Raw genomic sequence first — 56,041 nt, forward strand, 5'->3', positions numbered from 1 at the left:
CACCTGACCGCGCCACAGCGCGAGGCCGAAGCGCTCAAGGCGATACAGCATGCGCGCTATGTCGATGGGCTGGACAACACGGCCATCCCGGTGTTGCTGGAGTTGCTGCGCGGCCTGGGCCTGAACGACGCTGCTGCCCGGTTGGCGCAGCCCGATGCCGCTTTGCTGGAGGCCAACAATGCCCGCATGGCCCAGGCGCGGCAGCTGATGCGCGAGCTGGGCGCCCAAGGCGTGCCCAGCTTTGTGCTGGAGCGCGATGGCCAGCGCCAGCTGCTCAACGCAAGCACCGCTTTTTCCAAGCCCGAAGCCTTTGTGGCGCAGTGGCTGGCCGCCTGAATCTGTACGGAGACTCTGTATGACCACCAGCAACCTGGACGCCATTGCCGCCACCTATGAAGGCAGCCCCGAGGACAACGCCCGCCATTTGATGGCCGCGCTGGCGCCCGAGGTGCTGTGGATCGAGGCAGCAGGCTCGCCCTATGCGGGCCAGTATGTGGGCGCCGCGCAGATCGTGGAGGGTGTCTTTGCAAGGATTGGCAGCGACTGGGCGGTGTTCGGCGTTCAGGTGCATACCTACCTGGCCGATGGTGACCGGGTGGCCGCCTTTGGCCGCTACAGCGGCACCCACCGCGCCAGTGGCAAAGCGATGGAGGCGAGCTTTTCGCACCTCTACCAGCTGCGCGATGGCCAGATCATCCGCATGGAGCAGGTGGTGGACAGCGCCGCCATGCTGCAAGCGATGCAGCCATGACGGCCATGCACAGCGCCTACGAACTGCGCCAGCTGCAAGTGCTGGCGGCCCAGCTGCAAGCGGGCCACTGGCATGCCGCCCACGATGGCGTGCAGCGCATCCCCGGCCTCATGGCCGCTTGGTTGCACGCCATCGTGCACTTGCAGGAAGGCGATCTGGAAGACGCCGAGAACTGGTACGAGCGGGCCGGCAAACGCTTTCGCCAGCGCGAGAGTCTGGCCCTGGAGCTGGAAAAGCTGCAGGCGGCGATTGCGCAAGCTATTGCAGAGCGCATCGCTGCCGATGTCTGAATCCCTGGGGTGCAACCTCGCCTGTGCCCCCTTTCCTTGAACCTCTTTTGAAAGCAAACATGACCATGAAACAACGCTACTACACGCTGTCGGCCTGCGCACTGGCTGCTGCCCTGTTGGCCGGCTGTGAGCGCAGCAGCACGGCATCGGCGCCTGCTGCGCCAGCTGCCAGTGCGCCGGCAGCCCCCGCGCCGGCCGACACCCAGCAAGCTGCCCTGCGCACCGAGGTCTTCAACCCGGGCGAGCAGGCGATCTTTGCCGTGTCCTCGGTGCTGGTGCAGGGCAAGAGCGAGGTGCTGCTGATCGATGCGCAGTTCTCAGCCGAGCAGGCGCGCAAGCTGGCCGACAAGATCAAGGCCACCGGCAAGCGCCTGACGACTATCTATATCAGCCATGGTGACCCGGACTTCTACTTTGGTCTGGACACCCTGCAGGCCGCGTTCCCCGAAGCCAAGATGGTGGCCACACCGCAGACCATTGCCCATATCGAGGCCACCAAGGACGCCAAGCTCAAGGTCTGGGGGCCGCAGCTGGGCGAGAACGCACCCAAGCAGCTGGTGGTGCCCCAGCCGCTGCAAGGCGACAGCCTGCAGGTCGATGGCCAGGCCTTGCAGCTGATCGGCCTTGATGGCCCGACACCCGACCGTACCGTGGTCTGGATTCCGTCGATCAAGACGGTGGCCGGTGGCATACCGGTGCTGGCTGGTGAGCATGTCTGGATGGCCGATACCCAGACACCGCAGTCGCACAGCGACTGGCTGGCGATGCTGGCGCGCATCAAGGCATTGAACCCGGAGGTCGTGATCCCCGGCCACTTTGCAGGCGCGATGCCCGCTGGCACGGCGGCTGTGGACTTTACCGCCGACTACATCCGCGCCTTTGACGAGGAAACAGCCAAGGCCAAGGACGGCGCGGCGCTGGAAGCGGCGATGAAGCAGCGCTTCCCCAACCTGGGCGGCCTCGAAGGCCTGGCGCTGAGCGCCAAGGTCGCCAAGGGCGAGATGCAGTGGCACTGATGAAGGCTTGACAGGCCTTATCGAGCGGCACCCCGGCGGGATCGAGCCATCCCCGCCGGGGTGCATTGCTTTTTGCCTACAATGCGTGTTTTGGCTGGAATCTCCAGCCCCTTTGGCGTGCGCGCCAGATTCCAGGCCTTTTTCCGTTGTTTGTTAATGCAGCACATTCGTAATTTTTCCATCATTGCCCATATTGACCATGGCAAGTCGACCTTGGCGGACCGCCTGATCCAGTATTGCGGAGGCCTGGCCGAGCGCGACATGGAGGCACAGGTGCTGGACTCGATGGACATCGAGAAAGAGCGTGGCATCACGATCAAGGCGCAGACGGCGGCCTTGCAGTACAAGGCCAAGGACGGCAAGGTCTACAACCTCAACCTGATCGACACCCCCGGCCACGTGGACTTCTCCTATGAAGTCTCGCGCTCGCTGTCGGCCTGCGAAGGCGCGCTGCTGGTGGTCGATGCCTCCCAAGGCGTCGAAGCCCAGACGGTGGCCAACTGCTACACCGCGCTGGACCTGGGCGTGGAAGTGTTCGCCGTGCTCAACAAGATGGATCTGCCCAATGCCGACCCGGACAATGCCAAGGCCGAGATCGAGGATGTGATCGGCATTGATGCGAGCGATGCGATTCCCTGCTCGGCCAAGACCGGCATGGGCATTGAAGAAATTCTGGAAGCCGTGGTGGCCAAGGTGCCGCCACCCAAGGGCGAGCCCGAGGCGCCCCTGCGCGCGATGATCGTGGACAGCTGGTTTGACCCCTATGTGGGCGTCGTGATGCTGGTGCGCGTGGTTGATGGCCAGCTCAAGAAGAACGAGCGCTTCAAGATGATGGCTACCGGCGCGGCCTACGAAGCCAACAGCCTGGGCGTGTTCACGCCCGCCAACGAGTCGCGCGATGTGCTCAGGGCCGGCGAGGTGGGCTACATCATTGCCGGCATCAAGGAGTTGAAGGCCGCCAAGGTGGGCGACACCATCACCCTGGAAAAGAAGCTGCCCAACAACCTCGGCCCGGCCAGCGCGCCGCTGCCGGGCTTCAAGGAGGTCAAATCCCAGGTGTTTGCCGGCCTGTACCCGACCGAAGCCTCCGAATACGACCAGCTGCGCGATGCGCTGGAAAAACTCCAGCTCAATGACGCGGCGCTGCACTACGAGCCCGAAGTCTCGCAGGCGCTGGGCTTTGGCTTTCGCTGCGGCTTCCTGGGCCTGCTGCACATGGAAATCGTGCAGGAGCGCCTGGAGCGCGAGTTCGACCAGGACCTGATCACCACCGCGCCCAGCGTGGTCTACCAGGTGCTCAAGGCCGATGGCGAACTCGTCGATGTGGAAAATCCCTCGAAGATGCCCGATGCCGGCCGTCTCGAAGAGGTGCGCGAACCGATCGTGACCGTGCACCTCTATATGCCCCAGGACTATGTCGGCCCGGTGATGACCCTGGCCAACCAGAAGCGCGGTGTGCAGATGGACATGGCCTACCACGGCCGCCAGGTGATGCTGACCTATGAGATGCCGCTGGGCGAGATCGTGCTGGACTTCTTTGACAAGCTCAAATCGGTCTCGCGTGGCTACGCCTCGATGGACTACGAGTTCAAGGAATACCGGGCCTCCGACGTGGTCAAGGTCGACATTCTGCTCAACGGCGAGAAGGTGGACGCGCTGTCCATCATCGTGCACCGCTCGCAGTCGGTCTACCGTGGCCGTGCGGTGGTGGCCAAGATGCGCGAAATCATCAGCCGCCAGATGTTCGATGTGGCGATCCAGGCGGCGATTGGTGCCAACATCATCGCCCGCGAAACGGTCAAGGCCATGCGCAAGAACGTGCTGGCCAAGTGCTATGGTGGCGACATCACGCGTAAGCGCAAGCTGCTCGAAAAGCAGAAGGCCGGCAAGAAGCGCATGAAGCAGATCGGCTCGGTGGAAGTGCCCCAAGAGGCGTTCCTGGCGATTTTGCAAGTGGACGATTAAGAAGAGAAGAAGCCAAGAACAACGCTATGCAACTCCTGACAACACTGATTCTGGCCGCTTTTGTGGCCTATATGGGCGCCTGGTACAGCGGCGCCATCGAAGGCAATTTTGCACTGCTGCTGTTTTTGGCCACGGTGATCACCGGCGCCTACTGGCTGGCAGAGCGCTTTTACTTCTTCCCCCGGCGCCAGGCGGCCGCTGCCCAGCTCGAGGCCTCGGCGGCAGAGCGCCGCCGGCAGCTCGATGCCCAGGGCATCACCAAGGTCGACGGCGACGATGTGCAAGAGGGCAAGACGCGTCTCCTGATGCAGCCCTGGTGGCTGGACTGGACCGCGGGCCTCTTCCCGGTGATCGCCGTGGTCTTCATCCTGCGCTCCTTCCTGTTCGAGCCCTTCAAGATTCCTTCGGGCTCGATGATTCCCACCTTGCAGGTGGGCGACCTGATCCTGGTCAACAAGTTCACCTATGGGGTGCGCCTGCCGGTGATCAACAAGAAGATCACCGAAGGCACGGCGCCCAAGCGCGGCGATGTGATGGTGTTCCGCTACCCGCCGCAGCCGAGCATGGACTACATCAAGCGTGTGGTGGGTGTGCCCGGAGATGAGGTGGCCTACATCAACAAGCGCCTGACCATCAATGGCAAGGCGGTGCCGACGACCAACCAGCCCGATTACTTCGAGCAGGATGCGATGCGCTACTTCAAGCAGATTGAAGAGCAGCTGGGCGACAAGCCACACCGCTCCATCATCAACCCGGACGTGCCCAACTTCGTGCAGGGCGTGACGGACTTCAAGTACAAGGACAACTGCCGCTACAGCGTCGAGGGCGTGACCTGCAAGGTGCCCGAAGGCCATTACTTCATGATGGGCGACAACCGCGACAACTCGTTGGATTCCCGTTACTGGGGCTTTGTGCCGGATGCCAATATTGTCGGCCGGGCCTTCTTTGTCTGGATGAATTTCGGTAACATCAAGCGTATCGGACCGTTTAACTAAAAAAGTTTTCTAAGAGGGATTGACTATGCAGGCTATGAAACAAGCACCCCGGCAGCGCCAGCGCGGCATGTCGTTCATCGGTGTGGTGCTCTGGGGTTTCATCATCGTGGCCCTGGCCATTGTGGGCAGCAAGGCAGTCCCGATCGTGATCGAGAACATGAACATCAAGAAGGCCGCCGTCAAGGCGGCCCGCCAGGGCACGACGGTGCAGGAAGTGCGCGCCATCTATGAGCGCTCGCAGGCGATTGATGACATGACATCGGTCAATGCCAAGGATTTGGAAGTGACCAAAGACACGGACGGCAAGATTGTGGTGTCCTACAGCTACGAGCGGGACATCCCCTTGTACGGGCCAGCCTTTCTGGTCTTCCGTTTTAACGATAGTGTGAAGTAGGTGGAATCAGAACTCAGTCGATTGCAGGAACGCCTGCAGTATTCTTTTGCGAACGGTGCGTTGCTGCAGCGAGCGGTAACGCACCGTAGTTTTTGTGCGGATCACAATGAGCGCCTGGAGTTTCTGGGCGACTCGGTGCTGGGCCTGGCGGTATCGACGATGCTGTTCCAGAAGCTCAAGGGCACCCCGGAGGGCGAGCTCTCGCGCATGCGCGCCAACCTGGTCAAGCAAGACACCTTGCACCAGATTGCGCTGCGCCTGCAGCTGGCCAAGGTGCTGCGCCTGGGCGAAGGCGAGTCCAAATCGGGCGGGCGTGAGCGCCCCTCGATCCTCGCCGATGCGGTCGAGGCGATTATTGGAGCGGTTTACTTGGATGCCGGCTACACGCAGGCCGAGGCGATCGTGCATCATCTCTATGAGCGTGTCGAAATCTCGCAGCACATGCCCGCCGCATCCAAGGATGCCAAGACGGCGCTGCAGGAGTGGCTGCAGGCACGCAAGAAATCGGTGCCGGAGTACGTGGTGACCGGCACAACCGGGGCTGCGCATGCGCAGACCTTCCATGTCGACTGTGTGGTGCCGGCCTTCCAGGCCCGCAGCGAAGGCGCTGGCGCATCGCGCCGTGCGGCCGAGCAGGCGGCAGCCGCCATCATGTTGCAACAACTGCAGACCCAGCATCGCTAAGCTTTTTATGACCTCGAAAAAAACCCCATCTCCAAGCGCTGCTGGCCAAGACCCTGCAGAGCTGTTGCCTTCGGGCCAGACCCTCTCTGACCTGGACGCGATGCTCGCGGCCGCCAAGCCAGGAGCCACCGTGGCCCGCGTCAGCGCCCCCGATGCCGGCCAGACCGAGGCGCCCGCCGCACCCGCAGCACCTACCGGCCCGCAGCGCTGCGGCCTGATTGCCATCGTCGGCAAGCCCAATGTGGGCAAGTCCACGTTGATGAATGCGCTGGTCGGCCAGAAGATCTCGATCACCTCGCGCAAGGCGCAGACCACGCGCCACCGCATCACCGGTATCCGCACGAAGGACAACACCCAGTTTGTGTTTGTCGATACGCCGGGCTTTCAGACCCGCCACTCGCGCGCCTTGAACAAGTCGCTCAACAAGACGGTGATGGGCGCCATCGGCGATGTCGACCTGATCCTGTTTGTGGTGGAAGCGGGCAGTTTCACCTTGGCCGACGCCAAGGTGCTGTCGCTGTTCAAGCCCGGCATTCCCACCTTGCTGATTGCCAACAAGCTCGACACCGTGCACCGCCGCCATGAGATTGCGCCCTGGCTGCGCGACATGCAGGAGCGCCATCCCTTTGCCGAGTTCGTGCCGATGTCGGCCAAGAACAAGGGCGATATCGAGCGCCTGTTCGGCATCTGCGAAAAGTACCTGCCCGAGCAGGCCTGGTTCTACGGACCGGAAGAGCTGACCGACCGCAGCGAGAAGTTTCTCGCGTCCGAGACCGTGCGCGAAAAGCTTTTCCGTTTTACCGGCGATGAGCTGCCCTATACCTCGACGGTGGTTATTGACAAGTTCGACGAGGAGCCCAGCAAGACGCATGGCCGCTTCATGCGCATTGCAGCGACCATTGTTGTCGAGCGCGATGGCCACAAGGCCATGGTGATTGGCGAAAAGGGCGAAAAGCTCAAGCGCATCAGCACCGAGGCACGCCAGGAGCTGGAAAAGCTGCTTAACGCCAAGGTGTTCCTGGAGGTCTGGGTCAAGGTCAAGTCCGGCTGGGCCGATGACGAGGCCCGGGTCAAGTCCTTCGGCTACGAATAAGCGCCAAGGGGCGCAACACCGGCGCACCGCCTGCTGTGCCCGGTTGGCGCCCAGCGCCTGGTACCTGACCTCTTCTGTGGCCCCAACGGGGTCACGTACTGCACCCCCTGAGCCATGGCTGTCAAGCGCGTCAACGAGGAACCGGCCTATATCCTGCACCGGTACGACTGGAGCGAATCCAGCCTGGTGCTGGAATGCTTTACCCGGCACCGGGGACGCGTGGCCCTGGTCGCCAAGGGCGTTAAAAAACCCACCTCCAACTTTAGGCCGGTGCTGCTGGCCTTGCAGCCGCTGCGCCTGTCCTGGGGCATCGCGGGCGAGGGGGCCTCGGACATCCACACGCTCAAAAGCGCCGAGTGGTTCGGCGGCCACACGATGCCGGTGGGCGCGGGCCTGCTCTCGGGCCTGTACCTCAATGAGCTGCTGATGCGGCTGCTGGCGCGCGAAGACCCGTTTGCCAACCTGTTCGACATCTATGCCGGTGTGGTGCGGGTGCTGGCCACCGACCATGGGGAGGTGCTCGAGCCCGTGCTGCGCGCCTTTGAGCTGCTGCTGCTGCGCGAGCTGGGGCTGCTGCCATCGCTGGCGGCGCAAACGCTGTCGCTGCAGCCGCTCCAGCCCGCCACGCGCTATGTGCTGGTGCCCGATGCCGGCCTGCGCGAGGCCCATGGGCAGGACAGGGCGGGGCTCAGCGGTGCACAATGGGAGGACTTGGAGCAAGCGCTGTCCGCTGCAAACCCCTATCCTGCGGTGCTCAGGGCTTGCGTGTTGTGCGCCGCAGAGTTAAAAGTTCAGTTGCGTACGCTGCTGCAACACCATTGTGGTCAGCCGGTATTGCGTACGCGCCAGTTGATGATGGATATCCAATCACTATGACTACCCCCGTGAAAACTGCCCTGTCTATCAACCTCAACAAGGTGGCACTGGTGCGTAACACCCGCCACCTGGATATCCCCAGCGTGACGCGCGCGGCACGTCTGTGCCTGGAAGCGGGCGCGCAGGGGATCACCGTGCACCCGCGGCCGGACGAGCGCCATATCCGCCCGGGCGATGTGGAGCGGCTGGCCGATGTGATCGCCACCTGGCCGGTCAAGCGTGAGTACAACATCGAAGGCAATCCTTTCCAGAATCTGATGACCTACGTGCGCCAGTACCGTCCGCACCAGGCCACCTTTGTGCCCGATGGCGAAGACCAGTTCACCAGCGACCATGGCTGGAGCTTTCCGCAAGACGCCGAGCGCCTCAAGCCGCTGGTGGACGAGTGCAAGGCACTGGGCGTGCGCGTGAGCCTGTTCATGGACCCGATCCCCGAGCAGATGGCCGCTGCCAAGGCGGTGGGCGCCGACCGCGTCGAGCTCTACACCGAGCCCTATGCGGCCGCCTTTGGCACGCCCGAGCAAAGTGTGCAGCTGGCGCGCTATGTGGCCGCAGCCAAGGCGGCGCAGGCCGTGGGCCTGGGCGTCAATGCCGGCCATGACCTGAGCCTGCGCAACCTCACCCCCTTTGTGACCCATGTGCCCCAGGTGCTGGAAGTGTCGATCGGCCACGCCTTTGTCACCGATGCGCTGGAGATGGGCTACGCCGAAGCCGTGCGTGCCTACCGCCGCTCGCTCGACGCCCGCGCCGATGGCGTGCTGCTGTAATGGCACGCTCAGGTCTGTGACAGCATGATCTACGGTATTGGCACCGACATCTGCGATATCCGCCGCATCCGCGCTACGTTGGAGCGCCAGGGCGAGCGCTTTGCCCACAAGGTGCTGGCCGAGGGCGAGCTGGCCGTCTGGCGCCGCCGCAGCGAGCGCTGGCCTGACCGGGGCGTGCGCTACATGGCCACGCGCTTTTCGGCCAAGGAGGCCTTCAGCAAGGCCGTGGGCCTGGGCATGCGCATGCCGATGACCTGGCGCAATTGCGAGGTCATCAATCTGCCCAGCGGCAAGCCGGGCATCCGGCTGCATGGCGAGCTGGCCACCTGGTTTGAGGCGCAAGGGCTGACGGCCCATATCACCGTGACCGACGAGGTCGACTATGCCGCGAGCTTTTGCGTCGTCGAAAAGCTCTGATTCCCGCTCCCCCGGGCCCTGCCAGGGCCCGTTTTTGAATTGTCCGCATCCCTCCCATGCACGCTCCTCTGATCATTGATATCGCCGGCAAGGCCCTGACCGATGCCGACCGCGCCCGCCTGGCCCACCCGCTTGTGGGCGGCATCATCCTGTTTGCCCGCAACTGGGAGAGCCGCTCGGCGCTGGTGCAGCTGTGCGCGCAGATCAAGGCCATCAAGCCGGATTTGCTCATTTGTGTGGACCACGAGGGCGGGCGCGTGCAGCGCTTCCGTACCGATGGCTTCACGCACCTGCCATCGATGCGGCATTTTGGCCAGATGTGGATGGACGACGGCCAGGGCCGCCAACACCGCCCGGGCAGCGGCGCGATGCGGGCGATGAATGCCGCTACCGCAGCGGGCTATGTGCTGGGTGCCGAGCTGCGCGCCTGCGCGGTGGATTTCAGCTTTACCCCGGTGCTCGATCTGGACTATGGCGAAAGCTCGGTCATCGGTGACCGCAGCTTTCACCGCGACCCGCGCGTGGTGGCGATGCTGGCCAAGAGCCTCATGCATGGCCTGCTGCAGGCGGGCATGGGCAACTGCGGCAAGCATTTTCCTGGTCACGGTTTTGTCAAAGCCGACTCGCATGTGGATATTCCCGTCGATGGGCGCAGCCTGAGCGCCATCCTGGCCGAGGATGCCGCGCCTTACCCCTGGCTCAGCAGCGTGCTGACGGCCGTGATGCCCGCCCATGTCATCTACCCCAAGGTGGACAAGCGCCCGGCTGGCTTTAGCGAGAAATGGCTCAAGGATGTGCTGCGTACGCGCCTGCGCTATGACGGTGCGATCTTCAGCGACGACCTGAGCATGGAGGGCGCGCGCCGCATCAATGGCAGCTTGATCAGCTACACCGAGGCGGCGCTGGCGGCCTTGTCTGCCGGCTGCGACATGGTGCTGCTCTGCAACCAGAGCCTGGGCCTGGGCGCCCATGTGGATGAGCTGCTGGACGGCATGGACGACGCGCTGCGCAGCGGCCGCTGGCAGCCCGACGAGGATTCGGAATCGCGCCGCCTGGCGCTGCTGCCCGAGACCGTGCCCCAGCCCTGGGATGAGCTGATGCGCCAGCCCGCCTACCAGGACGCGCTGGACCTGCTCGGCTGAGCTCCCGCGTGGCTGGCTGCGGCGGCGGTTTAAGCCTCGCCTCAGCCCCGTCCTCTAGATTGCTCTTATCCCCTAGATGGCTGAGAGCATATGCCCCTTCACAACCCCTTGCGCCGCGTGGCGCTGGCTGGCCGCGAGGCCCTGGCGCTGACGCGGCCCTATTTTGTCTCCGAGGACAAGCTCCGCGCTTGGGGCCTGCTGGCCGCCATCGTGGCGCTCAACCTGGCAGCGGTGTTCATGCTGGTGCAGATCAACAGCTGGAACCGGGTGTTCTACGATGCGCTGCAAAACAAGCAGGCCGATGTGTTCTGGCACCAGCTCTGGCGCTTTTTGTGGCTGGCGCTGGTCTACATCGTCATTGCGGTCTACAAGTTCTACCTCACCCAGCTGCTGCAGTGGCACTGGCGCCACTGGCTCACCGAGCACCTGCAAGGCCGCTGGCTGGCCCACAAGGCCTTCTACCGCATGGAGCTGGGCCGCTACAGCGGCAGCGAGCAGATGCCGGACAACCCCGACCAGCGCATCCAGGAAGACATCAACCTGTTCAGCAGCTACACCGTGGCGCTCAGCATGGGGCTCTTGAACGCCCTGGTCACCTTTGTCAGCTTTGTCGGCATCCTCTGGGGGCTGAGCGCGGCGATGGATCTCAGCCTGCCTGCCATGCTGGGCGGCGGAAGCCTGCATATCCCCGGCTTTATGGTCTGGATGGCCGTCGTGTACTGCCTGGTGGGCAGCGCCATTTCGCTGTGGCTGGGCAAGCCCCAGGTAGGCCTCAATATCGCGCAGCAGCGCCTGGAGGCCGACTACCGCCACCACATGGTCCGGGTGCGCGAGCATGCCGAGGCCATTGCGATGGACGGCGGTGAGCGGGTGGAAGGCGCGCAGCTGCGCCTGCGCTTTGGCGATGTGCTGGGCAACTACCTGCAGCTGATCCGCCAGCAGAAAAAGCTCGCCTGGTTCACCAATTTCTTTGGCCAGGCCGCTGTGGTGTTTCCCTTCATCATTGCCGCGCCGCGCTTTTTCAGCGGCGCCATCCAGCTGGGCCAGCTGATGCAGATTGCCTCGGCCTTCAACCAGGTGCAGGATTCGCTCAGCTGGATCGTCAACAACTACAGCGATATAGCGGCCTGGCGCGCCACCACGCGGCGTCTGGCGAGCTTTGAGGCCGGTCTGCAGGCCCAGGCCCAAGCCCAGGGCCCGTCGCTGGAGGCGGCCGACCATCTGCAAACCCAGGGCCTGCAGGTGGCGCTGCCGGGGGGCCGGGTGGTGATCGAGGATGCGGCCCTGCAGCTGGCCGCTGGCCAGGATGTGCTGATCAGCGGCCGCTCGGGCAGCGGCAAGTCGACCCTGCTGCGCAGCCTGGCCGGCATCTGGCCGTTTGCGCGCGGCCGGGTGCAGCGGCCGCTAGACAGCATGTTCATCGCGCAGCGCCCTTATTTTCCCGATGGCAGCCTGCGCCAGGCTTTGGCCTACCCGCAGCCTGCGAGTGACTATGGCGATGCCCAGCTGCAGGCGGCCTTGCGTGCAGCGCAGCTGGCGCCGTTGGTGGAGCGGCTCGATGAGGTGGCCGCCTGGAACGCCGTGCTCTCGGGCGGGGAGCAGCAGCGCCTGGCGATTGCGCGGGTCCTGCTCAAACGCCCCGCCTGGGTGTTTGCCGACGAGGCCACCAGTGCGCTGGACCAGGCGACCGAAGCCGAGGTCTATGCGCAGCTGCTGCAAATGGTGCGTGAGCGCGGTGGGTCTCTGGTGTCGGTTGCCCACCGCGACAGCGTACAGGCCTTCCATGGCGGGCGCTGGCAGCTCGATGCGGCGCAGCGGGCGGTGCTGCCGGCCTCTGCAGCGCGCTAGGCTGCACCGCCTTGGCGGTAGAGCCGGCTGCGATGGGCCAAAAAAATGCCTGCACAAGGCAGGCATGCAGGCATTTTTCAGCGCTGGCTGTGAAGGCAGAGGTCAGGCGACGGCGCCGACACCCAGCAGGGCGATGACCAGGAAGATCACCGTGATGGCGATAAAGATAAAGAACAGGATCTTTGCAATACCCGCTGCGCCCGAGGCAACACCGGTAAAGCCGAACACGCCGGCCAGCAACGAGATCACCGCAAAAATAATGGCCCACTTCAGCATCGAAAACCTCCTGTTGTCATGTGATGCTTTGATGTTAAGCACGGGGCCAGGGCACAGTCGTGGGCCGAAGATGTAAGTAGAGGTAGGCTGGCGCTGACAGTGGCTGATTTGCGGCTGCAAGCGCTCTTTAAGGCACCGATGGGGTCTGCGCTGGCTCTGCCGGGCTGGCCTCAGGCGGCTGCTGCGGTGGTGGATCGTCGGTCCAGCGGCGCACCACCTTTTGGAAGATATGGGTGTTGGGGATCTGCAGCACCACGCTCTGGCTGCGGTCGGCTGCAAAGTCCTCGATGGTGGTGTAGAGCATGTTGATATCGACCACCCGGCCCTTGGCACCGGGCTTGTCCAGGCCGTCGAGCACCTCGATATAGTCGCCCAGCCGGTAGGGCCGCACGGTGAAGATCAGCACCGCGCAGAAGAAGTTGGACAGCACGCTCCAAGCAGCGAAGAAGGCCACGGCGCCGACGGCCGCAAAGCCCGAGAACGCCGTCCACAGCACGGTGGCGCTGACCCCCAGGCGCTCCAGAATCAACAGGCAGGTGCCGCCAATGATGAGCCAGCGCACGAGGCCCTTGATCGGCACGGCCAGCTCCAGCGGCCAGTGGTAGTGCTGGGCCATGCGGGTGATGAGCTTGCGGGTGACATAGTTGAGCGTGATGGACAGCAGCAGGATCAGGCTGATCTGCATGGCCGGCACGATGATGTCCACCCATTCGGTGGCCCAGTCAGGGATCAGGAGTTTGAGTCGGTTCATGGCAGGCGGGGGGAGCGCAGCGGGCGCCAAGGCAGCCCGTGGTGGTGGATGCGCCGATTATCGGCGACGAGGGCCGCGTTGGGGCCGCGTTCAGGCCAGCGGCAGCTGGCTTTCCTCGGCACGGCAGGCCTCGTCATGCCAATCGACCAGCGCCTGGATATCCATCGCGATGCGGGCCTGGCCCAGCTGCGCGACGAAGCGGCAGGCGCTGTACTGCGCCGCTTGCTTGTCGTAGACATGCGTCCAGTCTGCGCGCGCTGCCAGCTGGTTGGCCGCGACGGGCCAGCGCCGCACCTGGGGGCTGGGGCCGGACAGGCCCATGCGCCAGGGCTTGCCGGTGACGCGGGCGCGAAAGCACTGCTGCTGCAGGCACAGGCGCTGGTAGATCGGATCAACCTGCAACGCAGAGAACAGCGCCTGCACCGCGCCGTCCGTGGGCGCCATGGCCTGGTGGGTGACGATGATGCGCAGCCCCTTGGGCGTGCTGTAAACGCGCAGGCCCCAGTCGGGGTGCTGCTGGCTAAAGGCGGTGACCCGCTCCAGCGCCAGCTGCCGGGGATCGGCGCTGCCAGCCTGCTTTTGGCGCAGGTTCAGCAAACGCCGGAGCCACAGCGCGAGCACGACCACGGCGCCGGCCAGCACCGCCACGGCGGGCAGCACGCCGCCCTGCGCAAAGATGACAAAGCAGGCCGCCAGCGCAAAGACTGCCGCGATCAGCAGCGGTGCCGCGCTGGGGGGCGCTGGTTGCGGCGGGAAGTCCATGTCGGCAATGGCGACATCGGGGGTGTTGAGGCAGTGCGCGCCGTAGCTGTTGCGCGTCATCACCGCCCGGCCGCGCTGGCCCAGAATCTCTTCGCGGATGGGGGTCTGGCCGTTCAGCCCATATTCCCCCAGCCGCTCCATGCGCTGAAAGCGGGCATCGAGGTTGCGCGCCTGCGGGGCGCTGAGCACCTGGTCGAGCGCGGCCTGGGCGCGCTGCTGGGCATGGGCTTGCGCGGCATCGGGGCTCTGGTCGGACCAGCCCCAGCGTTGGACGGTGGCGCCATGGCGCGGGCTGGTCTCATGGCGCAGGCGCGCTTGCGCCCAGTAACGGGGTATCTGCATGCAGGCCAGTATATCGGCGGCGGCTGGCCATGAAAAAGCGGCACAGGCTCTGGGCAGAACCTGTGCCGCTGGGCGCTGCTGGCAGGCCGGGGGCCTGCGGGGCGCCTTATTGCTCCCGGCGCAGCGCGGGGAACAGGATGATGTCGCGGATGCTGGCGCTGTCGGTCAGCAGCATCATGAAGCGGTCGATACCGATGCCGCAGCCGCCGGTGGGGGGCATGCCGTACTCGAGCGCGCGCACAAAGTCGTGGTCGTAGTACATGGCTTCGTCATCGCCGCCATCCTTGGCTGCAACCTGGGCGTTGAAGCGCGCGGCCTGGTCTTCGGCATCGTTCAGCTCCGAGAAGCCGTTGCCGAATTCGCGGCCGGTGATGTAGAGCTCAAAGCGCTCGGTCACTTCGGGGCGGTCATCGTTGGCGCGGGCCAGCGGGCTGATCTCGGTCGGGTGCTCCATGATGAAGGTGGGGTTCCAGAGCTTGTCCTCGACCACTTCCTCGAAGTACAGCACCTGCAGGCTGGCCAGGGTGCGGCCCGCCAGCTTGTCCTTCTCTTCCTTCATGCCCAGCTTCTTCAGGGCATTGGTGAGCCATTCGCGGTTGCCCACGTTCTCGCCGGCATCGGTGTACTTGACGATGGCTTCGGTGATCGTCAGGCGCTCGAAAGGCTTGGCCAGGTCCACCGGCTTGCCGCCATAGGTCAGCTCCAGGGTGCCCACGGCCTTCATCGCTGCGTCGCGGATCAGCGCTTCGGTGTAGTCCATCAGATCGCGGTAGTTCCAGTAGGCCGCGTAGAACTCCATCATCGTGAACTCGGGGTTGTGGCGCACCGAGACCCCTTCATTGCGGAAGTTGCGGTTGATCTCGAACACGCGCTCGAAGCCGCCCACGATCAGGCGCTTGAGGTAGAGCTCAGGGGCGATGCGCAGGTACATCTCCTGGTCCAGCGCATTGTGGTGGGTGATGAAGGGCTTGGCATTGGCACCACCGGGGATGGGGTGCAGCATGGGGGTTTCGACTTCGAGGAAGCCGTGCTCGACCATGAACTCGCGGATGCCGGAGACCGCCTTGGAGCGGGCCACAAAGCGCTTGCGGGCGTCTTCGTCGGTCATCAGATCGACATAGCGCTGGCGCACCTTCTGCTCCAGATCGGCCATGCCGTGGAACTTGTCGGGCATGGGGCGCAGGCTCTTGGTGAGCATGCGGATCTTGGTCACCTTGATCGACAGCTCGCCGGTCTTGGTCTTCATCAACTGGCCTTCGGCACCGATGATGTCGCCCAGATCCCACTTCTTGAAATCGGCGTACAGCTCTTCGCCCACCGCATCGCGGGTGACGTAGAGCTGGATGCGGCCGGTGGCATCTTGCACAGTGGCAAAGCTGGCCTTGCCCATCACGCGCTTGAGCATCATGCGGCCGCCGACGCTGACGGTCAGCGCGGCAGCGTCCAGATCGGCGGCGTCCTTCTCGGCGTGGGCCGCAATCAGGTCGGCTGCGCGGTCGGCGGGCTTGAAGTCATTGGGGAAAGCCACACCTTTGCCTTGGCGCTGTGCTTCGCGCAGGGCTTTGAGTTTTTCGCGGCGCTCGGCAATCAGTTGGTTTTCGTCGTGCGCAACCGGCGCGGTCTCGGGAGTGGTGTGGTTTTCAGACATGAAGAGGCCAGCATTGCGCTGGTAAACGGCCAAAACCTGTCATTTTAAGATTTTTAGCGTGCCCCGTGCCGGCAAAAGCCGTAGTGTCCGACTGCTGCGCCGCTTTTCGTCCCTGGCGCGCAGGGGGATTTGCTGGCGCCAGCCTGGGCTGCGGCCCTAGAATAATAGCCTCAAGCCCTTTGTTATTGGCCTGCCAGCTTCATTTTTAATAGCAAATTCGCATTCTCGGGATGGCTCCCGACTGGAAACACCGATGCTTTTTCAAATCCTGTCCCTGCTGCTCAATATCGCAGGTGGTCTGCTGACCGGCGCCTGCCTGCTGCGCTGGTACATGCAGTACCAGCGCGTCTCCTTCAACAACCCGCTGGGGCAGCTGGTGCTGGCGCTGACCAGCTGGATGGTGCTGCCCTTGCGCAGGATCACCAAGGGCCTGCCCGGCGGTGACTGGGCCAGCATTCTGGGTGCCTGGCTGGTGCAGGTGGTCCAGTTTGTGCTGCTGTGGCTGGTCGCGGGCGGCCTGACATCGCTGTTGTCGGTGCTGGTGGTGGCCACCATTGGCGTGGCCAATATCGCCATCTCCACGATGGTGGTGGTGACCCTGGTGCATGCCGTGCTCTCCTGGCTGTCTTCGGGCAATGCGGTGATGAATGCCGTGTTCTACCAGCTCACCGCGCCGCTGCTGCGCCCCTTGCGCAAGGTCATTCCACTGATTGGCGGGGTCGATCTGTCGCCCATCGTGCTGCTGGTGGGCTTGCAGATCATCTCCATCATGCTGGCCCATCTGCAATCCCGGCTGCTGATGGCCGTGTGATGTGACCCTTGGGGCGCCAAGCCCGGACGCAAAAAACCGCCTAGGGCGGTTTTTTTTATGAGGATTCGCGGCCCCCAGCGAACCGCTGGGGTAGCGAGGCCGATCAGGCCACTGCGTCAGCCGGCAGGCGCTGCAGCATGGCCAGGCTGCTGGCAATGCGGTCGCGCAGCTCGCGGCGGTCGACAATCATGTCCACGCCACCCTTTTGCTGCAGGAACTCGGCGCGCTGGAAGCCTTCGGGCAACTTGACGCGCACGGTGTTCTCGATCACGCGCGGGCCGGCAAAGCCGATCAGCGCCTTGGGTTCGGCCATGACGATATCGCCCATGAAAGCGAAACCGGCAGACACGCCGCCCATGGTCGGATCAGTCAGCACGCTGATGTAGGGCAGGCCCTTCTTGGCAAAGCGGGTCAGCGCGGCATTGGTCTTGGCCATCTGCATCAGGCTGAGCAGGCCTTCCTGCATGCGCGCGCCACCGGTGGCGGTAAAGCACACAAACGGCACCTTTTGCTCGATGGCGGTTTCGACGCCGCGCACAAAGCGCTCGCCGACGACCGAGCCCATCGAGCCGCCCATGAATTCAAACTCGAAGCAGGCGACCACCAGGTTGATGCTCTTGACCGAGCCACCCATGACGACCAGTGCATCGGTCTCGCCGGTGTTTTCCAGCGCTTCCTTGAGGCGTTCTGGGTACTTGCGGCTGTCCTTGAACTTCAGCGCATCGACGGGCAGCACTTCCTGGCCAATCTCGTAGCGGCCTTCGGCGTCGAGGAACTGGTTCAAGCGCGAGCGCGCCGACATGCGGTGGTGGTGGCTGCACTTGGGGCAGACATTGAAGTTGTGCTCCAGGTCGGCCTTGTACAGCACGGCTTCGCATGCAGGGCACTTGATCCACAGACCTTCGGGCATCTGGCGACGCTCGGCCGGGTCGGTGTGCTGGATCTTGGCGGGTAACAGTTTCTCTAGCCAGGACATGGTTGTTTTCCTTTGCTCTCGCACTCAAGGGGCTGCGCACGGCGCAGCCCAGGAGGCGCATTATGCGTCAAGCGCCTTGCGGATGCCACGCAAAAAATCGGAGACCAGCGCCACGACTTTTTCGTGCGGCTGGTTTTCGATCAGCTGGATGATGCGGGTGCCGATCACCACGGCATCGGCCACCTTGCCGATGGCCTGGGCCGTTTGCGCATCGCGAATGCCAAAGCCTACGCCGACAGGGATGTGCACATGCTGGCGGATTTGCGGCAGCATCGCTTCGACGGCACCGGTATCGAGCGTGCCCGCACCGGTGACGCCCTTGAGCGAGACGTAGTACACATAGCCACTGGCCACGCGTGCGACTTGCTGCATGCGCTCTTGCGTGGAGGTGGGCGCCAGCAGGAAGATCAGGTCCATGCCATGCGCGCGCAGATCGGCCGCAAAGGCTTCGCATTCTTCGGGCGGGTAGTCTACCACCAGCAGGCCATCGACTCCGGCGGCAGCGGCATCGCGCACAAAGGCGCCCTTGCCGTGCACCTGGTCATAGCGCTCGACCGGGTTGGCGTAACCCATCAGCACCACGGGGGTGCTGTTGTCCTTGACGCGGAACTCGGCCACCATGGCCAGCACCTGCTTCATGCCAATGCCCAGCGACAGGGCTTTTTCTCCGGCCTTCTGGATGACGATGCCGTCGGCCATCGGGTCCGAGAAGGGCACGCCCAGCTCGATCACATTGGCGCCCGCATCGACCATGCCATGCATCAGCGCAGGCGTGATGTCGGCAAACGGAAAGCCGGCGGTGACATAGGGGATCAAGGCCTTGCGGCCGGCCAGCTTCAGCTGGTCAAAAGTTGCGGCGATACGGCTCATTTGGTGTAGCTTCCCTTGACGGCCACGCCGCGGCTGGAGGGTTGGGCATAAAAGTCGACGCCCGAGAGATCGGCCACGGTGCCAATGTCCTTGTCGCCCCGGCCCGACAGGCTCACGAGGATGGACTGGTCGGCGCGCATGGTCTTGGCCAGCTTCATCGCATAGGCCACGGCGTGGCTCGATTCCAGCGCCGGGATGATGCCCTCGGTATGGCAGAGGTAGTGGAAAGCGTCGAGCGCCTCCTGGTCGGTGATGCCGACATACTGGGCGCGGCCGATTTCCTGCAGCCAGGCGTGCTCGGGGCCCACGCCGGGGTAGTCGAGACCTGCGCTGATCGAATGGGTTTCGGTGATCTGGCCGTTGTCGTCCTGCAGGATGAACGTACGGTTGCCATGCAGCACGCCTGAGGAGCCGCGCTGCAGCGACGCCGAGTGCTTGCCGCTGTCCAGGCCTTCGCCGGCCGCTTCCACGCCGATCAGGCGCGTGTTCTCATAGGGGATATAGGGGTAGAAGATGCCCATGGCATTGCTGCCGCCACCCACACAGGCGATCACCGCATCGGGCTGCTCGGCAGCCATGTTCTGTTCCTTGAACAGCGCCGGCATTTGGGTCAGGCACTCATTGCCGATCACGCTCTGGAAATCGCGCACCATCATCGGGTAGGGGTGGGGGCCGGCGACGGTGCCGATGATGTAGAAGGTGTTGTCCACATTGGCAACCCAGTCGCGCATCGCTTCGTTGAGCGCGTCCTTCAAGGTCTTGCTGCCTGACTCGACCGGCACCACGGTGGCGCCCAAGAGCTTCATGCGGTAGACGTTCGGGCTTTGACGGCGCACATCTTCGCTGCCCATATAGACCACGCATTCGAGGCCATAGCGGGCGCAGATCGTGGCCGTCGCCACGCCATGCTGGCCGGCGCCGGTCTCGGCAATGATGCGCGGCTTGCCCATGCGCTTGGCGAGCATGGCCTGGCCGATCACATTGTTGATCTTGTGGGCGCCGGTGTGGTTGAGGTCCTCGCGCTTGAGGTAGATCTGCGCGCCACCCATCTCGCGCGACATGCGCGCAGCGTGGTAGACGGGCGAGGGGCGGCCGACATAGTGGGCCAGCTCGTACTGGAATTCGCGCAGGAACTCCGGATCGTTCTGGTACTTGTCATAGGCCTCGCGCAGCTCGACCAGGGCGTGGGTCAGGGTTTCGCTGGCAAAGCTGCCGCCATAGGGGCCGAAATGGCCCGCGGTATCGGGTTGCTGGTATTCAAACATGGAAGGGATTCTTGGCAAGTAGTGTGTCAGCGGCACGCACGGCTGCGACAAACTGTTGGATTTTTTCGGCGTCCTTGGTGCCCTTGATGGTCTTGCCATCGGCACCGGTCATCTCAACGCCCGAGCTCACATCCACCGCGAGCGAGATGCAGCGCGGTCTGACTTGCACAATGCCATCGGTCACGTTTGCAGGCGTGAGTCCACCAGACAAAACGAGATGAGAGGCTACGTTTGTTGGAAGCAGTGACCAATTGAATGCTTTGCCGCCGCCGCCGAACCCCTCGACATGGGCGTCGAGCAGGATGGCCTTGGCGTGTGAATATCGATGGGCGTATTCTACGAGGTCGAACTGCACCGCAGCGTCGCCAAGGGGTATGCGTGCGGCGCGCAAAAAGCTGCGCTCGCCGCCGCCGGTTGACGCCAGGCATTGCTCCGGGCTCTCGTCACCATGGAACTGGGCGATGGCGCCGGGCACGCGGGCGCAGGCGGCCATCACCTGGGCTGGGGTCTCGTTGACAAACAGCAGCACCGGCGTCACAAAGGCGGGCAGGCGGCGGGCCAGCTCGGCGGCGCGCTCAGCGGTCACGGCCCGGGGGCTGGCGGGGTAGAGCACAAAGCCGATGGCATCGGCGCCGGCGGCCACGGCCGCGTCCACATCCTGTTCGCGGGTCAGGCCACAGATCTTGATGCGGGTGCGGCCCGCGCTTGCTTGCATGGCGGTCAATGGAGCTCCTTGTTCAGGCAAACCAGTCAAACGAGATGGCCTCGCTGGGCAGGCCCCAGTGCGCATCGTACTGGGGGCCCAGAAAGTACAGGCCATCGGGGGAGAAGGTGGGGGCGGCGGTCTCGCGGCTGCGCGCGTCGAGCACCTCTTGCATCCATTCTGGCGGCTTGGTGCCCTGGCCAATCACGACCAGGCAGCCCATGATATTGCGGATCATGTGGTGCAAGAAGGCGCTGCCCTGGAAATCAAAGCGCCAGTAGCAGGACGGCACGCCATCGCGCGAGGCACTGGGGCGCTGCGCGCTGCGGCCAATATTGATCGCATACAAGGTCTTGACGGGCGACTTGGCCTGGCAGCCGGCGGCGCGAAACGAGGAGAAATCATGCTCGCCCAGCAGGTACTGCACCGCGCGCTCCATGGCCTGCAGATCCAGCGGCTGGAACACCCAGCCGACCCGGCCATGCTCCACGCTGGGGCGCACCGGCGACTGCAGCAAGGCATAGCCATAGCGGCGCGAGGTGGCGCAGGCGCGGCTGTGGAAGGCATCGGGCACGCTGCGCGCCCATTGCACGGCAATGTCCTTGGGCAAGAAGGTGTTGGTGCCACGCACCCAGGAGGCTTCGGTGCGCTCGACAGGGGCGTCGAAATGCACCACCTGCATGAGGCCGTGCACACCGGCATCGGTGCGGCCAGCGCAAATGGTGGAGAGGGGGGAGGCGGCAAAGCGGCTCAGCGCCGCTTCAAGATGGTCTTGGACAGTATTGCCGCTGGGCTGGCTTTGCCAGCCCTGGTAGGCCTGTCCGTTATAGGTGATGCCCAGGGCGATTCGCATGGCGCCATCATAAGGCTGCCGGCCCACCCGGCCATGAAAAAGCCCCGCAGAGCGGGGCTGGTGCCGGGAGCGGCTGCGGTTCAGCGGCTTTGGTCCAGCAGGCGCTGGGCCTGGGCCTTGACGGTGGCGCTGGACGACTCGGCCATGACTTCTTCGGCCAGCGAGCGCGCGCCTTCCTTGTCGCCGATGGCCAGGAATTCCTGGGCCAGGGTCAGCTTGGTGGCCAGCGGATCGCTGTCATCGATCTCCAGACCGGCCATGTCATCGGCCAGGGTGACCGGATGGGTGTGGTCTGGCTCGCCGCTGCTGGGCAGGTCCAGCGACAGCGAGGTCATGTCAAAGTCCATCGTCGGCATGCTCTTGTCGCCAATGGGCATCTGCGCCGTGCTTTGGCTGTCGAAGTCGCTCAGCTGGAAGTCGAGCGAACCCGGCTGGGTCTCCAGGCTCTGCGCGGCGCTGTGGCTGGCACTGGGCGAGAGCTCGGACGGAATGCTCAGCGCTTCGGCCAGCTGGCGGTCAAAGTCTTCCATCGAAAGCGCAGGCTTGCCAGCAGCAGGCGCCAGTGCTTCGAAAGCCAGGCCCGCATCAGCGGCCGGCGCAGCTGGCGCGGCCACCGGGGCAGCAGGCGCTGCCGGTGCCTGGAACTGCGAGGCGGCATCCGGGGTTTCGGTCAGCTGGCTGCTCATCGCGAAATCCAGACCGGTGGAGGGGCTGAATGCGCTGGCAGGGCTGGAGGCCGCCATCGTCGTGGGTGGCAGCGTGTTCTCGAAAGGAATCGGCTCAGCGCGCGCAGCAGCGGCGGCGGCGGCCAGTGCGGCAGGCGTGGCAATCTCGGCCGCAGAAGGCACCGCAGCGGTGTTGTTCTGGTAGATCGGGTTGGCCGCGTCCAGCTCCTGGCCCAGCGCGGCGATGCGCAGCCAGTCGGGGCCGGTGCCACCGGTCAGCTGGCGGGCATCCTTGGCGATGCTCTCCAGCGCCAGGCGGTCCTTGCGCTTGGCGTAGATCTCGGCCAGCTTGGCATGCAGTGCGCTGCGCGTCGGGCTGGTGCGCAGCGCCTCCTTGAGGATTTCCTCGGCCTGCAGGTCACGGCCATAAGCCAGATAGACATCGGCTTCGGCCACCGGGTCGACATCGCCGGCATCGAGCTGGCTGGGGGTGTAGGCCAGCGAGGAGTTGCCGGTGGTCATCGCGCTCACCGAGGTGTCGATGTGCTGGCCACCGCTGGCGCCAAAGAACGAGTCCTGGGCCAGGCTGCTCTCGAGCACCGAGTCGGTCGCGGCGTTGACGCCTTCGTTGCGCTTTTTGTTGCGGTACCACAGGCCGCCGAGCAGCGCGAGGATGGCCAGGCCGCCCGCTGCGGGCAGCAGGGGGTTGTCCAGCAGCTCATCGACAAAGCTGGGTTCTTCGACCGGCGCAGGTGCCGGAGCGGGCTTGGGCTTGGGTGCGGCCGCAGGTGCCGGGGCTGGTGCTGCTGCAGGTGCTGCGGCGTCGCTGGCGCCAGCAGCAGGCGCTGGAGCCGGTGCAGTGGCGGGCGCTGCGGCCGGTGCCGGGGCCGTTACCGCAGGCGTAGCGGGTGCTGCAGGTGCAGGCGTGGCTGCTGCAGGTGCCGCAGCAGCCGGTGCGGCGGCAGGCGCACTGCCCGCGGCCGCTACGGTGGCGGTCGCTGCGGGTTTTCCGTCTGCGGGGGCTGCGGCCGATGCTGCGGTGGCTGCCGTGCCGGCAGCGGCTTGCTTGAGCTTGTTGAGCTCTTCGATGTTCTTGTTCAGCTCGGAGCTGCGCTCCTGGGCCGCATTGGCCTGCTGGGCGCTGGCGACGCTGGCTTCGGCCGACTTCGTGCCCTTGGCTGCTTCCTTGCTCAGCTTGAGCTGGTCCGGTGCCACGCTCTGGGGCTTCTTGTCGTCCACCGAGGCCTCGACCTTGCCGCTGGCAGCGCGCGTGTCGGTGGCGACCTGGGCCGGCGCTGCCTTGGCTGCGAGCTGGCTGCGGTAGCTGTTGAAGTCGCGGCTTTGTGCGGCCACCATCTGGCGCGCCTGGCGGGGCGATACCGCGCGGGCCTGCTCGGCCGTCGGCATGTTCAGCGTGACACCTGCCTTCATGCGGTTGACGTTGCCACCAACAAAGGCGTGCGGGTTGCTCTGGACCACGGCGATGAGCATCTGGTCGAGCGAGATATCAGCGGGCTTGTTTTGCGCGGCGATGCGGCCCAGCGTGTCGCCGCGTTGGGTGCGCACGCTGTCGCCACCGCTGTTGTTGCTGGCGGTGGCGGGAATATTGGCGCGTGCTGCGGGTGCAGGGCGCGGTGCAGCAGCGCTGCGGGCGGCGGGGGCCGGCGCTGGCGTGGCCGATGCCAGGGGCTCCTCGATCACGCGCACAGGCGGTGCCGGTGGGCGCGCGGCAGGGGCGGCGGCGCTCAGCTGCGGCGCCACCGTGACGGCGGGTTCGGGCTTGCGCAGGTTGGGCGGGTCGAACAGCATGGTGTAGCTGCGCACGACCTGGCCGGAATTCCAGTTGGCGTCGATCACATAGTCGACAAAGGGATCATTGACCGGACGCTGCGTGGTCAGCACGATCACGGCCGTGCCATTGGCGCGGCGCTGCAGCTGGGCGCGCACGCCACTGACCGTGCCCGAGTAGTCCATGCCCTGGGTGCGGAAGACCGCCGACGAGGCCGTCTTGACCTGCAAGGTGTCGGCCTCGGCATCGGTGATCTGCGGAACTTCGATTTCCGCGCGCAGGGGCTCGCCCAGCGCGGATTTCACATTGATCTTGCCCAGCGCGAGCGCTGATGCTTCCCCTGTGTACAGGCCAAAGGCTGCCATGGCGGCGGCAAGCGCAGTGATTTTCCAGCGATGCATAGTGCTATTTGATTGAATAGTAGAAGCGTGCGGGGTTGTTTTTGTACCCATGAGAAAGCCCTCCCCCTAAGACGCGAAATCGGTAATTATCAGTAAAAAGAACCTTAACAGTAATGTGTTGGAGTGACAAGTTAAGGAATGGGCATCTCATTTGATAGGGTGCTTGGGCTCACTCCGGTCGGTCTGATTGTTGTTCCAGAGCAACTTTTCAGAGGGAGGCTGCCGGGCAGACCCGGGCCTGGATCGTTAGCAAAAGCAGCAAGAAAAACACCTTCCGGCTGCTGGGGGCAGGCCCGGAAGGTGGGGTGGTTGGGCCGCTTATGCAACGGCCGGCATCAGGCCGCCAGCAGGATGCGCAGCATGCGGCGCAGCGGCTCGGCAGCGCCCCAGAGCAGCTGGTCGCCGATCACGAAGGCCGAGACGTACTCGGGGCCCATGTTCAGCTTGCGCACACGGCCCACGGCCACTTCCAGACCACCGGTCACCGCAGCGGGGGTCAGTTCCTTGACGGTCACGGCGCGCTCGTTGGGCACCCACTTGACCCAGTCATTGCCACCCTTGATCAGCGCTTCGATCTCGGCCAGCGGCAGGTCCTTGTTCAGCTTCAAGGTCAGCGCCAGGCTGTGGCAGCGCATCGCGCCAATGCGCACGCACAGGCCGTCGACGGGGATGGTGGCATCGGTGCCCAGGATCTTGTTGACCTCGGCCTGGCCCTTCCACTCTTCCTTGGACTGGCCATTGTCCAGCTGGGCATCGATCCAGGGGATCAGGCCGCCTGCCAAAGGAGCGCCGAAGAACTCGGTGGGCACATCGCTGCGGATGGTCTGGGCGACCTTGCGGTCGATCTCCAAAATGGCGGAGGCGGGCGTGGCCAGCTCATCGGCCACGGCAGCGTGCACCACGCCCATGCCCTTGAGCAGTTCGCGCATATGGTTGGCGCCACCGCCGGACGCGGCCTGGTAGGTCATCGACGAGACCCATTCGACCAGACCGGCGTTGAACAGGCCCGACAGGCCCATCAGCAAGATGGAGTTGGTGCAGTTGCCGCCAATCCAGTTCTTGCCGCCAGCGGCCAGCTTGCGCTGGATCAGTGCGTCATTGACGGGGTCGAGCACGATGACGGCATCGTCTTGCATGCGCAGCGAAGAGGCGGCATCGATCCAGTGGCCATTCCAGCCGGCAGCGCGGATCTGGGGGAAGACTTCCTTGGTGTAGTCGCCGCCTTGGCAGGTGATGATGATGTCGCACTTGGACAGCTCGGCAATGTCATTGGCATCCTTGAGCTGGGTGTGCACGGTCGCCATCGCAGGGGCCTTGCCGCCTGCGTTGGAGGTCGAGAAAAACACCGGCTCGATCAGCGCGAAGTCACCTTCGGCCTGCATGCGGTCCATCAACACCGAGCCGACCATGCCGCGCCAGCCCACCAAACCTACCAATTGCTTGCTCATAAAACGCCCTTGTGTACCTAAAGGAAATACCACGTGGGGCTGAGGGCCTGGCTCGTCGGCCAGGGGGAGGCGCACGACGAACCAGGCTGGATCAGCCGGTAATCTTCGTGGTGGTTGTGAATGTGTATGCGCGCGCAGCCATACCCGCCTCAATGGGGGTGATGGGGTTCAGCCATGAAATAGGGCAGTGCGCAGACATAGGAAGCTATTCTAGCGCCAAATTTTTAAACCTGTGCAGAAATTTTTATAAATTTCGAGTGCTGGCGCATCGAAGCGCATGCATATATGACGTTAAAAACTATTTTTCGACCATTTATGGTTTTTTAATTCATCGAAATGACTAAAGTGGAAAGCGCGCCGCGCTTCTGTCGTCGTTTTGTTGTTGAAGCGGGGTGTTTGCTTGCGCAGTACCAGCGATTCCATCCATCTGCAGGCGCAAAAAAGCGACCCGCAGGTCGCTCTTGGAGGCTTGTGTGGTCGGCTGCTTACAGCGCCGCCACCACGGCGTCGCCCATTTGCTGGGTGCCGACCTTGGTCGTGCCTTCGCTGTAGATATCGGGCGTGCGCAGGCCCTGGGCCAGCACCTTTTGCACGGCCGCTTCGATCTTCTGGGCAGCGGCTTCCTGGCCCAGGCTGAAGCGCAGCATCATCGCCGCCGACAGGATGGTGGCCAGCGGGTTGGCAACGCCCTTGCCGGCGATGTCCGGTGCCGAGCCGTGGCTGGGTTCGTACAGGCCTTGCTTCTTGTCGTTGAGACTGGCCGAGGGCAGCATGCCGATCGAGCCGGTCAGCATCGAGGCTTCGTCGCTCAGGATGTCGCCAAACATATTGCCGGTGACGACCACGTCAAAACGCTTGGGTTCCTTGACCAGCTGCATCGCGGCGTTGTCCACATACATGTGGTCCAGCTGCACATCGGGGTACTGCTTGCCCACTTCGGTCATCACATCCTTCCACAGCTGGAAGGTCTCCAGCACATTGGCCTTGTCCACGCTGGTCACGCGCTTGCTGCGCTTTTGCGCGGCCTGGAAGGCCACATGGCCGATGCGTTCGATCTCGGGGCGGGTGTAGCGCATGGTGTCGAAAGCTTCTTCGGCGCCGGGGAAGTGGCCGTCCGGTGCGCTGCGGCGGCCGCGTGGCTGGCCAAAATAGATGTCGCCAGTCAGCTCGCGGATGATCAGGATGTCGAGGCCGGACACCAGCTCTGGCTTCAAGCTGGAGGCGTGGGTCAGTTCCTTGTAGCAGATCGCGGGGCGGAAGTTGGCAAACAGGCCCAGTGCCTTGCGCAGGCCCAGGATCGCCTGCTCGGGGCGCAGTGCGCGCTCCAAAGTGTCGTACTTCCAGTCGCCCACGGCGCCAAACAGGATGGCGTCCGATGCCTTGGCCAGCTCCAGGGTGGCGGGGGGCAGCGGGTGGCCGGAGGCCTCATAGGCGGCGCCACCGACCGGTGCGCTTTGCAGGTGCAGGTCGAGCTTCAGGGCGTCGAGCACCTTCACGGCTTCTGCAACGATTTCTGGACCAATGCCGTCTCCGGGCAATACAGCGATTTTCATGGTTTTTTCTCAGTCAGGATGGCAGGGCTGCGCCCGGTGGGGCGCAGCGGGGATGGCGTGAAAGGGATGCGCGCGGCGCTCAGGCCTTGGCTTGCACCAGGCTGTGTGCCAGCCAGGGCTTGGTGGCCAGGCGGTTGGCTTCATAGGCCTGGATCTTGTCCTTGTGGCGCAGCGTGAGGCCAATGTCATCAAAGCCGTTGAGCAGGCAGTACTTGCGAAAGGCGATCACATCGAAGGGGATGCTTTCGCCGCCGGGGCGCAGGATGACCTGCTGGTCCAGGTCGATGGTCAGGCTGTAGCCGGGATGCACCGCGACTTCGTTGAACAGCATGTCGATCGTGGCCTCGGGCAGCACGATGGGCAGCAGGCCGTTCTTGAAGCAGTTGTTGAAGAAGATGTCGGCAAAGCTGGGGGCGAGGATGGCGCGGAAGCCGAACTGGTCCAGTGCCCAGGGCGCGTGCTCGCGGCTGGAGCCGCAGCCAAAGTTCTTGCGGGCAATCAGGATGCTGGCGCCCTGGAAGCGCTGCTGGTTGAGCACAAAGTCCGGGTTGGGCTTGCGGGCGGACTCGGGCACGCCAGGCTGGCCGGGCTGGTCCAGGTAGCGCCATTCGTCAAAGGCGTTGACGCCAAAGCCGGTCTTCTTGATCGACTTGAGGAACTGCTTGGGGATGATGGCGTCGGTGTCGACGTTCTCGCGGTCCATGGGTGCCACGAGGCCGGTGTGGATGGTGAATTTTTGCATGTTCAAGCCTTTGGGCTGCACGCGGTCATTGGATGCGCGCGGGCAGCGGTGTATGGAATGGGGTTAGCGTGCTGCGCGCGAGATGGCGTTGCCCGCCCCCTGCACGTCCTGGCCAATGCCGTGGACGGTGTTGCAGCCCGACAGCAGCGCGGCGAGCACGATGGTGAAGAAGGCAAAACGGGTTTTCATCGCATAGCTCCTGGGGTCATGCAAAACGGCGGATGTCCACAAAGTGGCCGTGCACGGCGGCGGCGGCGGCCATCGCGGGGCTCACCAGGTGGGTGCGGCCACCGGCGCCCTGGCGGCCTTCAAAGTTGCGGTTGCTGGTCGATGCGCAGCGCTCGCCGGGCTCCAGGCGGTCGGCGTTCATCGCCAGACACATCGAGCAACCGGGCTCGCGCCACTCAAAACCGGCGGCGGTGAAGATCTGGTCCAGGCCTTCGGCCTCGGCCTGGGCCTTGACCAGGCCGGAGCCGGGCACCACCATCGCCAGCTTCACATTCTTGGCCACTTTCTGGCCCAGCTTCTTGACGACGGCGGCGGCTTCACGCATGTCTTCGATGCGGCTGTTGGTGCAGCTGCCGATGAACACCTTGTCGACGAAGATGTCGTTGATCGGCTTGCCTGGCTCCAGGTTCATATAGGTCAGCGCGCGTTCGATGGCGCCGCGCTTGTTCGGGTCCTTTTCCTTGTCCGGATCGGGCACGGTCGCATCGACACCCAGCACCATCTCGGGGCTGGTACCCCAGGTGACCTGGGGCACGATGTCTTCGGCGCGCAAGGTGACCACGGTGTCGAACTTGGCATCGACATCGGAATGCAGGGTCTTCCAGTAGCTGACAGCCTGGTCCCATTCCACGCCGGTAGGCGCCAGCGGGCGGCCCTTGACGTAGTCGATGGTCTTGCTGTCCACAGCGACGAGGCCTGCGCGGGCGCCAGCTTCAATCGCCATATTGCAGACCGTCATGCGGCCTTCGATGGACAGGTCGCGGATGGCCGAGCCGGCAAACTCGATGGTGTAGCCGGTGCCGCCTGCGGTGCCGATGCGGCCGATGATGGCCAGCACGATGTCCTTGGCGGTCACGCCGGGGGCAACCTTGCCATCCACCTTGATCAGCATGTTCTTGGCCTTCTTGGCCAGCAGGGTCTGCGTGGCCATCACGTGCTCGACCTCGGAGGTGCCGATGCCGTGGGCCAGCGCGCCAAAGGCGCCATGGGTGCTGGTGTGGCTGTCGCCGCAGACCACGGTCATGCCGGGCAGGGTGGCGCCTTGCTCGGGGCCCATCACGTGGACGATGCCCTGGCCCTTGTCCATGAAGGGGAAGAAGGCAGCAGCGCCGAACTCGCCAATATTGTCGTTCAAGGTGACGATCTGTTCCTTGCTGATCGGGTCCTCAATGCCGTCATAGCCGCGCTCCCAGCCGGTGGTGGGGGTGTTGTGGTCGGCGGTGGCCACCACGGAGCTGACGCGCCAGAGCTTGCGGCCCGCCATGCGCAGACCTTCGAACGCCTGGGGGCTGGTGACTTCGTGCACCAGATGGCGGTCGATATACAGCACGGCGGTGCCATCCTCTTCGGTGTGGATGGTGTGCTCGTCAAAAATCTTGTCGTAGAGGGTGCGTCCGGTCATCGTGGTTCTCTTTGGGTCAAGGGTCTCATCAAGGGGCTAAATACGAAATATCAAAGATGGGCAAAGGTCTGCAGGTGCGCGGCCAGGTCGGCGTCTTGCTGGTCTGCGGCCTGGGCCTCGTCGGCGGGCCGGGGGCTCAGGTGCTCGACCAGCAGGCGGGCGGTGACCGGCAGCGCCTCAAAGTCGCGCGCCATCAGGCGCAACTCGCGCTGCGCCCAGGCGTCGGCCAGGCGGATGCCGCGCAGGTTGCCCACGCCGTGCATCAGCGCAAAGGCGCGGTCGGGCAGCAGGCCAATGCCCAGGCCGTTGTCGATCATGCGGCACATGGCGTCCAGGCTGGTGACCTGGATGCGCTGGCGCAGCGGCCGGCGCAGCTGAGCCGATGCGGTGCGCATGGCCTGGCTGATGCTGCTGCCCGATTGCAGGCCGACAATGTCCCATTCCAGCGCTTCTTCAAAGCTGATCGTGTTGCGCTGGGCCAGTGCATGGTCCAGCGGCACCACGAGCATCAGGTGGTCGCTGCGGTAGGGGCGCGACTGCAGATCGAGCTCGGCGGTGTTGGCAACGGCATCGGGGTTGCAGATGCCCAGGTCGGCCGTGCCTTCGTGCACGGCCTGGATCACCTGCGCACTGAGGTGCTCCTGCAGGTCGATCTTGATCTGGCTGTGCGCGCGGGCAAAGCTGCCCAGGTCCTCGGGCAGAAACTGCACGATCGCCGAAATATTGGCATGGATGCGCACATGGCCGCGCACGCCATCGGCGTATTCGCTCAATTCGCCCTGCATGCGCTCCAGCCCGAACAGTACATTGCGGGCATGGTGCAGCAGGCTCTCGCCTGCCGGCGTCAAAGTGACGCCCCGGCTGTGGCGGTACAGCAGCTGGGTGTCGACGGCTGTTTCCAGATCCGACAGGCGCTTGCTGACGGCCGAGGCCGCGATGAACTCCCGCTCTGCCGCGCGGCCAATGCTGCCCAGCTCGCACACCGCCACAAACAGCTGGAGCGAGGTCAGGTCAATCCGGCGCGCAAAACTGCGCTCTGAGCTTTTCATGGCGGGGAGCTATCGTATTTTTAGAAATCAGCAGCTATTTTATCTATAAATACTGGGTTTGGTATCGCGGATGACGATGGCTGATGTGTCATTTGCATGAAAACGTAGCAGGGCGCGCCCGCCAGCGGCCTGCGCCAGAGGCTGCCGAATGTGTTCGTTTTTGTAAGGCCTTCACCCCATGGGGCAGGTCTGCAGCGATTGAGCAGACATCGCAAGCAGCGATGCTCTAGAAACGGAACCACCCATGTTTTCTCGCTCCCCTTCCTTTGGCCTGTTCAGCGCGCGTCCTGCTGGCCTGGCTGCCGTCGCCATCGCGGTAGCAGCCCTGCTGGCCGGCTGCTCACCAGATGCAGGGCAGGGCGCATCGACGGCCGAGGCCCACATGGCCACCCCGGCTGCGCCCGCGCCGGTAGCGCCGATGGCCGCCCGCTCCATGGCCAAGATGGCGACGATGGAATCAGCGCCCGCTGCCGATATGGCCGTGGGCCAGGGCGGTGCGGCCGCCCCCAGCGAGCGCTTTTTGGCCATCAGCCACCGCATCCAGGTGGAGACGCCGGCGGCCGATCTGGCCGCGCTGTGGGAAGAGGTTAAGGCGCGCTGCGAGCGGCTGGACTGCTATGTCGAGGGTTCGCAGCTGCGCCGCGAAACCCCGCAGTCGGCCGCCGAGGCCATGCTGGCGATGCGGGTCAGCCCCGCTGACTTTGCTGCGCTGACCGCGTCGCTGGGCGCTGGCGCCCGGGTCCTCAACCACCAGACCACGACCGAGGACAAGACCTATGAGGTGGTGGATGTGGAGGCGCAGATCAAGAACCGCACCGAATACCGGGACAGCCTGCGCGCGCTGATGCTGGAGAAGAATGTCAAACGCAGCCTGCAGGACCTGATGGCCATCCGCGACACGCTCTCCCAGGTGCAGGCCGAGATCGATGCGGCCAACACCCACCGCGCGCTGTTGCAGCGCGATACCGCCAAGCAGTTCGTGCAGATGCGCTTTCAGCCCACGCGCGCCATCGTCAGCGGCACCTACAGCCCCTGGCAGCAAACCTGGCAGCGCAGCTGGGATGGCCTGACCCGCAGCGTGCAGTCGCTGATTCTGACCGCTGCGCAATCGCTGCCCTGGCTGTTGGCGCTCGCGCTGGTGGTGCTGCTGCCGCTGCGCTTCGCCATCCGGCGCTGGATGCGCCGCAGCGCCGCGCGGGCGCAGCCTGCAAACCAGGCAGAAAAGCAAGACTGACAAGCGCAGCGGCCATGAAAAAAGCACCAGCGAGGCTGGTGCTTGGCTAGGCTTGGCAAAGGAGACGCCGCATCGGATAGATGCGGCGTTTCTTTCTATCAGGTGAACAGGTTCTTCAGACGGTCGGCCCAGGACTGGTTGTTGGGTGTGTGCTTGGCGCCACCCTTTTTCAGCGATTCATCGAGTTCCTTGAGTAGCTTGCGCTGGTGCTCGGTGAGCTTGACAGGCGTCTCGACGACGATGTGCACATACAAGTCGCCCGGGTAGCTGGCGCGCACGCCCTTGATGCCCTTGCCGCGCAGGCGGAACTGCTTGCCGGTCTGGGTGCCTTCGGGGATGTCGATCGCAGCCTTGCCACTCAGGGTTGGCACTTCGATCTCGCCGCCCAAGGCAGCGGTGACCATGCTGACCGGCACTTCGCAGTGCAGGTCATCGCCATCGCGCTCGAACACCTCGTGCTTGCGCACGCGGATCTCGATATACAGGTCGCCGGGTGGGCCGCCATTCTGGCCAGGCTCACCATCACCCGTGGAGCGGATGCGCATGCCGTCGTCGATGCCGGCAGGGATGCTCACTTCCAAGGTCTTTTGCGACTTGGTGCGGCCCTGGCCGTGGCAGCTGGTGCAGGGCTCGGGGATGATCTTGCCGGTGCCCCGGCAGTGCGGGCAGGTTTGCTGCACTGCGAAAAAGCCCTGGCGCATCTGCACCTGGCCGCTGCCGTGGCAGGTGCTGCAGGTCTTGACCTGGGTGCCGGGCTTGGCGCCGCTGCCGTGGCAGGTGTCGCACTCGTCCCAGGACGGAATCTTGATCTGGGCGTTCTTGCCCGCTGCTGCCTCTTCGAGGCTGATGTCCATCGCGTAGGACAGGTCGTTGCCCCGGTAGACCTGGGGGCCACCGCCGCCACGGCGCCCACCGCCAAACATCTCGCCAAAGATGTCGCCAAACGATTCGGCAAAACCACCAAAGCCCTCGCCGCCCATGCCCGAGCGCATATTGGGATCGACCCCGGCGTGGCCGTACTGGTCGTAGGCGCCACGCTTTTGGCTGTCGGAGAGCATTTCGTAGGCTTCTTTGCACTCCTTGAACTTCTCTTCCGCTTCCTTGGCCTTGTCGCCCTGGTTGCGGTCGGGGTGGTACTTCATGGCCATCTTGCGGTAGGCCGTCTTGATTTCGACTTCCGTGGCGGATTTGCTCAGGCCAAGGACTTCGTAGTAATCGCGTTTGGACATGGTGTTCTTGAATTCTGTGGGGGTTTAACCAGCGGCGTTCAGGTACGCCCGGGCATGGGTGCCCACAAAGCTGCGGCCGGGATTGTCGCCGTCAATCCATTGCTGCGGTGGAAATAGCTCAAACAAGCCCACCTTGAACAAGGTGGGAATCGCCATCTTCAGCTCTTGTTCAACAGCGCCGCGCTCGCCGGCATTGTAGAGCGCGATGTTGTAGAGCATGGTGGCCACGGTGCCGGTCTGCACCCGGCTGCCGTCTTTGAGCGTGACGGCGGGCAGCTCTGCCGCGCCGTCGGTGATCTTCTGGTTGACACGGCTGAGCTCTGCAACATGCAGTGCGTCGCTCGCAGGTGCTGTAGTAGATGTCATCGTGTGCCTTTGGATGCTTGCGTGAAAGGGAGACAGGGCCTGCAGCCCACTGACCGGAGCTACGTGCTACAGAAGAAAGAGCGATTCTGTAGAAAAGCCATGCCGGAGTGCGGCAATGCGAACTCCGGCATGGGTGCTGGGTAGCGTCGGCTCCAAGCCTGTCGGAAGGCGATTAGTCCTTCTTGACTTCCTTGACTTCGGCGTCGACGACATTGTCATCGGCTGCCGCAGCGCCGGCCGCGCCCGCTGCTGCACCGGCGGCTCCGGCCTGTGCAGCCTGGGCGTCGGCATACACCTTCTCGCCCAGCTTCTGGCTGGCGGTCATCAAGGCCGTGGTCTTGGCTTCGATGGCGTCCTTGTCTTCGGTCTTCAGTGCTTCTTCCAGCTCTTGAACCGCCGTGTCGATGGCCGACTTCTCAGCGGCATCGAGCTTGTCGCCATGCTCGCCCAGGCTCTTCTTGACGCTGTGGACAGCGGCTTCGCCTTGGTTGCGGGCCTGCACCAGCTCGAGCTTCTTCTTGTCGTCGGCGGCGTTCAGCTCGGCGTCCTTGACCATCTTCTGGATCTCGTCCTCGGACAGACCGGAGCTGGCCTTGATGGTGATCTTGTTTTCCTTGCCGGTGCCCTTGTCCTTGGCAGAGACGTTCAAGATACCGTTGGCATCGATGTCGAAGGCCACCTCGATCTGGGGCGTGCCACGGGGTGCGGCTGGAATGCCTTCCAGGTTGAACTCGCCCAGCAGCTTGTTGGCGCTGGCGATTTCACGCTCACCCTGGAACACCTTGATGGTCACGGCAGGCTGGTTGTCCTCGGCGGTCGAGTAGGTCTGCGCGAACTTGGTCGGGATCGTGGTGTTCTTCGTGATCATCTTGGTCATCACGCCGCCCAGGGTTTCGATACCCAGGGACAGAGGCGTCACGTCCAGCAGCAGCACGTCGGAGCGGTCACCGCCCAGCACCTGGCCTTGCACAGCAGCGCCCACGGCTACGGCTTCGTCAGGGTTCACGTCCTTGCGGGGATCCTTGCCGAAGAATTCCTTGACCTTCTCTTGCACCTTGGGCATACGGCTCATGCCGCCGACCAGAATCACGTCGTCGATGTCGGACACAGCGATGCCGGCGTCCTTGATCGCGGTGCGGCAAGGGGCGATGGTGCGCTCGATCAGCTCGTCCACCAGGCTTTCGAGCTTGGCGCGGGTGAGCTTGATGTTCAGGTGCTTGGGACCCGAAGCGTCAGCGGTGATGTAGGGCAGGTTGATGTCGGTCGCGGCCGAGCTCGACAGCTCGATCTTGGCCTTTTCAGCCGCTTCCTTCAGACGTTGCAGTGCCAGCACGTCCTTGGACAGGTCCACGCCTTGTTCCTTCTTGAACTCGTTGATGATGTATTCGATCACGCGTTGGTCGAAGTCTTCACCGCCCAGGAAGGTGTCGCCATTGGTCGACAGCACTTCGAACTGCTTTTCGCCGTCCACATCGGCAATTTCGATGATGGACACGTCAAAGGTACCGCCGCCCAGGTCATACACGGCGATCTTGCGGTCACCCTTGCCGCCCTTGTCCAGGCCAAAAGCCAGGGCTGCAGCGGTAGGCTCGTTGATGATGCGCTTGACTTCCAGACCGGCGATACGGCCAGCGTCCTTGGTGGCCTGGCGCTGCGCGTCGTTGAAGTACGCAGGCACGGTGATCACGGCTTCGGTCACGGGCTCGCCCAGGAAGTCCTCGGCGGTCTTCTTCATCTTGCGCAGCACTTCTGCGGAGATCTGTGGTGGGGCCAGCTTCTGGTCACGCACTTGCACCCAGGCGTCGCCGTTGTCAGCCTTGACGATCTGGAAAGGCATCAGGTCGATGTCCTTTTGCACTTCCTTCTCGTCGAACTTGCGGCCGATCAGGCGCTTGGCAGCGTAGATCGTGTTGCGGGGGTTGGTGACAGCCTGGCGCTTGGCAGAAGCGCCCACCAGGATTTCGCCGTCTTCCTGGTATGCAACGATCGATGGCGTGGTGCGTGCACCTTCGCTGTTTTCGATCACGCGGGTGGTGTTGCCTTCCATCACGGCCACGCAGCTGTTGGTCGTGCCCAAATCAATACCGATAATCTTTCCCATTTCTCTACTCCTGTATTTGTTGGGGCGGCTCAGCGCCCTGATTGACTGTTATCTGTGGCTTTTTAGCGGTTGTTCAAGTGCGCAATGCAAAAAAGCCGGGAGGTACGTTTACTTGGGTGCAGCAACGGTCACCAGTGCAGGGCGCAGCACGCGCTCGGCAATGGCATAGCCCTTTTGCAGCACGGCCACCACGGTGTTGGGGTCCTGCGCCGCAGGCACGGCCGAGATCGCCTGGTGGTGGTGGGGGTCGAACTTGTCGCCGGCAGCCGGGTTGATCGCGATCACCTTGTTGCGCTCCAGTGCGGAGACGAGCTGGCGCAGGGTGGCGTCCGAGCCTTCGCGCAGTTGCTCGGGGCTGGCATTCTGGATCGCCAGCGCAGCGTCCAGGCTGTCGATCACCGGCAGCAGGCTTTCGGCAAAGCTCTCGACGCCAAACTTGCGGGCCTTGGCCACTTCATCATCGGCGCGGCGGCGCGCGTTTTCAACTTCTGCCTTGGCGCGCAGGTACTGGTCGGCGAGCTCGGCATTCTTGGCCTTCAACTCCGCCAGCTCTGCTTCCAGTTGCGACTGGTTGGCAGCGGCAGCGGCTTCCAGCTCTTCGGCGGACATGGGGTTTTGGCCTTCGGGGTGGAGGTTGTCTGACATGGTGCTGTTCGTATTTCGTTAACAAAAAGGACTCTTGTGGCCGCACCTGGGGGCATTTCCTTGCTTTTCAAGGGGCTTATTTGGGTTTTCCGTCTGGGCAAGCTGCCCCCCGTGGTGTCCGCAGCGGCCCGTGTTTATAAACCATGTTTGACGGTTTTTGAATTGGTTTGTATAATCGTTGGTTTCCCTTGCCACACCGCGCTGTATTTGCAATCAAGTGCACTAGCGGGTGGCGCAATCCACAAGGAGTTTGCATGCGTCACTATGAGATCGTGCTGCTGATCCACCCCGATCAGAGCGAACAAGTTCCAGCTATGCTGGAGCGTTACAAAGGCATGATTACCGCCGGCGGCGGTAAGATCCACCGCGTTGAAGACTGGGGCCGCCGTCAACTGGCCTACATGATCAACAAGCTGGCCAAGGCCCACTATCTGTGCCTGAATATCGAAGCCGACCAGGCTGTGATGGCTGAACTGGAACACGCGTTCAAGTTCAACGACGCTGTGCTGCGCCAACTGACTGTGCAGAAGAAGAAGGCTGACACCGCTCCTTCGGCCATGATGAAGACCGTGGAACGCGAAGAAGCGCGCAAGGCCAACCAGGCTGAGCACGCCGCTGCAGAGCGTTAATCACACAGGAGGTGGAGAACCGCGTACTTGTCACCGCCGTCATCGCTGAAATCAAGATTTTGCGATACACGCCGGCTGGGCTACCTGCTGTAGATGTTGTGCTGGAGCACCGCTCCACCCAGACCGAAGCAGCGCAACCCCGACAAGTCAATGCCGTGCTCAAGGCGATTGCCTTTGGTGCACTGGCAGAGCGAATCGCTCGGCAGGCTGTAGGGAGCACCTGGACATTCCAGGGCTTTTTGGCCACACCGCGCAACAGCAAATCGCTGGTTCTGCACATCCAGGATATTCAACAAGATACTTATTGAGAGGTCCGAAAATGGCCACGTTCAAGAAATTCAACAAAGACAAGCGCCCAAAGCGCAACACCCAGTCGCTGCTGTTCAAGCGCAAGCGTTTCTGCCGCTTCACCGTGGCTGGCGTCGAAGAAATCGACTACAAGGATGTCGACACCCTGCGTGATTTCGTTGCTGAAAACGGCAAGATCATTCCCGCACGTCTGACCGGCACCCGTGCCATCTACCAACGTCAGCTGAACACTGCCATCAAGCGCGCTCGCTTCCTGGCCATGGTTCCTTACTCTGACCAACACAAGATCTAAGGAGCACGAACATGCAAATCATTCTGCTCGACAAGGTCGTGAACCTGGGCAACCTGGGTGAAATCGTGAAGGTCAAGGACGGCTACGCACGTAACTTCCTGATCCCTTCGGGCCGCGCACGCCGCGCTACCGAAGCTGCCAAGGCTGAATTCGAAGCCAAGCGCGCTGAGCTGGAAAAGGCTGCTGCTGAAAAGCTGGCTGCTGCCCAAGCACAAGGCGAGAAGCTGTCCGGCCAGACCGTGAAGCTGACCCAAAAGGCAGGTGTGGATGGCCGTCTGTTCGGCTCCGTCACCAACCACGACATCGCTGATGAACTGGGCAAGATGGGCTTCCAAGTGGCCAAGTCGCAAGTGCGTCTGCCCAACGGTCCTATCAAGACCGTGAGCGAGACCGCTGTGGAAGTGGCTCTGCACACCGACGTGGTGGTGGAAGTGAACGTGTCCGTCTACGGCGAACACGTTTAATACTCCACGCTCTGCGTTGAGAAGCCGCCCTCGGGCGGCTTTTTCGTTCCCGGCCGCAGCACAGTCCCCGGGATGCGGGTTTTGTTCGTCGCTGTCAGCCTTGCGCGGCATCTGCGCTATTCTTGTGGATTGCTGGCTGCCAGGCCAGCGTTTGCTCATTTGGATTTCCCATGTCAGAGACCTTTCCCCCCCTGGATGACACTGCCTTCATCACCCCCGACAAGCAGGTGGCGCAGCTGCGCATACCGCCGCATTCGATCGAATCGGAGTCCAGCGTGCTGGGGGGCCTGCTGCTGGACAACAATGCCTGGGACCGGGTGGGCGATGTGCTGGCCGAGGACAACTTCTACCGCCATGAGCACAAGCTGATCTTCGCGGCCATGGCCAGCATGATCAATGCCGGCAAGCCCGCCGATGTGATCACGGTCTATGAGCACCTGCAAAGCATCGGCAAGGCCGAAGAGGTGGGCGGCCTGGCCTACCTGAACCAGCTGGCCCAGTATGTGCCCAGCGCCACCAATATCCGCCGCTATGGCGAAATCGTGCGCGAGCGCTCGATCCTGCGCAAGCTGGTCACCGCCAGTGACGAGATCGCCACCAATGCCTTCAACCAGCAGGGCAAGACGGTGGACCGCATTCTGGACGAGGCCGAGCAGAAGATCTTTGCGATTGGCGAAGAAGGCTCGCGCATGAAGCAGGGCTTCCAGTCGCTGGACAACCTGGTCGTCGACCTGCTCGACCGGGTGCAGGAGATGGCGGACAACCCGGTCGATGTGACCGGTGTGCCTACCGGCTTTGCCGACCTGGACCGCATGACCAGCGGCCTGCAGGCCGGTGACCTGGTGGTGCTGGCCGCGCGCCCCTCGATGGGCAAGACCTCGTTCGCGGTGAACATTGCCGAGCATGTGGCGCTCAACGAAGGCCTGCCGGTGGCCATCTTCTCGATGGAAATGGGCGCCGCCCAATTGGCGGTGCGTATCGTGGGCTCGATTGGCCGGGTCAACCAGGGCAATCTGCGCACCGGCAAGCTGACCGATGAGGAGTGGCCGCGCCTGTCCGAGGCGATCGAGCGGCTGCGCACGGTCTCGCTGCACATCGATGAGACCCCGGGCCTGACGCCGTCGGAGCTGCGTGCCAACTCGCGCCGCCTCGCCCGCCAGTGCGGCAAGCTCGGCCTGATCGTCGTCGACTACCTGCAGCTGATGAGCGGCTCGGGCTCGGCCGCCAGCTCGGACAACCGGGCGACGGAGCTGGGTGAAATCTCGCGCGGTTTGAAGATGCTGGCCAAGGAGCTGCAATGCCCGGTGATTGCGCTGTCGCAGCTCAACCGCTCGGTGGAGCAGCGCACCGACAAGCGCCCGATGATGTCCGACCTGCGGGAATCGGGCGCCATCGAGCAGGATGCGGACATCATCATGTTCATCTACCGTGACGACTACTACAACAAAGAGAGCAATGAGCCCAATGTGGCCGAGGTCATCATCGGCAAGCAGCGTAACGGCCCGACCGGCACGGTCAAGCTGTTCTTCCAGAAGAACCAGACCCGCTTTGAAAACCTGGCCGTGGGCGGCGACGACTACTGATGCACGCCAGCGCCTGGCAGGCTGGGGTGGGGCTCAGTCCTGCTGCCCCTGGCTTTGCTGGAGCACCCATTGCTCAAAAGCCTGCAGCGCGGCCGAGGGCTCGCGGTAGGTGGGGTAGCTGAACCAGTAGCTCTGCGTGCCCGGCAAGGTCTGGGTATGGGCGGGGATCAGCTGGCCCGCATCGAGCGCCGGTTGCACCAGCACCTCGGGCACCAGGCCCACGCCCAGGCCGGCGGCGGCCGCCATGATGACCATCGAGAACAGCTCATAGCGCGGCCCGCGCGAGGCCTGCACCGAGTAGTCCCAGCCCAGGCCGTTGTACCAGTCGCGCCAGGCAGCGGGTCGGCTCTCCAGCCCGATGTGTACCAGTGGCTGCCAGTCCTCCTGCGTGGCCAGCGCATGCTGCGCTGCGAAGGCCGGGCTGCAGACGGGGATGCAGGCGCCATCGCGGGCAATGCGCTGCCCCTGGGTCTTGGACCAGAGGCCGTCGCCCGAATAGATGGCGCCGTCAAAACCGCTTTCCTCGAACGCAAAAGGCTCTGAGCGCACCGACAGGTGCACATGGATGTCCGGGTGCAGTTGCGCAAAGGCGGGCAGCCGGGGCACCAGCCACTGCGTGGCAAAGCTGGAGACGACGGCCAGGTGGATGGCATAGCCCTGGGCGCGGCTGTTGGCGATCTCCTGCGTATCGCGCTCCAGGCCGTTGAGGTGCACACGCACACGCTGCGCATATCGTTTACCCGCATCGGTCAGCATGACGCGGCGTTTGTGGCGCACAAAAAGCGGCACCCCCAGCCGGTCCTCCAGCGCCGCCACATGGCGGCTGACGGCACTGGCGGTCAACGCTAACTCATTGGCAGCGCGGGAGAAATTGCCGTGCCGGGCCGAGGCTTCAAAAGCCATCAACAGGCCGATATTGGGAATCGCGTTGCGCATGGGTGGGGACTTTGTTCAAAAAACGCACTATGTCTCACCATTTTCTCATTTTGTTGTTCCTGATAGTTCACATAGTATTTTTAAGTTTGGTGCTTCTGCCCCCGCCGCGCACTGCCGCAGGCGGGCCCTGTGCAGCCCTGTCACGGGCAGGGTGTACAAAGTGCTGTGCCCGTGTCCGGGCGCGCAGCGCTTTAAGCTGCGATGGCAGCACCCCCCATCATGGTCCGGGCCCGCACGGAGGGCCGGACAGTTTCTGTTGTGATAGTGAATAGGAAAGACGAGCGATGACGCAATCCACCCAACGTTTGAACGATATTCTCAAGGCGCTTGCGCTCGACCTCCAGCCCCTGGCAGGCCAGGACATCACCAGCCGCTCGCCCGCCGACGGCGCCACCCTGGCCGTGTTGAAGGCCCACAGCGCGCAGCAGGCGCAGGACGCCATTGCCGCTGCCCACCAGGCCTACCTGCAGTGGCGCACCGTGCCCGCCCCCGTGCGTGGCGAGTTGGTGCGCCGCTTTGGCCAGACCCTGCGCCAGCACAAGGCGGCACTCGGCGCCCTGGTGTCGATTGAAGCGGGCAAGATCACCTCCGAAGGCCTGGGCGAAGTCCAGGAAATGATCGATATCTGCGACTTTGCCGTTGGCCTGTCGCGCCAGCTCCATGGCCTGACGATTGCCAGCGAGCGCCCCGGCCACCGCATGATGGAAACCTGGCACCCGATGGGTGTCGTGGGCATCATCTCGGCCTTCAACTTCCCCGTCGCCGTCTGGTGCTGGAACAGCGCTTTGGCGCTGGTCTGCGGCGACGCGGTGGTGTGGAAGCCGTCCGAGAAGACCCCGCTGACGGCCGTGGCCTGCCAGCACCTGCTCGAGCAGACGATTGCTGCCTTCAACCAGGAGCAACCTGGTGCCGTGCCAGCGGGCCTGGCCCAGCTGCTGATTGGTGCCCGCGAGGTGGGCGAAGTGCTGGTGGACAGCCCGCTGGTGCCCGTGGTCAGCGCCACCGGTTCGACCCGCATGGGCCGCCAGGTCGGCGTCAAGGTGGCCGAGCGCTTTGGCCGCTCCATCCTGGAGCTGGGTGGCAACAACGCGATGATCGTCACGCCATCGGCCGACCTGGAGCTGGCCGCCCGCGCCATCACCTTTGCAGCCGTCGGTACTGCCGGCCAGCGCTGCACCACCTTGCGCCGCCTGATCGTGCACAAATCGGTGGCCGACCAGCTGGTGGCGCGCCTGGAGAAGATCTACGGCAGCGTCACCGTGGGTGACCCGCTGACCGATGGCACCCTGGTGGGCCCGCTGATCGACAAGGCCTCGTTCGACGGCATGCAGGCCGCACTGGCCCAGGCCAAGGAAGAGGGCGGCACCGTCATCGGCGGCCAGCGCGAGCGCGAAGACCTGGGTAAAGATGCCTACTACGTGCGCCCGGCTCTGGTCAAGATGCCTTCCCAGACCAAGGTGATGGAGCACGAAACCTTTGCGCCCATCCTCTACATCGTCACCTACGACGGCAGCGCCGACGATGCGATCGCGGTGCAGAACGCCGTGCCCCAGGGCCTGTCGTCGGCCATCTTCACCAGCGACCTGCGCGATGCCGAGCGCTTCATGTCGCCAGCCGGCAGCGACTGCGGTATTGCCAACGTCAATATCGGTACCTCGGGTGCGGAGATCGGTGGCGCCTTTGGTGGCGAGAAGGAAACCGGCGGTGGCCGCGAATCGGGCTCGGACGCCTGGAAGGGCTATATGCGCCGTGCCACCAACACCATCAACTACAGTGGCGCGCTGCCACTGGCGCAAGGCGTGCGCTTTGACGTGTGATGAGCGGGCAGCCGCAGGCCGGCGCCGTGGGCATGCTGCCCGCTGCCTGGCCTTGCAGGTTTCCCCACCGGGTCGGCCGCTGCGCCGCCGGGTGTGTGCTGCCAGCGCAGGCCACTGATATGCCTGTGCCCTGTGCGGCCACCCACCCAGGCAGGGGCTTAGCGCCCCTGTCTGCAACCCCACCAGCATCCGCCAAGGGCTGGCCTGCCACCGTTGCAGGCCAGCCCTTGTTGCATCCGATGCTGCCGTTTTTTGCGGCGCTGCGCAGCCATTTGCTGCGCTGGCGCAATGTGTAGCCAGGCCAGATCGGGTTCAATCCCCCGCTTCTGGCGCATCGATGACAAGACAAAGGAGACAAGACATGGCAGATAAGCAACAAGCACGCACCGGTGGCCAGCTGGTGGTGGACCAGCTGCTGATCCACGGCGTGCAGCAGATTTTCACGGTGCCGGGCGAGAGCTTTCTGGCGGTGCTCGATGCGCTCTATGACGCGCCCATCGAGACGACGATCTGCCGCCAGGAGGGCGGCGCCGCGATGATGGCTGAAGCCCAGGGCAAGCTCACCGGCCAGCCAGGCATCTGCATGGTCACGCGGGGGCCAGGTGCTACCAATGCCTCGGCTGGCTTGCACATCGCGATGCAGGACTCGACCCCGATGATCCTCTTCGTCGGCCAGATCGAGCGCTCGGCGCGCGGCCGCGAGGCCTTCCAGGAGCTGGACTACCGCGCGGTGTTTGGCAGCATGGTCAAGTGGGCCACCGAGATCGATGATGCGGCGCGCATCCCCGAGACCATGGCCCGCGCCTTTGCGGTGGCCACCAGCGGCCGCCCCGGCCCGGTGGTGATAGCGCTGCCCGAAGACATGCTGCGCGATGCCGTCAGCGTGCCTGATGCGCGCCGCTACCAGCCTGCGCCCGCGAATGCCGCCGATGCCGATGTGGCCGCCGTCGTCGCCCAATTGGCCGCCGCGCAAAACCCCATCATCATTGCCGGCGGCTCGCGCTGGACTGCGCAGGCCCATGCGGATATCGCCGCCTTTGCCGCCGCCCATGCGGTGCCGGTGGCCTGCTCCTTCCGCCGCCAGATGGTGTTCCCCGCCCACCACGGCAACTATGCCGGCGATGTGGGCCTGGGCGTCAACCCCAAGCTGATCGAACGCGTCAAGCAGGCCGATCTGGTGGTGCTGCTGGGCGGGCGCATGTCCGAGGTGCCCTCGCAGGGCTACAGCCTCTTGGGCATTCCGGCCAGCAGCGGCCAGCGGCTCATCCATGTGCACCCCGATCCCGATGAGCTGGGCCGGGTCTACCAGGCTGACCAGGCGATTGTGGCCGCGCCCGACTCCTTTTGTGCCGCCCTGGCCCGCCAGCCAGCCGCTGCGCCGAGCGCCGAGCGCCAGGCGCTGGTGCAGCAGGCCCATGCCGACTACCTGGCCTGGAGCAATCCTGCGCCCATCCAGGTGCCTGGCGCGCTGCAGATGGGCCAGCTGATGGCGCATCTGCGCGAGGTGCTGCCGGCCGATACGGTCTGGTGCAATGGCGCGGGCAACTTTGCCACCTGGGTGCACCGCTTCTGGCCGTTCACGCACTATGGCAGCCAACTGGCCCCCACCAGTGGCAGCATGGGCTATGGGCTGCCCGCCGCCGTCGGCGCCAAGCGCCTGGACAAGCAGCGCAGCGTCGTCTGCATTGCCGGCGATGGCGACTTTCTGATGCATGGCCAGGAGTTTGCGACCGCCGTGCAGTACCAGCTGCCCGTCATCGTGCTGCTGATCGACAACGGCATGTACGGCACCATCCGCATGCACCAGGAGCGCGACTACCCGAACCGGGTCAGTGCCACCGAGCTGCGCAACCCCGACTTTGTGGCTTACGCCAAGGCCTTTGGCGGCAATGCAGCGTTGGTCGAGAAGACCGAAGACTTTGCCCCTGCGCTCGCTGCCATGCGCAGTTGGGCGGAACAGCACCAGCTGCCGGTGATCCTGCACTGCAAGCTCGATCCGCAGGCGATTACGCCGGCGCGCAGCCTGGACCAGATCCGAGGCACTGGCGTTTAAGCCCCGGCTGAAGGCGCAAAAAAAGGCACCGAGCAAAAACTCGGTGCCTTTGTATTTGGCTTTTTGGGGCTTTTGGCCTGGGCCTTGGCGGAGGCTGTGCAGCGCCTGCTGCGGCCTAGCGCGGTTTACAGCACATCGCTGGCAAAGTCGGCCAGGCGCGAGCGCTCGCCGCGCGCCAGGGTGATGTGGCCGCTGTGTGGCCAGCCCTTGAAACGGTCCACCACATAGGTCAGGCCCGAGGAGCCTTCGGTCAGGTAGGGCGTGTCGATCTGGGCCAGGTTGCCCATGCAGATGATCTTGGTACCGGGGCCGGCACGGGTGATCAAGGTCTTCATCTGCTTGGGCGTCAGGTTCTGCGCCTCGTCGATGATCACGTACTTGTTCAGGAAGGTACGGCCGCGCATGAAGTTCATGCTCTTGATCTTGATGCGGCTGCGGATCAGGTCATTGGTGGCAGAGCGCCCCCATTCGCCAGGATTGCCGCCGTCGCCCTTGGCCAGGAACTCCAGGTTGTCGTCCAATGCGCCCATCCAGGGGCCCATCTTCTCTTCTTCGGTGCCGGGCAGAAAACCGATGTCCTCGCCTACGCTGACGGTGGCGCGGGTCATGATGATCTCGGTGTAGCGGCGCTCGTCAAGCACCTGGTTCAGGCCGGCGGCCAGGGCCATCAAGGTCTTGCCGGTGCCTGCCGTGCCGGCCAGGGTGACAAAGTCCACATCCGGGTCCATCAGCAGGTTCATCGCGAAGTTCTGCTCACGGTTGCGTGTGGTCACGCCCCACACATTGTTCTTCTGGTGGCCGTAGTCCTTCAACGTCTCAAGCACGGCGGTCTTGTCACGGATCTCGATCACGCGGGCAAACAGGCTGTTCTCGCCGGGGGCTTCGTAGAAGACAAACTGGTTGATGTGCAGCTGCTGGGTGATGGCGCCGCTGATGCGGTAGCAGGTAGAGGCACCCGACTGCCAGCTCTCGACCTTCTTGCCGACCTTGGCCCAGAAATCCAGCGGCAGCTGCAGCATGCCGGTGTAGAGCAGGTCGCCGTCTTCCAGCGTCTTGTCGTTCTGGTAGTCCTCGGCCTCCAGGCCCAGCGCACGCGCCTTGACGCGCATGTTGATGTCCTTGGACACCAGCACCACAGGGCGGTCGGGGTGGCGCTGGCGCAGGGCCTCGACCACGCCCAGGATCTGGTTGTCAGCCTTGCCCTGGGGCAGGCTCTCGGGCAGCTGGTAGTTCAGCGGCTCGGTCTGGAAGAACAGGCAGCCGCTGGCGCCCTTCTGGCCGGTGGCATCGAGGCGAATGCCCTGGGCCAGATGCGCTTCCTGGCTGGCGACCAGCGCATCGAGCGTGCGGCTGGCCTGGCGGCCGTTGCGGGCCACTTCGGTCATGCCCTTCTTGTGGCCATCGAGCTCTTCGAGCACGATCATCGGCAGGTAGATATCGTGCTCTTCAAAGCGGAACAGGCTGCTGGGGTCATGCAGCAGCACATTGGTGTCGAGCACAAAGAGCTTGGCCTTGTCGCTGCGCGGTTTGGCGGCCTTGGCCGGCTTGCTGGCGACGACGGGGCTGGCTTCGGCCACGGCAGGGCTGCGGGCCGGTTGCGCAGGCTTGGCTGCTGCTGGCGCCTTGGCGCTTGCGGCCACCGGCGCAGGGGCTTGCACGGGAGCAGGGGCGGCCGCCGCTTTCTTGCTGCGGCTGCTGGCCTTGGGCGCGGCAGCGGCTTGCGTGCCACGGCGCGGCGCAGGGCTTGAGGCCACGGCGGCGGGCGCCGTGTCCAGGTCTAGAAGATCGTCGTCTTGTTCATCGCGCGCAGCGGCCGCGGATGCACGGGATGGGGTGTTGGTCTTGGCGGAAAAGTCACCAGCGGAAAGCTGGCTGCCACGGCGGGTAGGTGCGGGAGGCAAGGGCATGGAGCTCGGGGCCTTTATCTAAACACTCGCCAAATGGGCGAACTCACTCCGAACGCCTGCCACCCCGGATGCAAAAAAGGCCATCTCGCAAGCAAGACAGCCTTTTTCATGGGGAATGACAGAACAATCCGGACTCACATACATATGGAGCCCATTATGCACATTCTGGGCGCCCCGAAACCAGCAATCGCAGTCATGGATCGCGGTGTCGGCCCAGAAAGACGGAAACAGCAACGGCGCGCATCCGCAGATCGCGCGCCGCCACACGGTTGCCGCCTGGCGCAGCGGCTTAGGCAGCCTTCTTTTGCGCAGCCTTCATCGACTTGACGGCCTTGAGCACTTCTTCGACATGGCCCAGCACCTTCAGGCCGCGCCATTCTTGCACCAAGATGCCATCAGGGCCGACCAGGAAGGTCGAGCGCTCGATGCCCTTGACCTTCTTGCCGTACATGATCTTGTTCTTGACGACGCCGAACATGTGGCACAGCTTCTCTTCGGTATCGGCGATCAGCTCGAAGGGCAGCTCAAGCTTTTCCTTGAAGTCGTCGTGCGACTTCATGTTGTCGCGCGACACGCCGAAGACGGCTGCACCAGCCTTGACAAAATCCGCGTACTTGTCGCGGAACTGCATGGCTTCGGTGGTACAACCGGGGGTGTTATCCTTGGGGTAGAAGTACAGCACCAGAATTTGCCCCTGATGCGACGCATTGGAGACCTTCAGGCCTCCCGTCGCTTGTGCTTCAAATTCTGGCAAGGGTTTGTTGACAACAACAGCCATAGCTCTCTATTTTCTCCGGAGTAATCGCAAAAAGGCCGCAGGAATCAAAGTATTCATCTAGTTGTTATTCAGGCCCGCGGCCGCAAGCGAGTATTTTAACCCGAATCGAAATATTTATCGAGCCCCACTGATAAACACAGGCTATCGATTGTGGTTATAGAGCAGGAGCCTCCAGCAGCACGGCCAGCAAGACCTTGCGTCCCTCACCAGCCAATACGTTGTAGGTACGGCATGCAGCGGGCGTATCCATGGTCTCGAAGCCGATACGTTTTGCAATCAGTGGAGCCAGCCAGGCAGGCGAAGGAAAACGTAACCGATTGCCACTGCCGAAAATGACCGTTTCGACATCGGCCTCGGCGAGCTGGGCGAAATGGGCGGGGCCCAGGTCTTCGAAGCGCTCGCAATCCCAGCGCTGGAGGGTGCCGTTGGAGCCGACCACCAGGCTGTATGCATAGGACTGCTTGTCCACGGCCAGCCAGCCCGGGCCATAGCCTGTGATGGTCAAGGTGTCGGATTTATCGGGCTGGAACTTCATGGCGCGGGCTTTCTGCAAACGGGGCTGGGACGGGGCGGTGCCCGGTGCCGCAGGCACAGGGAGCCACTACAGGGCGATCAACGCAAGGATCTGTGGTCAAATTATAGTTTTCACCTAGTTGGGTTGTGGGTTCGAGGTATTGGCATGGTTGCCAGCCGGCTGCAATCCCGTGTTTTCAGAGGTAGTGGTTTCTGTCATGAAGACGATTCAAAAATCCGCCAAGCTGGCCAATGTGTGTTACGACATTCGAGGGCCGATCATGGACGCGGCGAAGCGGATGGAGGACGAAGGACAGAAGATCACCAAGCTCAACATCGGCAACCTGGCGGTGTTTGGCTTCGATGCCCCTGAAGAGGTGCAGCAGGACATGATCCGCAACCTGCCCAACTCGGCGGGCTACTCCGACAGCAAGGGCATCTTTGCCGCGCGCAAGGCGGTGATGCACGAAACCCAGCGCCTGGGCATCAAGGGCGTGGGTCTGGACGATATCTACCTGGGCAATGGCGCCTCCGAGCTGATCAGCCTGGCCACCAATGCGCTGCTCGATACTGGCGACGAAATGCTGCTGCCAGCCCCCGACTACCCGCTGTGGACGGCGGCGACCAGTCTGTCGGGCGGCACCCCGGTGCACTATATGTGCGACGAAGAAAACGGCTGGATGCCCAACCTGGCGGACATCCGCGCCAAGATCACGCCCCGCACCAAGGGCATCGTGGTCATCAACCCCAACAACCCCACCGGCGCGCTGTATTCCGACGCCCTGCTGCGCGACATCGTGCAGATCGCGCGTGAGCATGGCCTGGTCATCTTTGCCGATGAGGTCTATGACAAAGTGCTGTATGACGATGCCAAGCACACGCCGATGGCCTCGCTGTCGCAGGATGTGCTGACCATCACCTTCAATTCGCTCTCCAAGGCCTACCGCAGCTGCGGCTACCGTGCCGGCTGGATGGTGATCTCCGGCGACAAGACCGGTGCTGCCGACTATATCGAGGGCCTGAACATGCTCTCGAACATGCGCCTGTGCGCCAATGTGCCCGGCCAGTGGGCTGTGCAGACCGCGCTGGGCGGCCACCAGAGCATTGATGAGCTGGTGCAAGAAGGCGGGCGCCTCCGCAAGCAGCGTGACCTGGCCTGGGAGCTGATCAATGCCATCCCCGGTGTCAGCTGCGTCAAGCCCCAGGGCGCGCTCTACATGTTCCCCAAGCTCGACCCTGCGGTCTACCCGATCGAGGACGACCAGGAATTCTTCCTGCAGGTGCTCAAGGAGACCCGCGTGATGCTGGTCCAGGGCACCGGCTTCAACTGGCCACGGCCTGACCACTTCCGCATCGTGTTCCTGCCCCATGAGGCGGACCTGCGCGAAGCGATCAACCGCCTGGCCGCTTTCCTGGCCAAGTACCGACTTCGCCACGGAACCGAGCAGCTTGCGCAAGCCCATAAGGCCGATATCAAGCTGGTCAAGACCAAGGCAGAAAAATCCGCTGCCTGAGTCGCCGCCTTTCCTATCTGACAACGACAGGCGTCCGGCTGGGCGCCTTGTTGGTTATTCAACGTATCCAAGAGAATTTATGAAACCGATCCAAGTAGGCTTGTTGGGCATCGGCACCGTCGGTAGTGGTGTCTTCAACGTGTTGCAACGTAACCATGACGAGATTCGCCGCCGCGCTGGCCGCGATATTGCCGTGACCATGGTGGCCGATCTGGATGAAGCCCGTGCCCGTGCGGTGGTGGGTGACCAGGCCGCCGTCGTCAAGGACGCGCGCGAGGTGATCGCCAATCCCGACATCGATGTGGTCATCGAGCTGATCGGCGGTTATGGCGTGGCCAAGACCCTGGTGCTGGAGGCGATTGCCGCTGGCAAGCATGTGGTGACGGCCAACAAGGCCCTGCTGGCCGTGCATGGCTCGGAGATTTTCAAGGCAGCGGCCGACAAGGGCGTGATGGTGGCCTACGAAGCGGCCGTGGCCGGTGGCATCCCGATCATCAAGGCGCTGCGCGAAGGCCTGACCGCCAACCAGATCCAGTGGATTGCCGGCATCATCAACGGCACCACCAATTTCATCCTCTCCGAGATGCGCGACAAGGGCCTGGACTTTGACGTGGTGCTCAAAGAAGCGCAGCGCCTGGGCTACGCCGAAGCCGACCCGACCTTCGACATCGAAGGCGTGGACGCCGCGCACAAGGCCACCTTGATGAGCGCCATCGCCTTTGGCGTGCCGGTGCAGTTCGACAAGGCCTATGTCGAGGGCATCACCAAGCTGTCGTCGGTCGATATCCGCTATGCCGAGCAGCTGGGCTACCGCATCAAGCTCCTGGGCATCACCAAGCGCACCGACAAGGGCATCGAGCTGCGGGTGCACCCCTCGCTGGTGCCATCCAAGCGCCTGATCGCCAATGTGGAAGGCGCGATGAATGCCGTGGTGGTGCATGGCGATGCCGTGGGCACGACGCTGTACTACGGCAAGGGCGCAGGCTCCGAGCCCACCGCCTCGGCCGTGATTGCCGATCTGGTAGACATCGCCCGCCTCGAAGGCGCCGCTGTGGCCCACCGCGTGCCGCCCCTGGCCTTCCAGAGCAGCACCTTGCGCGAAGCGGGGCAGGAGCTGCCGGTGCTGCCGATGGCCGATATCACCACCAGCTACTACCTGCGCATGCGCGTGGCCGACGAGGCCGGCGTGCTGGCCAAGGTCACCGGTCTGCTGGCTGGCGCCGGCATCAGCATCGATGCGGTGCTGCAGCGCGAAGCCGACGAAGTCGGTGGCGAAGGCTCGACCCAGACCGACCTGATCATCCTGACGCACGACACGCGCGAAGGCGATATGGACAAGGCGCTCGCCGAAATCCAGGGCCTGCCCACCGTGCTGGCGCCGATCACCCGCATCCGCAAGGAAGAGCTGAACTAAGCGAGCGCTAGAGCCGCTGCGGCCGCCGGTCGCACCGCCCGGCGCCTGCCGCCTACCCAACCGCCTGTGGCCGATCCGGCCCAGGCGGTTTTGCTTTTTGGGGTCCAACGGCTGCGAAAACATCCGCATCATTCTGTTACTTGTGGGTATTTGTTCACGTCATTATTTTTCTAAATAATGGCCGCTCACAAATGCGGCGCCCCCGGGGGCTGCAGATCGATAACAAAGACGGGGAGTTGCACTATGTCGGACACCGACAAGAAATGGCTGGCGCTGGCCAAGCGTTAGGGGGTGTTGTTCGGGATTCCGCTGCTGATGCTGGCCATTGGCCTCTGGCAATGGTCGCGGGCCGATACGCCGGTCTCGGATGTGGGCGCGCAGATCGCCCAGTACCAGCAGGTGGTGCGCCAGCTCGAGGCGATCGAGGCCGAAAAGCCCGGCCGCCGTGCGACGGTGCGGGACAGCGAGGGCAAGGAATACCCGGTCTGGAAGGTCAAAAACGAGTACCTGATGGCGATCCAGGACCTGCAAAACCAGGGTCTGAATGTCACCACCCGTAACTTGCAGCCGGTGCTGGCGGGCTGCACTATCGCCTTCAGCGTGCTGGCGCTGCTGTGGTCGGCGCTGGGGGTGGTGTACCAGCGCGGCATGGGCGCCAAGGCCCTGCAGTCGCGCGAGCAGCTGCTCGCGACCTTCCAGAAGGGCCGCAAGCTCTTGCCCACCTATATGGTGGTCATGGTGCTGCTGCTGTTCGGTGCGGCCATCCCGCTGCTGGTCTACGAGATGATGCCCATCCTGCGCCACCGCAACTACAGCAAGGGCGACATGAAGCTGATGTTCATCCTCGGCGGCCTGGCGCTGTTCCTGCTCTACTCGGGCTGCAAGGTGCTGATCGATGTCTGGAAGGCATCGCGCAAGCCGCTGGAGAACGCGCCCATCGAGGTGATGGGCCAGACCGTCAGCCGCCAGCAGGCGCCCGAACTCTGGGCCTTTGTGGACCGCGTGGCCGCCAAGACCGGCGCCGGCATGCCCGACGCGCTGGTCGTGGGCCTGAACGAAGGCTTTTTTGTGACCGAGCACCCGGTGCAGCTGGCCAGTGGCACCTTGCTGCCCCAGGGGCGGGTGCTGTACCTGCCCTTGCCCTATATGGCCTTTCTCAATGCCGGCGAGGTTGCTGCGGTGATCGGCCATGAGCTGGGCCACTTCATCGGCGAGGACACGCTCTACAGCCAGCGCTTCTCACCGATCTACAGCGCCACCCTCCACCACCTGGTGGCCATCAGCGGCGGTGAGCGCCATGAGGGCTCCTGGATGGACATTCTGCGCCGGCCAGCCACCTTGTTTGGCGAGATGTTCTTGGACAGCTTCCACGAAGCAGTGCGCTACTGGAGCCGCAAGCGCGAGCTGGCCGCCGATGCGGTGGGCGCGCAGGTCGTGAGCCCGCAGGCCGTTGCGTCGTCCTTGCTGCGCATCAGCGCGCTGGCCCCGCTGGTGGATGAGGCGCTGCAGGCCAACTGGGACCGGGGCGAGACGGTCGCAGGCGGCGTGCTGGGCCATGTGCGCCAGCTGGTCGCTGCCAAGGGTATGACCGACCCGAGCGAGCACCTGGACCAGCGCCAGGCCCACCCGACCGACACCCACCCCGAGCTGGCCGAGCGCCTGGCTGCGCTGGGTGTGCCCGTCAGCCCCGAGTTGCTGGCCCGGGCGATGGATGCCCAGGGCAGCCAGCTGCTGCAGGAGTTTGGCCTGGAGCAGGGCGCGCCCGCTGCCAGCAGCCGCACCCTGGCCGGGGCGGTCGCACCGGCCCCGGTCGCCGATCTGAATGCCGCCTTGCAAAACGAGCTCAGCAGCGCAGCCGCGTCCCACCGCAGCGCCAAGCTGGCCGAGCTGCGCGAGATCGCGGCGCTGGCTGCGCCCGAGACGGTGATCCATGAGCGCTCGGCTTTCATGGTGGGCTTGTTCGGCTTTCTGGCCCTGGCCTGCTTTGGCGGCGCGGTGGCCTTGTTCATGGCGGGCCTGCACATGGCCATGGCTGCCGGCGTGCTTGCCGGTGGTCTTGTCTGCGTATGGGTGGCGCGGCTCTTCTGGCGCGACAGCCAAAGCCCGGCGATGGTGCTGCAGCCCGCAGGTGTGCGCCTCTTCAACGCGAAGGCCTTGCTGCCCTGGTCGTCGATCGATGATTTCGAGTTCAACCAGGCCAACCACATGCTCACCGTCATCATGGCCCTGGAGCCCGGTGTGCAGCCGCCTGCGATGGGCGTGGGCAAGCGCCGCGCCCAGTTCCAGAAGAAAAAGCAGCGCGTCGTCGTGATGCTCAAGGGCGTCAAGAAGATGAAGAACCAGGCCTTTGCCGAGCTGGTGCTGAACCAGTGGCGCGCCTACTATGCCCGCCAGGAGCTGGCGCGCATGGGAGAGCAGGTCTAACGGCTGCTCCACAACCCAGCCAGGCCTCGGACCCAGTTCGGGGCTTTTTTATGCCAGCGGCTGCCCTCGGTGTCGCAGCCTGGCCGCTGCTGCCAGCTGCTGTGCCCCACATTCCTGCGCAAGCTGTGCCAGTACTGGCGACTGCAGGATAATAAGCAGTTGCTCCTTGCCCGTGAGCGGGCTGTGTCCACTTATTTCGCACCCTCCATGCTGTATCTCTCCACGCGCGGCCATGCCGAACAAAAACGTTTTTGCGACATTTTGCTCGAGGGCCTGGCGCCCGATGGCGGTCTGTACATGCCGGTGCACTACCCGCAGATTGACGACGCCAAGCTGAGCGCGCTGCGCGAGACGCTCAAGAGCAAGGGCTATGCCGCGCTGGCGTTCGAGATTCTGTCGCTGTACATCGACGACATCCCCGCCGATGACCTGCGCGCGCTGTGCAACAAGACCTATACCGAGGCGGTGTTCGGCACGGCGGCGATTGTTCCAGTGCGCCAGCTCGAAGGCCAGTTGATGATCGAGGCGCTCTCCAATGGCCCGACCTTGGCCTTCAAGGACATGGCCATGCAGCTGCTGGGCAACCTGTTCGAGTACGAACTGGCGCGCCGCGGCGAAGAGCTCAATATTCTGGGTGCCACCAGCGGCGACACTGGCAGCGCAGCAGAATACGCGATGCGCGGCAAAAAGGGTGTGCGTGTGTTCATGACCAGCCCGCACGGCCGCATGAGTCCCTTCCAGCAGGCACAGATGTTCAGCCTGCAGGACGAGAACATCCACAACATCGCCATCGAAGGCGTGTTTGACGACTGCCAGGACATCGTCAAGGCGGTCAGCAACGACCACGCCTTCAAGGCGCAGTACAAGATTGGCACCGTCAACTCCATCAACTGGGCGCGCCTGCTGGCCCAGGTGGTCTACTACTTTGCCGGCTACCTGCAGGCCACCAGCCAGAACAGCGAGAAGGTGAGCTTCACGGTGCCCAGCGGCAACTTTGGCAATGTCTGCGCCGGCCATGTGGCGCGCCAGATGGGCCTGCCGATTGCCAAGCTGGTGGTGGCCACCAACGAGAACGATGTGCTGGACGAATTCTTCCGCACCGGCCTCTACCAGGTGCGCGGCGCTGCCCACACCTTCGAGACCTCGAGCCCGTCGATGGACATCTCCAAGGCCAGCAATTTCGAGCGCTTTGTGTTCGACCTGGTCGGCCGCGATGGCGCACGCCTGCAGCAGCTGTTTGCGCAAGGCGTGGCCCAAGAGGGCCGCTTTGACCTGCAGGCCGATCCGGCTTTTAAGGATGCTGCCGGCCGCTATGGCTTTGTCAGCGGCAAGAGCACGCATGCCGACCGCCTGGCTACGATCCAGGACACCTACCAGCGCCTGGGCCAGATGATTGACACCCACACCGCCGATGGCGTGAAGGTGGCGCGTGAGCACCTGGGTGCCGAGCCGATGATCGTGCTGGAGACGGCCTTGCCAATCAAGTTTGCCGCCACCATTGAAGAGGCGCTGGGCCGCACACCCGAGCGCCCGGCCAAGTTTGACGGCATCGAAGACCTGCCCAAGCGCGTGGTGGTGATGCCCGCTGATGTGGACCAGGTCAAGACCTATATCAAGGACCACTGCCGCTGAACCGGCTAAGCTGCCGCTACCGCCTCGAGCCTGGGTGCCGAGGCCGTCCGTGGAATCATCAAGGAGGCGGGTATGCAGGTCGTGTGTTTTGCAGGCTATTCGGGCAGTGGCAAGACGACCTTGATCGAGCAGGTCATCCCGGTACTGATTGCGCAGGGCCAGCAAGTGTCGGTCATCAAGCATGCCCACCACCGCTTTGACATCGACACCCCCGGCAAGGACACCTGGCGCCACCGCCAGGCTGGTGCCTACGAGGTGCTGGCTGCCTCCGACCAGCGCGTGGTGCTGATGCGCGAGCTGCCAAAGACGCAGGAGCCCGATGTGCATGCGCTGATCGCCCAGCTCGACAGCCAGGTGGACTGGGTGCTGGTGGAGGGCTTCAAGGACTGCGACCTGCCTAAGCTGGAGGTGCTGGCCAATGCGCCCGAGCCCCATGGCAAGGCGCCGCTCTACCCGCAGGATGCGGCCGTGCAGGCGGTGGTGTTGTCACCCGCCCGCGAGCTGTTGCCCGCCACCGCCCTGCCGCAGCTGCCCCGCGATGCCCCCGCCGATGTGGCCCAGTGGCTGCTGGCGCACAGCGCCCGCTTTGCCTATACCCCGCCCTGTGTATTTGCGATCGATACCGCCGGCTAAGCGGGCCGTGTCGATGTTCGGCCGGCCTGGAGGCGGCCGACAACCCAAGGAATGATTGAATGAACAGCCAGCCCCGTCCCCCCCTGAAATCCCTCGATGCCGCGCTGGCCGAGCTGCTGGCCCATGCCCAGCCGCTGGCGGGCCATGAGCTGCTGGATACCTTTGATGCCGACGGCCGCGTGCTGGCGCAGGACCTGGTCGCTGCCTTGCAAGTGCCGCCTTTCGACAACAGCGCGATGGATGGCTATGCGCTGCGCGCAGCCGACCTGAGCGGGCCCGGGCTGGCCCTGCCGGTCAGCCAGCGCATTGCAGCGGGCAGCATCGGCGAGCCGCTGGCAGCGGGCACCGCCGCCCGCATCTTTACCGGGGCAGCGGTGCCTGCGGGCGCCGATGCCGTGGTGATGCAGGAAGAATGCAGCCTGCTGGACGATGGCCGGGTGCAGATCAATGCGGCTGTCCAAGCCGGGCAGAACATCCGCAAAAGTGGCGAAGACATGCAGCTGGGCAGCACGGTGCTGACCGCTGGCACGCGCCTGGGCCCGGCCGAGCTGGGCCTGGCTGCCAGCATGGGCTGCGCCCGCCTGCCGCTGGCCCGCCGCCCGCGCGTGGCCTTGTTCTCCACCGGTGATGAGCTGGTCATGCCCGGCGACGTGGCGCCCCAGGACCTGCCCTTGGGCAGCATCTACAACAGCAACCGCTTCTTTTTGCGCGCCATGCTCCAGCGCCTGGGCTGCGAGGTGCGCGACCTGGGCATCGTGCCCGACAGCTATGAGGCCACCGTGGCCGCGCTGCAGAC

53 protein-coding genes (2 of these 53 running past the window's edge) are annotated in these 56,041 nt (G+C 64.0%); 29 read left to right on the plus strand and 24 right to left on the minus strand.

The window, feature by feature from the left end; translation table 11 throughout:
• The 14 genes from WH367_RS04570 to WH367_RS04635 all read left to right on the plus strand — a co-directional run.
• Positions 1–336, plus strand: partial view of a DsbA family protein gene (locus WH367_RS04570; RefSeq protein ID WP_339534481.1) — the 3' portion only. It extends 300 nt beyond the left edge of the window; 336 of the gene's 636 nt are visible here — the last part of the coding sequence; its start codon lies off the left edge, out of view; its stop codon occupies positions 334–336.
• Between the two features lie 19 nt (positions 337–355).
• A complete protein-coding gene (locus WH367_RS04575; protein ID WP_339534482.1) occupies positions 356–751 on the plus strand; it encodes a nuclear transport factor 2 family protein in 396 nt (131 codons plus the stop codon).
• Positions 748–1,041 carry a hypothetical protein gene (locus WH367_RS04580; RefSeq protein WP_339534484.1) on the plus strand — a complete coding sequence of 98 codons (294 nt, stop codon included), beginning with the start codon at positions 748–750 and terminating at the stop codon, positions 1,039–1,041. Before WH367_RS04575 ends, WH367_RS04580 begins: the two co-directional genes overlap by 4 nt.
• Positions 1,042–1,100: 59 nt before the next feature.
• Positions 1,101–2,057 (plus strand): MBL fold metallo-hydrolase, encoded by a 957-nt coding sequence (locus WH367_RS04585; RefSeq protein WP_339534486.1) that lies wholly within the window; start codon positions 1,101–1,103, stop codon positions 2,055–2,057.
• A gap of 156 nt (positions 2,058–2,213) precedes the next feature.
• Entirely contained in the window at positions 2,214–4,022 is a 1,809-nt protein-coding gene (gene lepA / locus WH367_RS04590) for a translation elongation factor 4 (RefSeq protein ID WP_021026425.1), read from the plus strand.
• A gap of 26 nt (positions 4,023–4,048) precedes the next feature.
• Entirely contained in the window at positions 4,049–5,017 is a 969-nt protein-coding gene (gene lepB, locus WH367_RS04595) for a signal peptidase I (RefSeq protein WP_021026426.1), read from the plus strand.
• A gap of 25 nt (positions 5,018–5,042) precedes the next feature.
• Entirely contained in the window at positions 5,043–5,411 is a 369-nt protein-coding gene (locus WH367_RS04600; RefSeq protein ID WP_043339557.1) for a DUF4845 domain-containing protein, read from the plus strand.
• Entirely contained in the window at positions 5,412–6,095 is a 684-nt protein-coding gene (gene rnc / locus WH367_RS04605; protein WP_027010793.1) for a ribonuclease III, read from the plus strand.
• Positions 6,096–6,195: 100 nt separating this feature from the next.
• The gene (gene era / locus WH367_RS04610) at positions 6,196–7,188 is read left to right on the plus strand and encodes a GTPase Era (RefSeq protein ID WP_021026429.1); all 993 of its coding nucleotides are present in this window, start codon (positions 6,196–6,198) and stop codon (positions 7,186–7,188) included.
• Positions 7,189–7,302: 114 nt separating this feature from the next.
• The gene (recO, locus tag WH367_RS04615; RefSeq protein ID WP_339534488.1) at positions 7,303–8,064 is read left to right on the plus strand and encodes a DNA repair protein RecO; all 762 of its coding nucleotides are present in this window, start codon (positions 7,303–7,305) and stop codon (positions 8,062–8,064) included.
• The gene (locus tag WH367_RS04620; protein ID WP_339534490.1) at positions 8,061–8,831 is read left to right on the plus strand and encodes a pyridoxine 5'-phosphate synthase; all 771 of its coding nucleotides are present in this window, start codon (positions 8,061–8,063) and stop codon (positions 8,829–8,831) included. The genes recO and WH367_RS04620 overlap by 4 nt, the downstream gene beginning before the upstream one ends.
• Positions 8,832–8,855: 24 nt before the next feature.
• Positions 8,856–9,248: a holo-ACP synthase gene (gene acpS / locus WH367_RS04625; protein ID WP_021026432.1), complete on the plus strand. Its 393-nt coding sequence runs from the start codon at positions 8,856–8,858 to the stop codon at positions 9,246–9,248.
• A 56-nt stretch (positions 9,249–9,304) separates the two neighbouring features.
• Positions 9,305–10,390, plus strand: a complete 1,086-nt coding sequence (nagZ, locus tag WH367_RS04630; RefSeq protein WP_339517433.1) for a beta-N-acetylhexosaminidase — start codon at positions 9,305–9,307, stop codon at positions 10,388–10,390.
• Positions 10,391–10,480: 90 nt separating this feature from the next.
• A complete protein-coding gene (locus tag WH367_RS04635; protein ID WP_339534492.1) occupies positions 10,481–12,238 on the plus strand; it encodes an ABC transporter ATP-binding protein/permease in 1,758 nt (585 codons plus the stop codon).
• A 102-nt stretch (positions 12,239–12,340) separates the two neighbouring features.
• Here WH367_RS04635 and WH367_RS04640 read toward each other — a convergent pair whose 3' ends face one another.
• From WH367_RS04640 to lysS, 4 genes are all read right to left on the minus strand, one after another.
• The gene (locus WH367_RS04640; protein WP_021026435.1) at positions 12,341–12,514 is read right to left on the minus strand and encodes a DUF1328 domain-containing protein; all 174 of its coding nucleotides are present in this window, start codon (positions 12,512–12,514) and stop codon (positions 12,341–12,343) included.
• 127 nt (positions 12,515–12,641) lie between these two features.
• Entirely contained in the window at positions 12,642–13,265 is a 624-nt protein-coding gene (locus WH367_RS04645; RefSeq protein ID WP_021026436.1) for a mechanosensitive ion channel family protein, read from the minus strand.
• Positions 13,266–13,355: 90 nt separating this feature from the next.
• On the minus strand, positions 13,356–14,369 hold the full coding sequence (locus tag WH367_RS04650; RefSeq protein ID WP_339534494.1) for a hypothetical protein: 1,014 nt from the start codon (positions 14,367–14,369) through the stop codon (positions 13,356–13,358).
• Between the two features lie 106 nt (positions 14,370–14,475).
• Positions 14,476–16,017 carry a lysine--tRNA ligase gene (gene lysS, locus WH367_RS04655; protein WP_312990286.1) on the minus strand — a complete coding sequence of 514 codons (1,542 nt, stop codon included), beginning with the start codon at positions 16,015–16,017 and terminating at the stop codon, positions 14,476–14,478.
• Between the two features lie 253 nt (positions 16,018–16,270).
• Here lysS and WH367_RS04660 point away from each other — a divergent pair, with 253 nt between their 5' ends.
• The gene (locus WH367_RS04660) at positions 16,271–16,828 is read left to right on the plus strand and encodes a YggT family protein (RefSeq protein WP_021026439.1); all 558 of its coding nucleotides are present in this window, start codon (positions 16,271–16,273) and stop codon (positions 16,826–16,828) included.
• A gap of 103 nt (positions 16,829–16,931) precedes the next feature.
• Here WH367_RS04660 and accD read toward each other — a convergent pair whose 3' ends face one another.
• The 12 genes from accD to WH367_RS04720 all read right to left on the minus strand — a co-directional run bounded on the left by accD (position 16,932) and on the right by WH367_RS04720 (position 30,772).
• Positions 16,932–17,804 (minus strand): acetyl-CoA carboxylase, carboxyltransferase subunit beta, encoded by an 873-nt coding sequence (gene accD / locus WH367_RS04665; RefSeq protein ID WP_339517440.1) that lies wholly within the window; start codon positions 17,802–17,804, stop codon positions 16,932–16,934.
• A gap of 60 nt (positions 17,805–17,864) precedes the next feature.
• Entirely contained in the window at positions 17,865–18,674 is an 810-nt protein-coding gene (gene trpA, locus WH367_RS04670; protein ID WP_339517441.1) for a tryptophan synthase subunit alpha, read from the minus strand.
• On the minus strand, positions 18,671–19,939 hold the full coding sequence (gene trpB, locus WH367_RS04675; protein WP_021026442.1) for a tryptophan synthase subunit beta: 1,269 nt from the start codon (positions 19,937–19,939) through the stop codon (positions 18,671–18,673). Before trpB ends, trpA begins: the two co-directional genes overlap by 4 nt.
• Positions 19,932–20,654, minus strand: coding sequence for a phosphoribosylanthranilate isomerase (locus WH367_RS04680; protein WP_339517444.1), 723 nt, complete (start codon positions 20,652–20,654; stop codon positions 19,932–19,934). The genes trpB and WH367_RS04680 overlap by 8 nt, the downstream gene beginning before the upstream one ends.
• Before the next feature lie 22 nt (positions 20,655–20,676).
• A complete protein-coding gene (gene truA / locus WH367_RS04685) occupies positions 20,677–21,495 on the minus strand; it encodes a tRNA pseudouridine(38-40) synthase TruA (RefSeq protein WP_027010797.1) in 819 nt (272 codons plus the stop codon).
• Positions 21,496–21,575: 80 nt separating this feature from the next.
• A complete protein-coding gene (locus WH367_RS04690; protein ID WP_339534497.1) occupies positions 21,576–24,350 on the minus strand; it encodes a FimV/HubP family polar landmark protein in 2,775 nt (924 codons plus the stop codon).
• Between the two features lie 335 nt (positions 24,351–24,685).
• Positions 24,686–25,798, minus strand: coding sequence for an aspartate-semialdehyde dehydrogenase (gene asd / locus WH367_RS04695; RefSeq protein ID WP_339534498.1), 1,113 nt, complete (start codon positions 25,796–25,798; stop codon positions 24,686–24,688).
• A gap of 485 nt (positions 25,799–26,283) precedes the next feature.
• On the minus strand, positions 26,284–27,351 hold the full coding sequence (gene leuB / locus WH367_RS04700; protein ID WP_133855413.1) for a 3-isopropylmalate dehydrogenase: 1,068 nt from the start codon (positions 27,349–27,351) through the stop codon (positions 26,284–26,286).
• Between the two features lie 79 nt (positions 27,352–27,430).
• Entirely contained in the window at positions 27,431–28,093 is a 663-nt protein-coding gene (gene leuD, locus WH367_RS04705; RefSeq protein ID WP_027011222.1) for a 3-isopropylmalate dehydratase small subunit, read from the minus strand.
• 63 nt (positions 28,094–28,156) lie between these two features.
• Positions 28,157–28,282, minus strand: a complete 126-nt coding sequence (locus WH367_RS04710; protein ID WP_021028336.1) for an entericidin A/B family lipoprotein — start codon at positions 28,280–28,282, stop codon at positions 28,157–28,159.
• A 16-nt stretch (positions 28,283–28,298) separates the two neighbouring features.
• Positions 28,299–29,723, minus strand: coding sequence for a 3-isopropylmalate dehydratase large subunit (gene leuC, locus WH367_RS04715; RefSeq protein WP_116924770.1), 1,425 nt, complete (start codon positions 29,721–29,723; stop codon positions 28,299–28,301).
• A 50-nt stretch (positions 29,724–29,773) separates the two neighbouring features.
• Positions 29,774–30,772 (minus strand): LysR family transcriptional regulator, encoded by a 999-nt coding sequence (locus tag WH367_RS04720; RefSeq protein WP_339534507.1) that lies wholly within the window; start codon positions 30,770–30,772, stop codon positions 29,774–29,776.
• A gap of 244 nt (positions 30,773–31,016) precedes the next feature.
• Between WH367_RS04720 and WH367_RS04725 the strand changes: the two genes are divergently transcribed.
• A complete protein-coding gene (locus tag WH367_RS04725; protein WP_339534509.1) occupies positions 31,017–32,006 on the plus strand; it encodes a DUF4349 domain-containing protein in 990 nt (329 codons plus the stop codon).
• 98 nt (positions 32,007–32,104) lie between these two features.
• On the opposite strand, the gene dnaJ is transcribed toward WH367_RS04725, so the two are convergent.
• From dnaJ to grpE, 4 genes are all read right to left on the minus strand, one after another.
• Complete coding sequence (gene dnaJ, locus WH367_RS04730; RefSeq protein ID WP_021028340.1) at positions 32,105–33,235, minus strand: molecular chaperone DnaJ; 1,131 nt, start codon at positions 33,233–33,235, stop codon at positions 32,105–32,107.
• Positions 33,236–33,259: 24 nt separating this feature from the next.
• Positions 33,260–33,601 carry a DUF7709 family protein gene (locus tag WH367_RS04735; protein ID WP_021028341.1) on the minus strand — a complete coding sequence of 114 codons (342 nt, stop codon included), beginning with the start codon at positions 33,599–33,601 and terminating at the stop codon, positions 33,260–33,262.
• Between the two features lie 172 nt (positions 33,602–33,773).
• Positions 33,774–35,702 (minus strand): molecular chaperone DnaK, encoded by a 1,929-nt coding sequence (gene dnaK / locus WH367_RS04740; protein WP_339534512.1) that lies wholly within the window; start codon positions 35,700–35,702, stop codon positions 33,774–33,776.
• A 108-nt stretch (positions 35,703–35,810) separates the two neighbouring features.
• Complete coding sequence (grpE, locus tag WH367_RS04745) at positions 35,811–36,347, minus strand: nucleotide exchange factor GrpE (protein ID WP_133855422.1); 537 nt, start codon at positions 36,345–36,347, stop codon at positions 35,811–35,813.
• A gap of 254 nt (positions 36,348–36,601) precedes the next feature.
• On the opposite strand from grpE, the gene rpsF reads away from it, so the two are divergent.
• The 5 genes from rpsF to dnaB all read left to right on the plus strand — a co-directional run bounded on the left by rpsF (position 36,602) and on the right by dnaB (position 39,624).
• Positions 36,602–36,976, plus strand: coding sequence for a 30S ribosomal protein S6 (rpsF, locus tag WH367_RS04750; RefSeq protein ID WP_021028344.1), 375 nt, complete (start codon positions 36,602–36,604; stop codon positions 36,974–36,976).
• Positions 36,977–36,987: 11 nt separating this feature from the next.
• On the plus strand, positions 36,988–37,284 hold the full coding sequence (gene priB / locus WH367_RS04755; RefSeq protein ID WP_339534515.1) for a primosomal replication protein N: 297 nt from the start codon (positions 36,988–36,990) through the stop codon (positions 37,282–37,284).
• A gap of 11 nt (positions 37,285–37,295) precedes the next feature.
• Positions 37,296–37,577, plus strand: coding sequence for a 30S ribosomal protein S18 (rpsR, locus tag WH367_RS04760; RefSeq protein WP_021028346.1), 282 nt, complete (start codon positions 37,296–37,298; stop codon positions 37,575–37,577).
• Positions 37,578–37,588: 11 nt separating this feature from the next.
• Positions 37,589–38,041, plus strand: a complete 453-nt coding sequence (gene rplI, locus WH367_RS04765) for a 50S ribosomal protein L9 (protein WP_021028347.1) — start codon at positions 37,589–37,591, stop codon at positions 38,039–38,041.
• 170 nt (positions 38,042–38,211) lie between these two features.
• Positions 38,212–39,624 (plus strand): replicative DNA helicase, encoded by a 1,413-nt coding sequence (dnaB, locus tag WH367_RS04770; protein ID WP_021028348.1) that lies wholly within the window; start codon positions 38,212–38,214, stop codon positions 39,622–39,624.
• Positions 39,625–39,657: 33 nt separating this feature from the next.
• Here dnaB and WH367_RS04775 read toward each other — a convergent pair whose 3' ends face one another.
• Complete coding sequence (locus WH367_RS04775) at positions 39,658–40,560, minus strand: LysR substrate-binding domain-containing protein (protein ID WP_021028349.1); 903 nt, start codon at positions 40,558–40,560, stop codon at positions 39,658–39,660.
• 284 nt (positions 40,561–40,844) lie between these two features.
• On the opposite strand from WH367_RS04775, the gene amaB reads away from it, so the two are divergent.
• Positions 40,845–42,377 (plus strand): L-piperidine-6-carboxylate dehydrogenase, encoded by a 1,533-nt coding sequence (gene amaB, locus WH367_RS04780; protein WP_339534517.1) that lies wholly within the window; start codon positions 40,845–40,847, stop codon positions 42,375–42,377.
• Positions 42,378–42,738: 361 nt separating this feature from the next.
• Positions 42,739–44,430, plus strand: a complete 1,692-nt coding sequence (locus tag WH367_RS04785) for a thiamine pyrophosphate-binding protein (protein ID WP_339534520.1) — start codon at positions 42,739–42,741, stop codon at positions 44,428–44,430.
• Positions 44,431–44,555: 125 nt separating this feature from the next.
• On the opposite strand, the gene WH367_RS04790 is transcribed toward WH367_RS04785, so the two are convergent.
• The 3 genes from WH367_RS04790 to WH367_RS04800 form a co-directional block, all read right to left on the minus strand.
• A complete protein-coding gene (locus WH367_RS04790) occupies positions 44,556–46,337 on the minus strand; it encodes a PhoH family protein (protein WP_339534522.1) in 1,782 nt (593 codons plus the stop codon).
• A 289-nt stretch (positions 46,338–46,626) separates the two neighbouring features.
• Positions 46,627–47,115 (minus strand): peroxiredoxin, encoded by a 489-nt coding sequence (locus WH367_RS04795; protein ID WP_021025569.1) that lies wholly within the window; start codon positions 47,113–47,115, stop codon positions 46,627–46,629.
• A 154-nt stretch (positions 47,116–47,269) separates the two neighbouring features.
• Positions 47,270–47,650: an Mth938-like domain-containing protein gene (locus tag WH367_RS04800; protein ID WP_021025568.1), complete on the minus strand. Its 381-nt coding sequence runs from the start codon at positions 47,648–47,650 to the stop codon at positions 47,270–47,272.
• 196 nt (positions 47,651–47,846) lie between these two features.
• Between WH367_RS04800 and WH367_RS04805 the strand changes: the two genes are divergently transcribed.
• The 6 genes from WH367_RS04805 to WH367_RS04830 all read left to right on the plus strand — a co-directional run.
• On the plus strand, positions 47,847–49,142 hold the full coding sequence (locus tag WH367_RS04805; RefSeq protein ID WP_021025567.1) for a pyridoxal phosphate-dependent aminotransferase: 1,296 nt from the start codon (positions 47,847–47,849) through the stop codon (positions 49,140–49,142).
• Positions 49,143–49,221: 79 nt separating this feature from the next.
• On the plus strand, positions 49,222–50,556 hold the full coding sequence (locus tag WH367_RS04810) for a homoserine dehydrogenase (protein WP_021025566.1): 1,335 nt from the start codon (positions 49,222–49,224) through the stop codon (positions 50,554–50,556).
• A 291-nt stretch (positions 50,557–50,847) separates the two neighbouring features.
• A complete protein-coding gene (locus WH367_RS04815; RefSeq protein WP_339534525.1) occupies positions 50,848–52,980 on the plus strand; it encodes a M48 family metallopeptidase in 2,133 nt (710 codons plus the stop codon).
• Between the two features lie 207 nt (positions 52,981–53,187).
• Positions 53,188–54,612 (plus strand): threonine synthase, encoded by a 1,425-nt coding sequence (gene thrC, locus WH367_RS04820; protein ID WP_339534527.1) that lies wholly within the window; start codon positions 53,188–53,190, stop codon positions 54,610–54,612.
• A 72-nt stretch (positions 54,613–54,684) separates the two neighbouring features.
• Positions 54,685–55,245 carry a molybdopterin-guanine dinucleotide biosynthesis protein B gene (gene mobB, locus WH367_RS04825; protein ID WP_021027120.1) on the plus strand — a complete coding sequence of 187 codons (561 nt, stop codon included), beginning with the start codon at positions 54,685–54,687 and terminating at the stop codon, positions 55,243–55,245.
• Positions 55,246–55,304: 59 nt separating this feature from the next.
• Positions 55,305–56,041, plus strand: partial view of a molybdopterin molybdotransferase MoeA gene (locus WH367_RS04830; protein WP_339534529.1) — the 5' portion only. The gene runs 496 nt beyond the window's last position; the window shows 737 of its 1,233 coding nt (coding positions 1–737); its start codon is at positions 55,305–55,307; its stop codon lies off the right edge, out of view.

Source organism: Comamonas sp. MYb21 (genome assembly GCF_037479395.1).
Classification (GTDB): domain Bacteria; phylum Pseudomonadota; class Gammaproteobacteria; order Burkholderiales; family Burkholderiaceae_C; genus Comamonas.

Coding starts and splice junctions, on each gene's coding strand:
- WH367_RS04575 (WP_339534482.1), top strand. CDS start 356: ATGACCACCAGCAACCTGGACGCCATTGCCGCCACCTATGAAGGCAGC.
- WH367_RS04580 (WP_339534484.1), top strand. CDS start 748: ATGACGGCCATGCACAGCGCCTACGAACTGCGCCAGCTGCAAGTGCTG.
- WH367_RS04585 (WP_339534486.1), top strand. CDS start 1,101: ATGACCATGAAACAACGCTACTACACGCTGTCGGCCTGCGCACTGGCT.
- lepA (WP_021026425.1), top strand. CDS start 2,214: ATGCAGCACATTCGTAATTTTTCCATCATTGCCCATATTGACCATGGC.
- lepB (WP_021026426.1), top strand. CDS start 4,049: ATGCAACTCCTGACAACACTGATTCTGGCCGCTTTTGTGGCCTATATG.
- WH367_RS04600 (WP_043339557.1), top strand. CDS start 5,043: ATGCAGGCTATGAAACAAGCACCCCGGCAGCGCCAGCGCGGCATGTCG.
- era (WP_021026429.1), top strand. CDS start 6,196: ATGCTCGCGGCCGCCAAGCCAGGAGCCACCGTGGCCCGCGTCAGCGCC.
- recO (WP_339534488.1), top strand. CDS start 7,303: ATGGCTGTCAAGCGCGTCAACGAGGAACCGGCCTATATCCTGCACCGG.
- WH367_RS04620 (WP_339534490.1), top strand. CDS start 8,061: ATGACTACCCCCGTGAAAACTGCCCTGTCTATCAACCTCAACAAGGTG.
- acpS (WP_021026432.1), top strand. CDS start 8,856: ATGATCTACGGTATTGGCACCGACATCTGCGATATCCGCCGCATCCGC.
- nagZ (WP_339517433.1), top strand. CDS start 9,305: ATGCACGCTCCTCTGATCATTGATATCGCCGGCAAGGCCCTGACCGAT.
- WH367_RS04635 (WP_339534492.1), top strand. CDS start 10,481: ATGCCCCTTCACAACCCCTTGCGCCGCGTGGCGCTGGCTGGCCGCGAG.
- WH367_RS04640 (WP_021026435.1), bottom strand. CDS start 12,514: ATGCTGAAGTGGGCCATTATTTTTGCGGTGATCTCGTTGCTGGCCGGC.
- WH367_RS04645 (WP_021026436.1), bottom strand. CDS start 13,265: ATGAACCGACTCAAACTCCTGATCCCTGACTGGGCCACCGAATGGGTG.
- WH367_RS04650 (WP_339534494.1), bottom strand. CDS start 14,369: ATGCAGATACCCCGTTACTGGGCGCAAGCGCGCCTGCGCCATGAGACC.
- lysS (WP_312990286.1), bottom strand. CDS start 16,017: ATGTCTGAAAACCACACCACTCCCGAGACCGCGCCGGTTGCGCACGAC.
- WH367_RS04660 (WP_021026439.1), top strand. CDS start 16,271: ATGCTTTTTCAAATCCTGTCCCTGCTGCTCAATATCGCAGGTGGTCTG.
- accD (WP_339517440.1), bottom strand. CDS start 17,804: ATGTCCTGGCTAGAGAAACTGTTACCCGCCAAGATCCAGCACACCGAC.
- trpA (WP_339517441.1), bottom strand. CDS start 18,674: ATGAGCCGTATCGCCGCAACTTTTGACCAGCTGAAGCTGGCCGGCCGC.
- trpB (WP_021026442.1), bottom strand. CDS start 19,939: ATGTTTGAATACCAGCAACCCGATACCGCGGGCCATTTCGGCCCCTAT.
- WH367_RS04680 (WP_339517444.1), bottom strand. CDS start 20,654: ATGCAAGCAAGCGCGGGCCGCACCCGCATCAAGATCTGTGGCCTGACC.
- truA (WP_027010797.1), bottom strand. CDS start 21,495: ATGCGAATCGCCCTGGGCATCACCTATAACGGACAGGCCTACCAGGGC.
- WH367_RS04690 (WP_339534497.1), bottom strand. CDS start 24,350: ATGCATCGCTGGAAAATCACTGCGCTTGCCGCCGCCATGGCAGCCTTT.
- asd (WP_339534498.1), bottom strand. CDS start 25,798: ATGAGCAAGCAATTGGTAGGTTTGGTGGGCTGGCGCGGCATGGTCGGC.
- leuB (WP_133855413.1), bottom strand. CDS start 27,351: ATGAAAATCGCTGTATTGCCCGGAGACGGCATTGGTCCAGAAATCGTT.
- leuD (WP_027011222.1), bottom strand. CDS start 28,093: ATGCAAAAATTCACCATCCACACCGGCCTCGTGGCACCCATGGACCGC.
- WH367_RS04710 (WP_021028336.1), bottom strand. CDS start 28,282: ATGAAAACCCGTTTTGCCTTCTTCACCATCGTGCTCGCCGCGCTGCTG.
- leuC (WP_116924770.1), bottom strand. CDS start 29,723: ATGACCGGACGCACCCTCTACGACAAGATTTTTGACGAGCACACCATC.
- WH367_RS04720 (WP_339534507.1), bottom strand. CDS start 30,772: ATGAAAAGCTCAGAGCGCAGTTTTGCGCGCCGGATTGACCTGACCTCG.
- WH367_RS04725 (WP_339534509.1), top strand. CDS start 31,017: ATGTTTTCTCGCTCCCCTTCCTTTGGCCTGTTCAGCGCGCGTCCTGCT.
- dnaJ (WP_021028340.1), bottom strand. CDS start 33,235: ATGTCCAAACGCGATTACTACGAAGTCCTTGGCCTGAGCAAATCCGCC.
- WH367_RS04735 (WP_021028341.1), bottom strand. CDS start 33,601: ATGACATCTACTACAGCACCTGCGAGCGACGCACTGCATGTTGCAGAG.
- dnaK (WP_339534512.1), bottom strand. CDS start 35,702: ATGGGAAAGATTATCGGTATTGATTTGGGCACGACCAACAGCTGCGTG.
- grpE (WP_133855422.1), bottom strand. CDS start 36,347: ATGTCAGACAACCTCCACCCCGAAGGCCAAAACCCCATGTCCGCCGAA.
- rpsF (WP_021028344.1), top strand. CDS start 36,602: ATGCGTCACTATGAGATCGTGCTGCTGATCCACCCCGATCAGAGCGAA.
- rpsR (WP_021028346.1), top strand. CDS start 37,296: ATGGCCACGTTCAAGAAATTCAACAAAGACAAGCGCCCAAAGCGCAAC.
- rplI (WP_021028347.1), top strand. CDS start 37,589: ATGCAAATCATTCTGCTCGACAAGGTCGTGAACCTGGGCAACCTGGGT.
- dnaB (WP_021028348.1), top strand. CDS start 38,212: ATGTCAGAGACCTTTCCCCCCCTGGATGACACTGCCTTCATCACCCCC.
- WH367_RS04775 (WP_021028349.1), bottom strand. CDS start 40,560: ATGCGCAACGCGATTCCCAATATCGGCCTGTTGATGGCTTTTGAAGCC.
- amaB (WP_339534517.1), top strand. CDS start 40,845: ATGACGCAATCCACCCAACGTTTGAACGATATTCTCAAGGCGCTTGCG.
- WH367_RS04785 (WP_339534520.1), top strand. CDS start 42,739: ATGGCAGATAAGCAACAAGCACGCACCGGTGGCCAGCTGGTGGTGGAC.
- WH367_RS04790 (WP_339534522.1), bottom strand. CDS start 46,337: ATGCCCTTGCCTCCCGCACCTACCCGCCGTGGCAGCCAGCTTTCCGCT.
- WH367_RS04795 (WP_021025569.1), bottom strand. CDS start 47,115: ATGGCTGTTGTTGTCAACAAACCCTTGCCAGAATTTGAAGCACAAGCG.
- WH367_RS04800 (WP_021025568.1), bottom strand. CDS start 47,650: ATGAAGTTCCAGCCCGATAAATCCGACACCTTGACCATCACAGGCTAT.
- WH367_RS04805 (WP_021025567.1), top strand. CDS start 47,847: ATGAAGACGATTCAAAAATCCGCCAAGCTGGCCAATGTGTGTTACGAC.
- WH367_RS04810 (WP_021025566.1), top strand. CDS start 49,222: ATGAAACCGATCCAAGTAGGCTTGTTGGGCATCGGCACCGTCGGTAGT.
- thrC (WP_339534527.1), top strand. CDS start 53,188: ATGCTGTATCTCTCCACGCGCGGCCATGCCGAACAAAAACGTTTTTGC.
- mobB (WP_021027120.1), top strand. CDS start 54,685: ATGCAGGTCGTGTGTTTTGCAGGCTATTCGGGCAGTGGCAAGACGACC.